Raw genomic sequence first — 54,634 nt, forward strand, 5'->3', positions numbered from 1 at the left:
GTTTCGCAATCCGCGAAGGTGGCCGTACAGTTGGTGCTGGTGTTGTAGCTAAAATCTTCGCTTAATCGCGTATTGATTTTGCACACTCTTCATTAGAAGAACTGCATTAAAAAAGGGAAGCTTCGGCTTCCCTTTTATTTTTCTAACCTTTTTCGTTTCTACAATTCCCCAAGTGTTCCCCGTTCTTTGCTATTCGACTTTCGTCATTCAGCTACCATCGATTGCTTCCATCAAATATATTCCGATTATTTTTCCAACGCCACTTGCATACCAAAATGTGATCTGTATAATGCATCGCACTGGCTAACGCCGGTTTGTGAACCAATGAGCACTGAGGAGTAGGTCTTACCTAGTAATGTATACTCAGCTTATGTTCGCGGTTAATAAAAATAGTAAACCTTGTGTTTACTTCAAAAGTTAACTGACAATGCGTCCTGATTTTGGATGCTACGGTTTCACATAAATCAATCGGCATTCTCTCGTTCTTTCGAGCTTGAGTGGCGATATTGTTTGTGTAATTTTTAATAATTGGAGCTCTGTCTCATGCAGAACCAACGTATTCGTATCCGCCTTAAAGCGTTTGATTACAAGTTAATCGATGCTTCAACTGCGGAAATCGTTGAAACAGCAAAACGTACTGGCGCACAGGTTCGTGGTCCTATTCCACTTCCTACTCGTAAAGAGCGTTTCACTGTTCTTACCTCTCCACACGTCAACAAAGATGCACGTGACCAGTACGAAATTCGTACTCACAAGCGTTTGATCGACATCGTTGAGCCAACAGATAAAACTGTTGATGCTCTAATGCGTCTTGATCTTGCAGCTGGCGTTGATGTTCAAATCAGCCTAGGTTAAGGGAGATAAGAATAATGATTGGTCTAGTCGGACGTAAAGTGGGTATGACCCGCGTATTTACCGAAGAAGGCGTTTCTATCCCAGTAACTGTTGTTGAGGTTGAAGCGAACCGTATTTCTCAAGTTAAAACTCTTGAGACAGACGGCTACGCAGCAATCCAAGTAACTACTGGTGCTAAGAAAGCTAACCGTGTAACTAAACCTGAAGCTGGTCACTTCGCGAAAGCGGGTGTTGAAGCAGGTCGCGGTCTTTGGGAATTCCGTTTAGAAAACGGCGAAGAGTTTGAAGTTGGCGCTGAGCTAAACGTAGAACTTTTCAACGAAATTAAAAAAGTAGACGTTACTGGTACATCTAAAGGTAAAGGCTTCCAAGGCGCTATCAAGCGTTGGAACTTCTCTACTCAAGATATGACTCACGGTAACTCTTTGTCTCACCGCGCACCGGGTTCAATTGGCCAATGTCAAACTCCAGGCCGCGTGTTTAAAGGCAAGAAAATGGCAGGTCACATGGGTGCTGAGCGTGTAACGACTCAAAACCTAGAGATCGTACGTGTTGACGCTGAGCGCAATCTACTCCTTATTAAAGGTGCAGTACCAGGCTCAACAGGCGGTAACGTGATCGTAAAACCTGCTGTTAAAGCATAACGTCTAGGAGTAAGTAATGGAATTGATGGTTAAAGGTGCTGATGCACTAACTGTTTCCGAGACTACTTTCGGACGTGACTTTAACGAAGCTCTAGTACATCAAGTAGTTGTTGCGTATGCAGCAGGTGCTCGTCAAGGTACTCGTGCTCAAAAGACTCGTTCTGAAGTATCAGGCGGCGGTGCTAAGCCATGGCGCCAAAAAGGTACTGGCCGTGCACGTGCTGGTACAATTCGTAGCCCAATCTGGCGTACAGGTGGTGTTACTTTTGCTGCGAAACCACAAGATCACAGCCAAAAAGTTAACAAGAAAATGTACCGCGGTGCTATGAAAAGCATTCTTTCTGAGTTGATTCGTCAAGAGCGTCTAATCGTTGTTGATAACTTCTCTGTAGAAGCACCAAAAACAAAAGAACTTTTAGCTAAGCTTAATGAGCTTCAGCTTAATGACGTTCTGATTGTAACTGGCGAAGTAGATGAAAATCTATTCTTAGCTGCTCGTAACCTGTACAAAGTTGACGCACGTGACGTTGCTGGTATTGATCCAGTATCTCTAATTGCATTCGACAAGGTTCTAATGACTGCTGACGCAGTTAAGCAAGTTGAGGAGATGCTAGCATGATCACTGAAGAACGTATCTTAAAAGTTCTACGTGCTCCGCACATCTCTGAAAAAGCAACTATGGCGGCTGAGAAAGCGAACACTATCGTTTTCAAAGTAGCTAAAGATGCAACTAAGAAAGAGATCAAAGCAGCTGTAGAAAAGCTATTTGAAGTTGAAGTTAAGTCAGTAAATACTCTTGTACAAAAGGGTAAGACCAAACGTCAAGGTATGCGTGAAGGCCGTCGTTCAGACGTGAAAAAAGCCTACGTTACTTTGAAAGAAGGTCAAGATCTTGACTTCGTTGGCGGCGCGGAATAACAGGAGTAGTAAAAATGGCTATTGTTAAATGTAAGCCGACTTCCCCTGGTCGTCGTCACGTCGTTAAAGTTGTTAACGCTGACCTGCACAAGGGTAAGCCATACGCACCACTTCTAGAGAAAAACTCTAAGAACGGTGGTCGTAACAACAACGGTCGTATCACAGTACGTCACATCGGTGGTGGTCATAAGCACCATTACCGTTTGATTGACTTCAAACGTACTAAAGACGGTATCCCAGCGAAAGTTGAGCGTTTAGAATACGATCCAAACCGTAGTGCTAACATCGCTCTAGTTCTGTACGCAGACGGTGAGCGTCGTTACATCATTGCACCTAAAGGTGTTAACGCAGGTGACCAGATTCAATCTGGTTCTGATGCGCCAATCAAAGCAGGTAACACTCTGCCGATGCGCAACATCCCAGTAGGTTCTACTGTACACTGTGTTGAACTTAAGCCTGGTAAAGGTGCTCAACTAGCTCGTTCGGCTGGTGCATATGTACAAATCATCGCTCGCGATGGTGCATACGTAACTATCCGTCTACGTTCTGGTGAGATGCGCAAAGTACTTTCTGAAGGTCGTGCAACGATCGGTGAAGTTGGTAACTCTGAGCATATGCTACGTGAACTTGGTAAAGCTGGTGCTTCACGCTGGCGCGGCGTACGTCCAACCGTACGTGGTGTAGTAATGAACCCGGTGGATCACCCACATGGTGGTGGTGAAGGCCGCACATCTGGTGGTCGTCACCCAGTTTCTCCTTGGGGCGTTCCTACTAAGGGCTTCAAGACTCGTAAGAACAAACGCACTGACAAGTACATCGTACGTCGTCGTAATAAATAATCTATAAAGAGGAATCGCCATGCCACGTTCTCTCAAGAAAGGTCCTTTTATTGACCTACACTTGCTGAAGAAGGTAGAGAAAGCGGTGGAAAGCGGAGACAAAAAGCCTATTAAGACTTGGTCCCGTCGCTCAATGATCATCCCAACAATGATTGGTTTGACCATCGCTGTCCATAATGGTCGTCAGCACGTTCCAGTTTTCGTTACCGAAGAAATGATCGGTCACAAACTGGGCGAATTTGCACCAACTCGTACTTATCGCGGTCATGCTGCAGATAAGAAAGCTAAGAAGAAATAAGGAGTAGATGATGGAAGCTTTAGCTAAACATAACTTTGCTCGTATTTCTCCACAGAAAGCTCGCTTAGTTGCAGACCAAATTCGCGGTAAGTCGGTAGACCAGGCTCTAGAAATTCTAACTTTCAGCAACAAAAAAGCTGCTGTACTAGTTAAGAAAGTTCTTGAGTCAGCTATCGCTAACGCGGAACATAACGAAGGTGCAGATATCGACGATCTAAATGTCGCTAAAATCTTCGTAGATGAGGGCCCTATCATGAAGCGCATTATGCCTCGTGCTAAAGGTCGTGCGGATCGTATCTTGAAGCGTTCAAGCCACATCACTATTGTTGTAGCAGATCGCTAAAGACTAGGAGATTAAGCAATGGGTCAGAAAGTACATCCTAATGGTATTCGTCTTGGCATCGTTAAGCCTTGGAATGCTACATGGTTTGCTAATACCAACGAATTCGCTGACAACCTAGACGGCGACTTCAAGGTACGTCAGTTCCTTACTAAGGAACTACAAAAAGCATCATTATCTCGTATCGTTATCGAGCGTCCAGCTAAGAGCATCCGTGTGACTATTCACACTGCTCGCCCTGGCGTTGTTATCGGTAAGAAAGGTGAAGACGTAGAGAAACTACGTGCAGCTGTAGCTAAAATCGCAGGTGTACCAGCGCAGATTAACATCGCTGAAGTACGTAAACCTGAGTTAGATGGTCAGCTTGTAGCTGATAGCATCGCGTCTCAACTAGAGCGTCGTGTTATGTTCCGTCGTGCAATGAAGCGTGCGGTACAAAATGCTATGCGTCTAGGCGCTAAAGGCATCAAAGTACAAGTAGGCGGCCGTCTTGGCGGCGCTGAAATCGCACGTTCAGAGTGGTACCGTGAAGGCCGTGTGCCTCTACACACTCTACGTGCAGACATTGATTACGCAACTTCTTCGGCTCACACTCAATACGGTGTGATCGGCATTAAAGTTTGGATCTTCAAAGGTGAGATTCTAGGCGGTATGCCAGCTGCTAACGCAGTAGAGCCTAAAGGCGATAAGCCTAAGAAGCAGCGTAAAGGCCGTAAGTAAGGAGTCGAACGATGCTACAACCAAAACGTACTAAGTTCCGCAAGGTTATGACTGGTCGTAACCGTGGTCTAGCTAAAGGTACTGAAGTGAGCTTCGGCGAATTCGGTCTTAAAGCTGTTGGCCGTGGTCGTCTGACTGCACGTCAAATCGAAGCGGCACGTCGTGCTATGACACGTCACATTAAGCGTCAAGGTCAAATCTGGATCCGTGTGTTCCCAGACAAACCGATTACTGAAAAGCCTCTTGAAGTTCGTCAAGGTAAAGGTAAAGGTTCAGTTGCGTACTGGGTTGCTCAAATCCAACCAGGCAAAGTTATGTACGAGATGAATGGCGTACCTGAAGAGTTGGCACGTGAAGCGTTCCGCCTAGCGGCACGTAAACTGCCTGTTAAAACTACTTTTGTAACTAAGCAGGTGATGTGATGAAAGCACAAGATCTACGCGAAAAGAACGTTGAAGAGCTTAACGCTGAGCTATTGAATTTGCTACGTGAACAGTTTAACTTGCGCATGCAAGCTGCAACTGGTCAACTACAGCAAACTCATACTCTAAAAGCTGTACGCCGTGACATCGCACGTGTGAAAACTGTTTTGACTGAAAAGGCAGGCGCATAATGAGCGAAACTAACCGCATCCAGCAAGGCCGTGTAGTAAGTGACAAGATGGACAAGTCTATCGTTGTTGCTATTGAGCGTACTGTAAAACACCCAATTTACGGTAAGTTCATCAAACGCACGACTAAAGTACACGCACACGACGAAGACAACACTTGTGGCCTAGGCGACAAAGTTGAAATCGCTGAGTGTCGTCCTCTGTCTAAGACTAAGTCTTGGACATTGGTTAAAGTTCTAGAAAAAGCGAAGATTTAATCTTTGTAATTCTATGACTTAAAGCGGCTCCAAATAATTTTTTGGAGCCGCTTGTTTTTTGTCTACCCAATTTAAAAAAAGGGTGGTACAATTCGCGTCCCTTTTAAAGAGGCAGCCCGACCCGAGAGGGTCTAGTTTTAATATTTAGCGGAGCACTAACAATGATCCAGATGCAAAGTACACTTGACGCAGCAGATAACTCTGGCGCGCGCAAGGTAATGTGTATTAAGGTTCTGGGTGGCTCTCACCGCCGTTATGCACATATCGGTGACGTCATCAAGGTTACAGTGAAGGAAGCGATTCCTCGCGGTAAAGTAAAGAAAGGTGATGTTCTGAAGGCGGTAGTAGTGCGCACCCGTAAAGGCGTTCGTCGCCCAGACGGTTCTGTCATTCGCTTCGACAGTAATGCTTGTGTATTGTTAAATGACACTACTGAGCAACCAGTCGGCACACGTATCTTTGGTCCTGTGACTCGTGAACTTCGTAACGCGAAATTCATGAAGATTGTATCACTAGCACCTGAAGTTCTGTAAGGAGCGGCAACATGGCAGCTAAAATCCGTCGTAATGACGAAGTAATCATTCTTGCTGGTAAAGATAAAGGCAAGAAAGGTAAAGTAACTAAGGTTCTGACAACTGGTAAAGTTGTTGTTGAAGGCATCAATCTTGTTAAAAAACACCAAAAGCCGGTTCCGGCTCTAGGTCAACAAGGTGGCATCGTTGAACAAGAAGCAGCTATTGATGCTTCTAACGTTGCAGTCTTTAACACGGCTACTGGTAAAGCAGACCGTATCGGTTTCCGTATCGAAGATGGTAAGAAAGTTCGTTTCTTCAAATCTAACGGCGAAACTGTTTCTAACTAATTAGAAGTAATTTGGAGTTCTACTATGGCGAAACTGCATGATTACTACAAGTCGTCTGTAGTCGCTGAGCTTACCAAAGAGTTCAGCTACACAAGCGTCATGCAAGTCCCTAGGATTGAGAAAATCACCCTAAACATGGGCGTTGGTGAAGCAATCAACGATAAGAAACTGCTAGAAAACGCAGCAGCTGATATGGCAACGATCTCTGGTCAGAAGCCACTTATCACTAAAGCGCGTAAATCTGTAGCTGGTTTCAAAATTCGTGAAGGCTACCCAATCGGTTGTAAAGTAACCTTGCGTGGTGAGCGCATGTGGGAATTTTTAGAGCGTTTAATCTCTATCGCACTTCCACGTGTACGTGATTTCCGTGGTGTTAGCGCTAAGTCTTTTGACGGACGCGGTAACTACAGCATGGGCGTTCGCGAGCAAATCATCTTTCCGGAAATCGACTACGATAAAGTCGATCGTGTCCGCGGTCTTGATATTACTATCACGACATCTGCGGGATCCGATGAGGAAGGCCGAGCTCTGCTGGCTGCCTTTAACTTCCCATTCCGTAAGTAAGGGTAGGGTTACTGTTATGGCTAAACAATCAATGAAAGCACGTGAAGCTAAACGTGCAAAACTAGTAGTTAAGTTCGCTGAAAAGCGTTCTGCGCTAAAAGTTATCATTAGCGATGTAAACGCATCTGAAGAAGATCGTTGGAATGCGGTTCTTAAACTGCAATCTCTTCCACGTGATTCAAGTGCATCACGTCAGCGCAACCGTTGCAACCAAACTGGTCGTCCACACGGTTACCTACGTAAATTCGGTCTAAGCCGTATTAAGGTTCGCGAAGCTTGCATGAAAGGCGAGATTCCGGGTCTTCGTAAGGCTAGCTGGTAATTGCCACTTAATCATTTGGAGTAAATCTTATGAGCATGCAAGATCCGATTTCGGATATGCTGACCCGAGTTCGCAACGGTCAGGCAGCAAACAAAGTTGCTGTAAAAATGCCTTCTTCAAAGCTTAAAGTTGCAATTGCTGCATTACTTAAAGCTGAAGGTTACATCGTAGACTTCGCTGTTGACGGCGAAGCAAAACCTGAGCTAGAAGTTACTCTTAAGTACTTCCAAGCTAAACCTGTAATCGAGCAAATCAAGCGTGTATCACGTCCTGGTCTAAGAGTTTATAAGAATAAAGACTCTTTACCTACAGTGATGGGTGGTCTTGGTATTGCAGTTGTTTCTACTTCCAAGGGTCTGATGTCTGACCGTGCTGCTCGTAAAGCAGGTCTTGGCGGTGAAATCATCTGTTACGTAGCTTAAGGAGTAGATTATGTCTCGTGTTGCTAAAGCACCTGTCGCTATTCCAGCTGGCGTAGAGGTGAAACTAAACGGCCAAGAAGTTACTGTAAAAGGTAGCAAAGGTGAGCTTACTCGCGTTCTTAACAGCGCCGTAGTTATTGCACAGGAAGAAACCAACCTTACTTTCGGTCCGAAAGAAGGCGTTACTAACGCATGGGCACAGGCTGGTACAGCTCGCGCTCTAGTTAATAACATGGTTGTGGGTGTTACTGAGGGCTTCACTAAGAAGCTAACTCTTAAGGGTGTTGGTTACCGTGCTGCTATGAAAGGCAATACTGTAGCTCTAACTCTTGGTTTTTCTCACCCAGTAGAGCACGCTCTACCTGAAGGTATTAAAGCTGAGTGCCCTAGCCAAACTGAGATCATCATTACTGGTTGCGATAAGCAAGTAGTAGGTCAAGTTGCGGCTGACATTCGTTCTTACCGTGCTCCTGAGCCTTACAAAGGCAAAGGTGTTCGTTACGCAGATGAAAATGTGCGTACTAAAGAAGCTAAGAAGAAGTAAGGTATCACTATGGATAAGAAAGCATCTCGCATCCGTCGTGCTACACGTGCACGTCGTAAGATTGCAGAACTTGGCGCAACTCGCTTGGTAGTACACCGTACTCCTCGCCACGTTTACGCTCAAGTTATCTCGGCAAACGGCTCTGAGGTTATCGCAGCTGCTTCTACTGTAGAAAAAGCGATCCGTGAGCAAGTTAAGAACACTGGTAACGTTGATGCAGCTAAAGCAGTTGGTAAAGCTGTTGCTGAGCGCGCTCTTGAAAAAGGCGTAGCTACAGTTGCATTTGATCGTTCTGGTTTCCAATACCACGGTCGAGTAGCGGCGCTAGCAGATTCTGCTCGCGAAGCTGGTCTGAAATTCTAAGGTAGGGTTGGAAGATGGCTAAAGAACAACAACAAGCTAATGATTTGCAAGAAAAGCTGATCGCTGTTAACCGTGTATCTAAGACGGTTAAAGGTGGTCGAATCATGAGCTTCACTGCACTAACAGTAGTTGGTGACGGTAATGGTCGCGTAGGTTTCGGTTACGGCAAAGCTCGTGAAGTACCTGCTGCGATTCAAAAAGCAATGGAAAAAGCGCGTCGTAACATGGTTACTGTTGCGCTTAACGAAGGCACTCTTCACCACCCGGTGAAAGGTCGTCATTCGGGCTCTAAAGTTTACATGCAGCCAGCTGCTGAAGGTACAGGTGTTATTGCCGGTGGTGCAATGCGTGCCGTACTTGAAGTTGCAGGCGTACATAACGTACTTTCTAAAGCATACGGTTCAACGAACCCAATCAACGTTGTTCGCGCAACGATTGGTGCTCTAGTAGACGTTAAGTCACCAGAAATGGTTGCTGCTAAACGTGGTCTAACTGTTGAATCTATTTCGGAGTAAGAACACGATGGCAACTATTAAAGTAACTCAAACTAAAAGCTCAATTGGTCGCCTACCTAAGCACAAAGCGTGTCTTAAAGGTCTAGGTCTTCGTCGCATCAACCATACAGTAGAACTTGAAGATACACCGTGCGTACGCGGTATGATCAACAAGGTTTACTACATGGTTAAGATTGAGGAGTAATCAGAATGCGTTTGAATACTCTATCACCGGCTGCTGGCTCTAAACCTTCTAAGAAGCGTGTAGGTCGTGGTATCGGTTCTGGCCTTGGTAAAACAGGTGGCCGCGGTCACAAAGGTCAAAAGTCACGTTCTGGCGGCTCTGTTCGTCCAGGTTTTGAAGGCGGTCAAATGCCTCTAAAACAACGTCTACCTAAATTCGGTTTCACTTCTCGTAAGAGCCTAGTGTCTGCTGAAGTTCGTCTAGCTGAGCTAGCGAAAGTAACAGGTGACGTAGTTGATCTTAACAGCCTTAAAGCTGCTAACGTTATCACTAAGAACATCGAGTTTGTTAAGATCGTTCTTTCTGGTGACCTAAGCAAAGCTGTGACTGTTAAAGGTCTACGCGTGACTAAAGGCGCTAAAGCTGCAATCGAAGCTGCAGGCGGTAAAATCGAGGAATAATCTCGAGGAACGAGGTACAGATGGCTAAGAAACCAGGAAAAGATTTTCGTAGTGCTCAGAGCGGCTTAAGTGAATTAAAGTCGCGCTTGTTATTCGTAATTGGTGCACTTTTAGTATTCCGAGCCGGCTCTTTTGTGCCGATCCCTGGTATTGACGCAGCTGTACTTGCCGATTTGTTCGATCAGCAAAAAGGTACCATCGTAGAAATGTTTAACATGTTCTCCGGTGGTGCTCTTGAGCGTGCATCTATATTAGCATTGGGTATCATGCCGTACATTTCGGCATCGATCGTAGTCCAATTGCTAACTGTAGTTCATCCAGCGTTAGCGGAACTCAAGAAAGAGGGTGAAGCAGGCCGTCGTAAGATAAGCCAATATACACGCTACGGCACGCTTGTACTTGCAACATTCCAAGCTATTGGTATCGCAACAGGCTTACCAAACATGGTCGACAATCTGGTTGTTATCAACCAAACCATGTTTACGCTTATTGCTACCGTGAGTTTAGTAACTGGTACCATGTTTTTGATGTGGTTAGGTGAACAAATCACTGAGCGAGGAATCGGTAATGGTATTTCCATTCTGATTTTTGCAGGTATTGTTGCTGGATTGCCTTCTGCAATCGGTCAAACAATCGAGCAAGCGCGTCAAGGTGAATTGCATGTGCTTCTTCTGTTGTTTATCGCGGTATTGTCTTTTGCTGTAATTTACTTCGTAGTTTTCATGGAGCGTGGTCAACGTCGTATCGTCGTTAACTATGCGAAGCGTCAACAAGGTCGTAAAGTGTTTGCAGCACAAAGTTCTCACTTGCCACTTAAGATTAATATGGCAGGTGTTATACCAGCGATTTTTGCATCAAGTATTATTTTGTTCCCAGGAACATTAGCGCAATGGTTTGGTCAAAATGGTGAAAGCAGCGCGTTCGGTTGGTTAACTGACGTGTCATTAGCTCTTAGCCCAGGTCAACCTTTGTATGTAATGCTTTATGCAGCAGCTATAATCTTCTTCTGTTTCTTCTATACAGCGTTGGTGTTTAACCCACGTGAAACAGCTGATAACTTGAAGAAGTCTGGTGCATTCGTACCCGGTATCCGCCCAGGTGAGCAGACAGCGAAATATATCGATAAAGTGATGACTAGACTAACCCTAGCGGGCGCTCTATACATTACTTTTATATGTCTGATTCCTGAGTTCATGATGGTCGCGTGGAACGTTCGTTTCTACTTTGGCGGCACATCCCTACTAATCGTAGTGGTTGTTATCATGGATTTCATGGCACAGGTACAGACTCATCTGATGTCACAACAGTATGATTCTGTGTTAAAGAAAGCGAATCTTAAAGGTTACGGCCGTTAATCCGGTTGTAGCATTTAGATTCCATTACGGAGTTTAGCAATGAAAGTTCGTGCTTCCGTTAAAAAAATCTGCCGTAACTGTAAAGTTATCAAGCGTAACGGTGTCGTTCGCGTGATTTGCAGTGAGCCAAAGCATAAGCAACGCCAAGGCTAATTAGCAGAAATTTTTACTTGAAATACAAGGTAGAGTCGAGTATATTCCTCGGCCTACCTTTTGCGTGCAAAAGAAGTAGTATGCCGCAGCGTATCCATCACGGGCTTTGCTGCGGATAATTCTTTTATGAACCCCTTAGGAGTGAATAATGGCCCGTATAGCCGGCATTAACATTCCTGATCATAAGCATTCTGTAATTGCACTTACTGCAATCTACGGTATCGGTAAAACTCGCTCTCAAGCTATTCTAGCTGAAGTGGGTATTGCTGAAGATGCTAAGATCAGTGAACTAACTGAAGAGCAGATCGATCAACTGCGTGATGGTGTAGCTAAGTACACTGTAGAAGGTGATCTACGTCGTGAAGTATCGATGAACATCAAGCGTCTTATGGACCTTGGCTGTTACCGCGGTCTTCGTCATCGTCGCAGTCTACCACTACGTGGACAGCGTACTAAAACCAACGCTCGCACCCGTAAGGGTCCGCGCAAGCCGATCAAGAAATAGTCGGATAAGGTAGAGTACAATGGCAAAACAACCAACTCGCGCGCGTAAGCGCGTACGCAAGCAAGTAGCTGATGGCGTAGCGCACATCCATGCTTCTTTCAACAACACAATCGTAACTATCACTGACCGTCAAGGCAACGCTCTTGCATGGGCTACAGCTGGTGGTTCAGGTTTCCGTGGTTCTCGTAAATCTACTCCGTTCGCAGCACAAGTTGCAGCTGAGCGTTGTGGTGAAATGGCTAAAGAATATGGCCTAAAGAACTTGGAAGTTATGGTTAAGGGTCCAGGTCCAGGTCGCGAATCTACTGTTCGTGCACTGAACGCTGCTGGTTTCCGTATCACTAACATTGTTGATGCGACACCAATCCCTCATAACGGTTGTCGTCCACCTAAGAAACGTCGCGTTTAAGTTTCGTTTCTAGGAATATTGGAGAAAGATCATGGCAAGATATTTGGGTCCTAAGCTGAAGCTTAGCCGTCGCGAAGGTACTGACTTATTCCTTAAGTCTGGTGTCCGTGCGATCGATACCAAGTGTAAAATTGATAACGCACCAGGTGTACACGGCGCTCGTCGCGGTCGTCTATCTGAGTATGGCGTTCAGCTTCGTGAGAAGCAAAAAGTTCGTCGTATTTACGGCGTTCTAGAAAAACAATTCCGCAACTACTACAAAGAAGCTGCACGTCTTAAAGGCAACACAGGTGCAAACCTGCTTCAGCTTCTTGAAGGTCGTCTTGATAACGTAGTTTACCGTATGGGCTTTGGCGCTACTCGTGCTGAATCTCGTCAACTAGTTAGCCACAAGTCTATTCTAGTTAACGGTAAAGTTGTAAACGTTCCTTCTTTCAAAGTAGCGGCAAACGACGTTGTTTCTATCCGCGAGAAAGCTAAACAGCAATCTCGTATTAAAGCGGCTCTAGAAGTTGCTGAACAACGTGAAAAGCCAACTTGGATTGAAGTAGATGCTAGCAAGATGGAAGGTACATTCAAGCGTATGCCTGAGCGTTCTGACCTATCAGCTGACATCAATGAACACTTGATCGTCGAACTTTACTCTAAGTAAGGTTAAAAAAAGAGAGGACACAATGCAGGGTTCTGTAACAGAATTTCTTAAGCCGCGTCTTGTTGACATTGAACAGATCAATACGACACACGCGAAAGTAACTCTTGAGCCATTAGAGCGCGGTTTCGGCCATACTCTAGGTAATGCTCTTCGCCGCATTCTTCTATCTTCTATGCCGGGTTGTGCCGTAACAGAAGTTGAAATCGAAGGTGTGCTACACGAATACAGCACTAAAGAAGGCGTTCAGGAAGATATCCTAGAAATCCTTTTAAACCTTAAAGGTTTGGCTGTACGCGTTGCTGAAGGCAAAGATGAAGTGTTTATTACACTGAACAAATCAGGCTCAGGCCCTGTTGTTGCAGGTGACATCACCCACGATGGTGATGTAGAGATCGCTAACCCTGAGCACGTTATTTGTCACCTAACGGATGACAACGCTGAGATCGCTATGCGTATCAAAGTTGAACGTGGTCGTGGTTACGTTCCAGCTTCAGCTCGTATCCATACTGAAGAAGATGAGCGTCCAATCGGTCGTCTACTTGTTGACGCTACTTATAGCCCGGTCGATAAAATCGCCTACGCTGTAGAAGCGGCACGTGTAGAACAACGTACTGACTTAGACAAGCTTGTTATCGATATGGAAACGAACGGTACTCTTGAACCTGAGGAAGCAATCCGTCGTGCAGCTACTATTTTAGCTGAACAACTGGATGCGTTCGTAGATCTTCGTGATGTACGTGTACCTGAGGAGAAGGAAGAGAAGCCAGAATTCGATCCTATCCTACTGCGTCCTGTAGACGATCTTGAACTAACAGTTCGCTCTGCTAACTGTTTGAAAGCAGAAGCGATTCACTACATCGGTGATCTTGTACAGCGCACTGAGGTTGAGCTACTTAAAACGCCAAACCTTGGTAAGAAATCTCTTACAGAGATTAAAGATGTGCTTGCTTCACGTGGTCTTTCTCTAGGCATGCGTCTAGAAAACTGGCCACCAGCGTCAATCGCTGAAGATTAATCGAAAAGTTAGAAGGATTAGGTCATGCGCCATCGTAAAAGTGGTCGTCAACTCAACCGCAACAGCAGTCATCGCAAAGCGATGTTCAGCAACATGGCTAGCTCTCTTGTTCGTCACGAAGTTATCAAAACTACCGTGCCTAAAGCAAAAGAACTACGTCGCGTAATTGAGCCGTTGATTACCCTAGCTAAGACAGACAGTGTTGCTAACCGTCGTCTTGCATTTGCTCGCACTCGTGATAACGAAGTTGTGGCAAAACTATTTAATGAACTAGGCCCGCGTTTCGCGGCTCGCCAAGGTGGTTACACTCGCATTCTTAAATGTGGTTTCCGTACTGGTGATAAAGCTCCAATGGCTTACATTGAGCTTGTAGACCGCCCAGCTGCTGAAGAAGCTGCTGAGTAATCTATACTAGATTCTTAATACAAAAGCCGAGCATTAGCTCGGCTTTTTTGTATCTGGATTTTGTGTATTCAGAGAAAGAAACTTGCACCACGATGTTTGGCACTTGTTCTTGCCTTCTCTGCTTCATTTTTCAAAAATATCTCGTATCTCGTATCTCGTATCTCGTATCTCGTATCTCGTATCTCGTATCTCGTATCTCGTATCTCGTATCTCAAATACCTTTTCTTCCACGCACAAAAAAGAGCACCGAAGTGCCCTTACAATATTCTTCAACTAATCGCTAATCGCTAATTGCGAAGGCCTACTGCCAAATAGCGGCAAGTGAATCCATCAATCCGCTGGTTGCACCTTGAGATTGAAGTGTTTGAAGAATGATTGGTGCGAATGTTGTAATCATTGACGAATCCATACCTAACCCAGCAAACGCACTTTCAACAGCACCTTGTGAGCTTAGAACCGATGATAAGCCAGTTGATTCAAGTGAAGACATCCCAGGAATAAGCGATGCGAGCTCTTTATTGTCGGCAGAGCCAAGTGAATTTTGTGCAAGCGCCAACATTGAACCGATTCCGCCGATAGCTTGATCGCTTGTTACAGACGCTTGGTCAGCAACGGTATCAGCAAGTGGCGTTGTTTCATTTTGTTGAGACCACATATTCACCGCTGCCATCAGTGCAGTTTGTGATAGTTGGGAATAGTTGGTATCTGATGATGAACCGGTTTGTTCAGAATCGCTCGTGCTAGCGCAAGAGACTACAGCAAGGCTGCTGAGTACAGTGATGAGTATCTTCTTCATTATTCTTCCTTAAGTAATAAAGTAATCGACCTATTCACTATAAACGAAAAACGGCGATGTAGTCACATCGCCGTTGAATTATTTCAATTTTATTTGCCTATAGTATTTTGTTTTACTAAAGGTTTTTATAAAAATTAAAGAATAGCTAGAAGTTCTACTTCGAATACTAGAGCAGCAAATGGTGGGATTGCAGCACCTGCGCCACGCTCACCGTATGCTAGATCTTGAGGGATGTATAGCTTCCACTTAGAGCCAACAGGCATCATTTGTAGAGCTTGTACCCAACCTTGAATTACGCCAGTTACTGGGAATTCAGCAGGTTGACCGCGAGATACAGAGCTGTCGAAAACAGTACCGTCAGTTAGTTCGCCGTGGTAGTGAACACGTACTTGCTTGTCTGCAGTAGGGATTTCGCCAGTACCTTCAGTTAGTACTTCGTACTGAAGGCCAGACTCAAGAACTGTTACTTCTGAACGAAGAGCGTTGTCAGATAGGAAAGCTTCGCCGTCAGCAGCTGCAGCTTTAGCTAGTTCTTGACGTGCAGCTTCACCACGAGTGTGCAGCTCTTGTAGTGCGTTGTTGATTTCGTCAACTTCGATAGCTGGCATGTCACCAACTAGAGCTGTTGCGATACCAGCAGCGATTGCGTCAACGTTTAGGCCTTCAAGACCAGAACCAGCAAGTTGTTGGCCCATTTGTAGACCGATACCGTAGCTAGCTTTTTGCTCTACAGTTTCAAATTTTACTTCAGACATGAAAAGTCACTCTTTTTGTCAGTACGAAAAGGGTAAGAATACCAGTATTAGCAGCCTGAATAAACGGCTAGCCCCTGATCACTTACGCTTTACTGTGTCCAAATCACAGCTCTGTCAATTTTCTCGCTTTGGTCTCTGTTGTAGCGGAAAGATCTATACTGTTGGTACTTTGGTTTTTATACTGTAGTTATTCAATGTATAGGACGCAGTGGCATGAATCGTCGTCAAAAGAAAAAACAGAAAGTAGACCACTTAGCAGAGTTCAAGGATCGACTGAATCAGGTCAAAGAGAAATTAAGTTCGATCGATATAAAGAAAATGAAAACCTCAACCGTACAAACTTGGGGATCATTACCGAAATTACACCAACGACTATTGATGGTGATTTCGCCGATCGTATTAATCTTACTTTTCGTGCCGCTACCAGAACCTAAAGTAGACGCAGCCCCAACCACATCGCGCGTTGAGCTTGAAATTAACACCGTTGGCTTAAGCGAACAGCAAAATGCCAAGAACAGTTCATCAGAACCGAGCAACAATAACTGGCAGGAGTACCTGGTTAAACAGGGCGATACGTTGGCACAAGTCTTTCGAAACAACGATTTACCGTTGTCTGATTTGAATGCGTTAGTACGGATTGAAGGTTCAGACAAGCCGCTGAGTCAGATCAGAAAAGGTCAGCTAGTTAGATTCAAGCTAGCCGAAACTGGGCAACTGGATATTCTGCAGCTAGAGAAGGGCGACACGTCAGTGATGTTTTTCCGTTTGTCTGACGGTGGTTTTGGCCGCAGCAAATAGGTCTAATATAGAGCCATGCGCTAAAACGTTTCGGTAGACATAGATAGACGATAGAAAAGAGCTAAGTGTTAGCTCTTTTTTTTGGTCGCTTGAAAGGGGCGAGTGGCAAGATGATAAGCATGATTCCGATAAAGGTTAACGTATCTGGAATCTCATCGAACCATATTGCGCCTATTAACGCGACAAACACTAATCCAGAATATTCAGCCAAGGCGATTTGGCTCGAATGTGCTTTCTGGTAGGCGGAAACAGCAAGTCCGTTATAACTCAATATGAGTGTTGCGCTGAGTGCTATGTATCCCAAATGCTCCACAGATACCGGTTGCCAGTATAGGAAGCACAGCACTAATGATGCTGGTATAGAGAATAACGTTGTCCACCATAACGTGGTGACTACGGTTTGCTCACTTGGAAGCTTTCTTACCAACACATTGAACAGTGCGAGCGTCAGCGCTGTGCCTAGTGCAAACAATGCTGCCCAATGAAATTGCGATGGCCTCAAGACAATCAATGCACCAATAAAACCGATAGTGGTGGCGATGACCTTGCCAAGTGCCGGTTGCTCTTTCAGTAGAAACATAGATAGAGGCAGCATCAACAAGGGCGCGACGTAAAATACTGCGTTGGCGGTAGCCAAAGATAAATGGGTAATCGCGACAACCATACATCCACTGCCAATTAGTATCAGCTGTCCGCGTATGATGGTCACTTTGGCTTGCTGTAAGCGTCGTTGTTCCTTTTTCTGCTGTAGCCACAAAGGGGTGATGATGAGCAGAGATATCAGCTGTCGGAAAAAAATATACTGAAGAGGTGGCACTTCGCCATTCAACAGTTTTACCGCTACGTCGGAAAGCGAGGCAAACAAGTTACCTGCAATCAGCAATAGGATACCGACAGTGATATTCGACATTACTTCTCTAATCTCATATCGACGTGCGGAATATCGTCTTCCAAGTACATCTCAGAGATCGTTTTGAAGCCGTGGCTCGCATAGAAGTTTTCTAGGTGTTGTTGCGCACCAATATCGATAGTCGTGCTCGGCCAAAGAGCCTCACAGCGTGTTAACGCTTCTTTTATCAATTGATGCCCTAAACCATCACCTCTTGCCGATTGCTTAGTCGCCACTCGGCCGATGCTAGTGTGGTCGTAAGAAGTTCCTGGTGGTAACAAGCGTGCACACGCCACTAACTCTTCATCAGCATAACCAAACAAGTGTTCAACACCTGCGAGTGTATCTTTACCGTCGAGTTCTGGATAAGGGCAATTTTGTTCAACGACGAACACATCTACTCGTAATTTAAGTAGTTGATAAAGCTGTTGTGTTGAAAGTTCAGAAAAGGGAATTGAGTGCCAAGTGATCATGTTTACATCCAGAGGTTATCGATGCTCTGAATGTACTATGTGCGATGATTGTTGGCATTAACTATTGTTAATTCGACCTTTAATTCTGCTCAGACTGATCGCGGTTATTCCTAGGTAAGCAGCAATCTGGTTGTCGTTCAAGCGCTGTTCAAGGTCGGGATAATGTTCGCAGAACAGTTGATAGCGTTGCTCGGGAGTATAGAGCAGCATAAAGCGTTCTTTGTTTTCCTTATGCATCAGCTGAGTTTCTAATAACTTTAAATACAAAGGGTTGTTTGATGCGCGCCACTCGATAACCGCGTTCATTGGCAGTTCTAACATAGTAATTGGTGTGAGCGTTTCTAATAGGTAAGGGGACGCTTGATTTTTTATCAAACTCTCAAAGCCGATGATCCAATCTTGTTCCCAGTAGAACTCTTTGCTGTATTGCTTGCCGTCATTGGTGAGGTAGCAAGCGTGGCACAATCCCTCGAGTACAAAGTAGATTGAACTCGCCATTTCACCTTGATTGATTAGGATGTGTCTGGTTGGTAGCTCAAGCGGCTTGGCGACGGCTAATAGAGATTCAATCTGACTTTCAGAGAAGTCAAAGCTTTGTAGTTGTTCGATAAAAGAGGTGTGCATGGAAATAACCTAACCCAAATAAGTGTCGAAATCATCGCACTTATTTGAGTATAGGTACAGAGCAGGCTAAATCAGCGTCGAGCGTGCTGTTCTAGATAATTTTGAGCGAGCTCTCTGCCCATGTATTTACCTAAGGTCTTCAGTGGTACTTTCTTAAGGTTAACCACAATCAAGCCATCCAGAGCATCATTAAATGATGGGTCGACGTTAAAGCACACCAACTTACCGTTCATCCCTAGATACTGGCGTAGTAGTACTGGTAGGCCTTTTCCTTGCTCCATACGTGCTAACACTTTAGAGAGCAGAGGAACACTTGCCAATGACGATAACAGGTGATTCTGCCAGAACACATGATTACTGGTATTGAGTGGTGAAGAGGGAGAAACTAAATTCGCTTTTTCTTCGTCATAATGATGTATCGATAAAGTCGTCGCAATCAACAGGCGAGCATTATGACTGTAATCATTACTGATACTGACCGGGCCGAATAGGTGAGTGTATTGAGGGTGACGATACACGAAGGCCGCGATACCTTTCCACAATAGTAATAGTGAGTTAAGGCTCTTTTGATAAGGCTTGCTCACTACAGAACGCCCAAGTTCAATACTATTATCAAGGGTATCAATGAACTCTTGATTGTAGTTAAACAGACTTCGAGAGTAGAGTTGATCAAGCCCGTGCTCAGCGATCAACTTGTCGACCATACCAAGTCGGTACGCCCCAACCAGTTCAGCCTTAGCTTTGTTCCACACAAACAGTTGATGGTAGTAAAGGTCATACTCATCTAAATCACAGGCAAGCCCGCTGCCTTCGCCAACCTCTCGAAAGCTCTCTTCTCTGACTCGACCAATCTCACGCATTAAATTGGGGATCGACTGGCTCGGTGTGCAATACACCTCAAAATCGCCCTGTTCAAGTAATCTCATTTCTTGAGGCAGTGACGCGACTTCTATAGAGAGTACTTCTGATGGAATAGGAGCAATAACCTGAGTGTCAAAAGAGGGTGCATGGATTGGCGTGCTAGGGCTATCTTGTTGACTCATCAGATAGGTATTGAGTCGCAGATAGTTGACGATATCCATCTCTTGTTCAAACGATTTTATCTCTGAATATGGGATCGAAGAGCCGATAGATATAGAGATGGTAGTCGCTCGTTTATTAAGAAGCTCACGCCCAAGTAAAGCCGTTCGTAGCAGTGGATGAACTCGTCCGGCTTGGTAGAAAAGCTCGCTGTTTTTACCATTGATAAAGATAGGAACCGTAGTTGCCTGATGACGTTTGACGAACTTTGCGACTGATTTGCTCCATTCGATGTCTGTCAGTGTTTTTGCCCCTTTACGGTAACTCGATACTTCGCCAGCAGGGAACACAATCAACAATCCACCATCTGCTAAATGGCGATTGGCATCTCGAATGGCTTTGGCGTTGGTTCGTTTCGACTCTTTACTATTAAAGACATCGACTCCGATGAAAAGATCATCCAGTTCAGGCAGTCGCTTGAGCAACTCATTCGCCAACACCTTTACATCTTTTCTTACCGATCCTACGAGATCAGCAAGGATCACACCTTCAATCGCGCCAAGCGGATGGTTGGCCACAATGACTACAGGCCCTTCCTCTGGGATATTATCAGTGGCGCCTGCGGAAACAGAATAGTCGATATTGAGTGCTGACAGGGTGTGATGCATGAATTCAAAGCTAGATAACTCATCAGGTCTATCTTGATAGAGTTTGTCTAGCTTAGATAGCCCAGTTGCCCACTCGACAACAGACTCACCTAAACCAAAAGGCGTGTAACGTGGTAAACGAAAAGGACTATCAATCATAATGAAGCTACCTTATTGACTAAAGTTGTTTAGGAAACCGTCTTGATTCTTGAAATCTTTCACACTTAAAAATGCACCGCATAACCACACTAGGCATGCCATACCAAACAGTAATCCACCGTCATAACCGACAATTTCACCCGCTGCATTAAACTCAGGCATTTGAATACCGAGTGGTGTAAACAGGTGGAAGAAAATCGCACCACTCATAATTCCCACACTCATGATGGCACCTAGGCCATGCCAACGAGTAAACAGCAAAATGGCAGCAATCAATTCAGCAAACCCAATTAAGTAGCCGCCAAATGAACCGAACCAACTTAAGCCCGACCATGTCGCCAAGGTGCCAAAGATATGCTCAGTCTCGTATGAGCCTGTGAACTTAAAAAACAGCGACTGAACAAATACGAAAGCGATAAATGCCGCAGGAATATGTTTAGCTGGAGTGAATGTCATGGTTATTCCCTTATTTGATCAGTTGCGGCCAAACGGTGTCGGCTTTTTGAATATGCTGTGCTCGGTCTTGTTCCCAACGCTGTTTAATCTCTTGGTCGTAGTTGAGGTAAAGCTTGTTATCAACAATTGTCCATTGGTTCGGGTCACCAGGTGCAAAGTCACTTTTTGCTGAAACAGCCCAAGCGCAATAACCACCATATTGAGGGGCATATTTTTCAGGATTATTAACAAATAAAGTCAGATTCTTTTCAGAAGAGAAATACCAGTCCGCGCCTCTGTACTCGGTGCTGAATTTTTTACTGCCTTCAATAGGCTTACCTGAAGTGAAATAAGCCACAGTGTCGTAGCCATCGAGCGCCTTACTGCTAAAGAACCCTGTGTAGATTTCATCGGCGGCAAATACATATGGGCTAACAAGTAGCATGACCATGGTTAATAGTTTTCTCATGATGGACTCCATCTATAGATTGATTGCTGGTGATAAATCGAAGGTAAAACGCTGTTGATTTATCTGGCATGGTTTAATGGGTTCACAAGGCGAGCCGGGTGCGTAAAACATTGAGGCTTGGCCGTGTAGATTGCGTAAATGTGTAAAGCTTACGGTGTGCGCGTCTTCACGATGCATACAGGTAGCTAAATGAGGCTGTTCGCTGTGATGGTGAGAGTGAAACTGAAGTAAGTTCTGTTGATTCTTACCCATTGCCATAAGCTGATCGTATTTTGCTTGTCGATAGGCTTGCACTCGCTCTAAATCAACACCGGATGAGAACAGCGGAGAATCGGTTTCGACTATTTTTTGTTGAATGCCATCCCACATATAGGCGATAACCAAACCATGGTGTTGAGTTAAGTTCGGCGCGAAAGCTAGCAAGGTAAATGGGGCAAAAGAGTGCAGATCGAGCTTATGAAATGCTTCAGAGAGCTGACTGATATTACGACTCGATGATAGGTTCTTGAGTAACAAACCACGGCTGACTAAAAGGCCATCAGGTACGATGCCTTGATAGTTATTGAGTAGGCATAACGAAAGCCCGAACTCATTGATACTGATCCAGCTACCACCACCGGTTGGGTCGAGTGGCATGATGATATCGACGCCGTTAACTCGATATTGTTTAGGTGGCATCGCCAGTGCCCGTGTCTTTTGTTCATCACGATTAAAGAAGACCTGATAGCCATTGTCTTCAAGTAGCCAAGATACTGAACACATGATTATTGCTCCCTCAAATAGCTGCTGGTGGTTGGGGCATAACCAAAGGTGTTGCATGTTTCGACATCAAGAAAGGTCGTGATCACCTTGATCATCGCGTAATGATGATTGGCGTGCAGCGCAGCAAAGGTAACCTCTCTTTCTAGCGTAGAAGGCAAGCTGGCAAATACTTGTGTATCCATCGAAACTTCGGTTTGGATCATGATAGGCGCTTCGAGATCTCTACGGTCTAATCGTTCAAGCCAGTTGATCACGTAATGGATCTCTTTCAACGCAATCGACCTGTCGAATTCCACGGGGTGACCACGACGACGAGTGTTGTAATCAACGGTCGCATTCTCTTTTAAAATCAAAGCGTGAAAAAGATCGAGCGTGTGACGAGTATGCTCACCAATAGAGCTTGTGACGTGCGGCTTTGCTCGTGTCAGATAGTCGCTGTCAGATATCGCTAACAAAAACTCTAAACCCTGATTCAATATCTCTACCGCTCCCTTGATACTAGGAGAGAAAGAAGTGAGGGCGCTCGGTTGGGCTATGGGGTTCATTCATGATCCTCGTACAAAGTTAATCGGTGGTCGGATATTGTTGAACAAGACGTCGTTCTTCTTGCCACGCGTTAAATAAGCTCTTAAAAGAAGGAGGCTGGTGGCCTCTTTGTTTCTGTTGAGCGCCAATATCAAAAAGAATGCGGTATTGCAGGAGTAGCGTCGAAAATATCTCTCGCAGCGGTGTGTTGCGATCCCAGATGTGCCCGGCCTCACTGCTTGCGCCATTGACCTCAAGGATAGTGAAGTCCTCGCCGTTCATTAGGCTGTGCATGTCCTTGAATTTGACGTCGAGTCGACCAAAGTGAAAGCCATCGAAGTCGTCGAATATCTCATCTAAGCGTTCGGTTAAAGCCTGAGTGATGTATTGATTGCCGTCTCGGAAGATACAACCACGGCTATGGCTGCCTGCGAACGCGAGTTGGAACTCTTCGCCCTCTGCGAGCACTTGATCCAATTTATCTTCATGTCTCGGTAGATACAGGTGACTAAGTTGCCCAGCACGCGGGCTATTTTCAATTAACTGCTTGAGTGTCGAGCTGCCATCGCCCACCACCATTGGTGCGTATTTGAGTGTGATCGAGATGATCTCGCCTTGCTTTTTATTTGGGTAGCGAACATAGAAAACACCCGCTTCGGCTTGATAAGGCGCCTTTTCTTGCAATAGAAAGCGAGCATTATTTGGGAAAGATTCAACATACTGCTCAAGTTGATCTTGTGTGTTGATCAGCTTAACGCCAACACCTCGACAACCAAGATCCGGTTTGGCCACAATCGGGAAATCGAGATCCGACTGTATGAGTGCGCTGCGCGCATCTTCGGCTTGTTTCTTACTGCTAAGATCCGTTTTGGTTAAGGTGATAAACGGAGAGATCCAACGCTGACTCGATGATCCGGCAAGGCTCAGTATTTCGTGTTTTGATTCGCCTACCATGCCGCTTAACTTGATGCTCGGGTTGGCGATGAGCGGCAGCGCCCAGTCAAAGTGCCGTAACCCTTGCATCAGGCTTTGAATCACCACTGGCGTGTAGAAAAACCAAGTTGGAAGAAACTCATAAGGAGAGACACTGCGCACGGTATCTTTTTCAAGCAAGGGCATGCCTGCATTGATTTGATGTGCTGGAATGATGCGAATATCTTGCGGTGAACTCATGATAATCCTCTAGAGTAGGTTCTATTCATTAATCGATTGCCGATAAACAGCAAAGCGATGGCACACGGGATGATGATCCATTGATATTCAGAGGTTTGCAGCCACGCTGATGTCCCTAAATAGTAGATGGCAGAGAAGACAATGCCAGTCCAGAGCGCTGTGGCACTAATAACGGCAAACAAGAAAGTAGGCAGTGGGATGGCGAAAAAGCCACTTAAGGTAAAACCAACGGTACGAAGCCCTGGAATAAAGCGGATGACAAAAAGACTGCTGAAAGCGTTTTGACGTAATTTAGTGCGAAGCGCACGAAAGTATCGGTTGTTGAGGGCTTTGTAACGAACGCCTCGGAAATAACGTCCTGATTTACCTAGGTAATAGAGGCCGAGATCGCCTGTGGCAATGCCGATGAAAATGGCAAGTAATGCATATTGAGGAAGCATGAGTCCTTGAGTTGCTAAACCTGCCGCTGTAACAATCGCCAGATCTTCAAGCAAGTAAGAAAGCGCGATAATGCCAAGCATCAGCCATAGCAGCGATTCTTCTCCTGTATTTAACCATGCTTGAATACTCTCGACGGTGCTCATCAAATACCCTTATCTATCCTATAGATGAATGGCTTATTGGCCATTCATTGAGTGTAGTAAATTAAATAGACAGGAGGAGCAGAGAAAAACTTACAGCTGATTAGTGTTTTTTTGTGGGGACTTAAATCGATTGACGGTTTGAGTCGTGCTGTTTGGGGGTTGAATTAGCGGGTGTTTACGGTGAGAAAAGTAGGGCAGTGGATTCGGTTTATAAATAACAAAAGAAAAAGGCTGAGTCGCTAAACTCAGCCTTTCAGAACGTTAACTATGGATTACTGGGTAATCTATTTAGTTAGGTCAATCTGGTAAACAGCAAAACCAACATCGTCAGTTGCAACACGTTTCATCGGGTATTGACCCTTTTCTTTTATGAACTCTGCCGCTTTGTCGCTTGGAGATGTTTCAAAGCGGATATCTAGTTTGTTATCCGTTTTGATTGGCGCAAATGACCAGTTGTTATCAGCTGTTGGGCTAACTTGACCTTGCTCTTTGCTTACGCGAGAGATGTAGTTCGCAAGAACAGTACGGTTTTCATCTGGTGCATCAAATGCGATGAAGTCTTCACCTGTACCTGGGAACTTAGCACTGTATGCACGGTAGTTGTTGGTTGCGATCAGGAAGTCTTGCTTCATGTCGATTGGCTTCCCTTGGTAAGTTAGGCCAACAATACGTTGTGAGTCAGGGTTAACGACTTTACAGTTTGTATCGTATTTCGCAGGTTGAGTTACGTCGATTTGGTAATCAACACCGTCGATAACATCGAAGTTGTAAGTGCGGAAGTTATCCCACTCGATCAACTGTTGTGGTGCTGTTGAGTTAATATCCACTTGGTTGAACTGACCAGCAGAACACTCAAGCCACTCTTTTACTTCGTGGCCTGTTACCTTCATCGCGACTAGCGTGTTCGGGTAAAGGTACAGGTCAGCTGCGTTACGGAATGTCAGTTGGCCAGATTCAACTTCAGTGAAGTTTGCTGGGTCATTCTTACGGCCACCGGCCTTGAATGGTGCAGCTGCTGAAAGTACTGGAGTACCATCTAGATCTGGGTCGCCTTGGATGAACTGTTCAACGTAATCTTTCTGTGCAAGGTTAACGATTTGAACTGTTGGATCGTCTTGTACTAGAGATAAGAAGCTGTACATCACATCGTCTGCTTTACCAATCGGTTGGTTAACAAACTCACGAGTACCTGCGTGGTCTTTTTCTAGTGCTGTTACGATGCCCTCATCAGCGGCAGCAAGAGATTTCTTCTCGATCTTGTCGTAGATAGGGCGTGCTTCTGATTGGCCTTTAACGACTTCCCACTTACCGTCTTTTTGTGCAAGTGTTAGATCCATAACACCAACGTGGCTACCCCAACGACCTGGCATTACTGCCGCAACGCCGTTCATTGTGCCCGTTTCGTTGTCGATGCCTTGAATGTCATCAAAACCTTTGCCTGGGAACACTGCGTGAGAGTGGCCGAATGCGATTGCATCAATGCCGTCTACTTCAGATAGGTAGAACGTTGAGTTTTCTTCGCCATTTTTGTACGGGTCAGTTGATACGCCTGAGTGAGGGATAGCAACGATAACTTCAGCGCCTTCCGCTTTCATTTGAGGCACTAACTCGTTAGCTGTCTCAATGATGTCACGAGCGATCACCTTGCCTTCAAGGTTCTTCTTATCCCACGTCATGATTTGTGGTGGAACAAAACCGATGTAACCCACTTTTACTTCATGTTTTACACCAGCAGTATCTTCAAACGTGTGCGTCTTGATGATGTATGGCGTGAAGTAGTGTTCTTTAGTTTCTGCGTCGTAAACGTTAGCACTGATGTATGGGAAATCAGCGTCGTTGATAGACTCTTCTAGGAACTCAAGACCGTAGTTGAATTCGTGGTTACCTAGGTTTGCAGCGTCGTAGCTTAGTTGATTCATTGCTTTATATGCAGGGTGAACTTCGCCCGCTTCGATGCCTTTGTCCGCCATGTAGTCACCCATTGGGCTACCTTGCAGCAAGTCACCGTTATCAACTAATACGCTGTTGGTTACTTCGCTTTGAGCTTCTTTTACTAGAGTTGCAGTACGTGCTAAGCCGATTTTTTTCGATGGCTTGTCTTTGTAGTAGTCGTAATCCATTAGGTTGGTATGGATATCCGTCGTTTCTACGACACGTAATTTAATCACTTCATCGGTATCTGGTGTTGTTGTGCAGCCTGCTAGAGTCAAACCAAGACCCGCAAGTACAGCCAATGACAAAGGTTTCATTGCAACTTTCATTTTGTAGCTCCAAAGTGGATAGTAGAAAATTCGTTGCGTAATGTAACAAAACCGAATGAAACAATGATTACAACGAATGTTAATTCGTGACTTAGATCGATTACTTTATGGTGTTCTGCAAGACGCCTCCCAAACCTGCTCAATCAATGTACAAATCACATCGATAGTATTAGTCCATTCATTTCACCTATTTATCGATGAATCCCATCCCTTATCAGCTTTTCGAATAAAAAATGAAATTTTAGAATTTCCAGTAATATGAGAGGCTCGTCATAATGCCTATATCAAGGACGTATCAGGCAGATGAATAGCAAGGATAGCTCAAAACGAAGCTTCTGTTTTCTTCTAGTGCCAATACTCCCATTCACTCAAGTGGATGAGTTAAATCCCTTGCTTGGCAAGACCAAGTAATGAATTGCTCGTACTGCGAGCCTTAAAGGAAGCACTGAAATGGACCAAGAACGTTTAACCCACCTAAAACAGCTTGAAGCGGAAAGTATTCATATTATCCGTGAAGTTGCTGCTGAGTTTGATAACCCAGTGATGATGTACTCCATCGGTAAAGATTCTTCTGTGATGCTTCATTTAGCTCGCAAAGCGTTTTATCCAGGCAAGATTCCATTCCCACTATTGCACGTTGATACGGATTGGAAATTCCGCGAGATGATTGAGTTTCGTGATCGTACGGCTAAAAAGTACGGCTTCGACCTTTTAGTGCATAAGAACCCAGAAGGTATTGAGATGGGATGTAGCCCGTTCGTACATGGTTCTTCTAAGCACACTGACATCATGAAAACTCAAGGCCTTAAGCAGGCGTTAAACAAGTACGGGTTCGATGCCGCTTTTGGTGGTGCGCGTCGTGATGAAGAAAAATCTCGAGCGAAAGAGCGTGTTTATTCTTTCCGCGACAAGAACCATACATGGGATCCAAAAAACCAGCGTCCTGAGCTTTGGCACACCTACAACGGTCAGGTTAATAAGGGCGAAAGCATTCGTGTCTTCCCACTATCTAACTGGACTGAGCTTGATATCTGGCAATACATCTACCTAGAGAGCATCGATATTGTTCCACTTTACCTTTCAGACAAACGTCCTGTGGTTGAGCGTGATGGCATGCTGATCATGGTTGATGATGACCGTATGGAACTGCAAGAAGGTGAAGTGATTGAAGAGAAAAGCGTTCGCTTCCGTACTTTGGGCTGTTACCCACTAACCGGAGCCGTTGAATCTGAGGCGAATACGTTAACAGGCATTATTGAAGAGATGCTGGTGGCAACGTCTAGTGAACGTCAAGGCCGAGCGATTGACCATGATCAGTCGGGCTCTATGGAGCTGAAAAAGCGCCAAGGTTATTTCTAAGAATCTAAGGAAAGAAAAATGAATAGTGCAGTAGAAGCCGAATTGGCTGAACTAGGGATTGAAGGTTATCTAAGTCAGCATCAGCATAAATCTATGCTTAGATTTTTAACTTGTGGCTCAGTAGATGACGGTAAAAGTACGTTAATCGGTCGCTTGCTCCATGATACAAAACAGATTTATGAAGATCAGTTAGCAGCAGTTCACTCGGATAGCCAACGAGTGGGTACTACAGGTGAGAAGCCTGACTTGGCACTGCTTGTTGATGGCTTGCAAGCTGAACGTGAGCAAGGGATCACGATCGATGTGGCTTATCGCTATTTCTCGACGCAAAAACGTAAATTCATTATTGCTGATACTCCTGGGCATGAGCAGTACACGCGCAACATGGCAACAGGCGCTTCAACGTGTGATCTGGCTGTGATCTTGATTGATGCTCGTAAGGGTGTACTGGATCAAACACGTCGTCACTCGTTTATTTCTAACCTGCTTGGTTTGAAGCATTTCATCGTCGCAGTCAACAAGATGGATCTCGTCGAGTACTCGCAAGATCGTTTTGAGGAGATTCGCGATCAGTACCTAGAGTTTGCTGAAAACCTAGAGGGCGAAACTAATATTCAGATTCTGCCAGTTTCGGCACTTGAAGGTATTAACGTTGCTGCGCCAAGCAAAGAGCTTGCATGGTTCGAAGGTCCGTCTCTATTAGAAGTGTTAGAGAACGTCGACATTGACCAAAAACGTTCTGCGGGCGAATTCCGTTTCCCAGTGCAGTACGTCAATCGTCCTAACCTAGATTTCCGTGGCTTTGCCGGCACTGTGGCTTCTGGTCGTGTCAGCGTGGGTGATGAAATCAAGGCGTTGCCTTCAGGTAAAACCTCTAAGGTGGCAAGCATTGTGACCTTTGATGGTGAACTTGAATCAGCACAAGCGGGTTTGGCGGTAACACTGACTCTTGAAGATGAAATTGATATCAGTCGTGGTGATTTGATTGTGCTGGAAAACGCGCAAATTGAATCTACTAACCATGTATTGGCTGACATCGTGTGGATGACAGAGCAACCACTGCAACCGGGTAAAGCTTACGACATCAAAATCGCAGGCAAGAAAACCGTCGGTCAGGTTGAAACGGTTCGTCACCAATATGACATCAACAACTTGTCGACTCACGCTGTTGATGAGTTGCCACTGAATGGTATTGGTTTGTGTGAATGGTCATTGAACGAGACTGTCGCACTGGATAAATACCGTGAGAGTGCCGATACCGGTGGCTTTATCGTTATCGACCGACTAACCAACGTGACGGTTGGTGCGGGTTTGATTCGAGACCGTTTGGACTCTGTTGAACAGCAAGTCGGTAACTTCTCTGCATTTGAACTTGAGTTCAACGCTCTGGTTCGTAAGCATTTCCCTCATTGGGATGCCAAAGATCTAAGCCAATTACTGAAGTCATAAACGACCAAGCAACAGCTTATTGAATCAGGCGGAAACTCATCGTTTCCGCCATAAAGGACGGGTATATGTGGCAACAAGGATTTGTATTAGCGATTTTGCTCGGCATCATTACTTGCCTGCTCGTTACCCGTATTAAGCCAAGCTTTATCTTTGCTGGCGCGGCGTTTATTGCTTTTATGGCTGGTATGATCGACTTGTCGAGCTTAGCCAATAACTTCACTAACTCCTCGTTACTGACTTTAATTCTTCTGATCCTCGCATCAAGTGCGTTGGAGAAAACTCGCTTAATCAGCTGGGTTAGCCGCAATATCTCTGAAGGTAGGCTAGGTACCGTGGTTGCGAAGTTGGGTATTTCCACAGCGCTACTTTCTTCTTTTACTAATAACACGGCGGTGGTTGTCTCTTTGATCGGGGCGATCAAACGTAATCAACAACATGCGCCATCTAAACTGCTTATCCCTCTGTCATACGCTGCCATCTTAGGTGGAACGCTGACATTGATCGGCACTTCAACCAATTTGATCATCAATAGCTTTGTTGAAGATGCAGGGCTGCCGAGCTTAAACTTTTTCACACCAACCTTGATCGGTCTGGCGGTTTTGGTCGGTGGCGTGTTGATCCTTATTCCTCTGAGTTACTTCTTACCCAGCTACGATGATGGTTCCCAAGATGATCTGCCTTACTTTCTAGAAGCTAGAGTTGAGCCGGGTTCTCCTTTAGTTGGCCGCAGCGTCAGCCAGAATAATCTTAGAGCTCTGAGAAAACTGTTCTTAGCGGAAGTGATTCGAGACGGTGAAACAACGGCGTCTATTGACCCTGACTTTATACTGCAAGCTCGTGATCGACTGCTATTTTGTGGCGACGTTGAAAGTGTAGCGACACTCCAAGAAATCCAAGGATTGACTCTGTTTGGTCAACATCACCTTAACGGCCAGAGCTTTGTTGAGGTTGTGGTGAGCTCGTCGGCAAGCTTCTGTAACAAAACCCTGAAAACCAGCCAGTTCAGAGATCGTTTTGATGCGGTTGTGGTTGCCATTCGTCGTGGCCATGAGCGCCTTGAAGGTGGTCTTGGAAACATCACACTAACCGCTGGTGATACCTTGATTCTGGTTCCCGGCAAACGCTTTGAAGAACAGCGCCAGCAACACAACAAAGAGTTTGTGTTGATGAATGACTTGGACTCGAGTGCCAAGCTTGATGCGGATAAATCGACGTTTGTATTGCTCGGTTTTGCCAGTGTGATTGGTTTAGCCCTTGCTGAAGTCGTGCCGATTATCAAAGGGCTGGCTGGTTTCTTACTGTTGCTGGTGGCCTTTGGTGTGGTGCAACTGGGTGAGCTTCGTCGCCGTTTTCCGGTTGATATTGTGGTGATCGTTGGCTCTGCACTTTCTATTGCTCAATTGATGATTTCATCGGGTTTGTCTGAGCGGATGGGGCTGATGTTTATGGAAGCCTTTAATGGCTGGGGCGTGTTTGGTGCGTTAGTCGCGACTTATTTCATGACATTGGTTTTGACAGAACTTGTTACTAATAATGCGGCCGCAGCACTCTCGTTCCCAATCGGCTATAGCATGGCTATCGGCTATGGCGTTGACCCTATGCCATTCATTATGGCGGTTCTGTTTGGTGCTAGCGCCAGCTTTATTTCGCCATACGGCTACCAAACCAATTTACTTGTTTATAGCGTAGGTAATTACCACCTCACGGATTATCTGCGTATCGGCATCCCAATCTCGATTGTCTATTCGGGCTTGGTGCTGACCCTAATTCCTTACTTTTTCCCATTTTAATGCTGTTTATTTAAAGGACTAATTATGACCGCAGTACTCAAACCAAAAGATGAGAATGTTGTGTGGCATCAACACTCGATTGATAAAGCATTTCGCTCTGATCTGAAATCACAAAAACCAGCCGTGCTCTGGTTCACGGGTTTATCTGGTTCTGGGAAGTCGACAGTCGCTGGTGCATTAGAAAACCGCTTAGCACAGCTTGGTTACCATACTTACTTATTGGATGGTGATAATGTTCGTCATGGATTATGTAGCGACTTGGGCTTCTCTGAGCAAGACCGTCGAGAGAATATTCGTCGTATTGGTGAGCTCGCTAAATTGATGGCGGACGCGGGTTTGATCGTGTTGTCAGCGTTTATTTCTCCACATCAAGCGGAGAGACAGTTGGTGCGTGATTTATTGCCGGAAGGTGAGTTTCTAGAGGTGTTTGTTAATACGCCACTTGAGGTTTGCGAACAGCGTGATCCTAAAGGTTTGTATAAGAAAGCGCGTGCTGGAGAAATCCCGAATTTTACTGGCATTAGCTCAGTGTACGAAGCGCCTCAGAATCCTGAGATAGATCTACCTGCGGGCGAGAAGACACTCGATGAACTGGTTGAATTGTGTATTGATGCTTTAGAGAAGCGTAATATTTTAGCCAACTGAGATCGTTGGTATGACTAAGGCTACTCAGCTGTTTATCTGTTTATTCACGACCGATAAATAGTGCAGCCTTAGTTTACCGAGACAAGAAACCTATCCTCTAGATTCTCTTTATTCTTCTCAATACTTTTCACTTTTCACTTTTCACACCGTCTATTTTTTGCACCGTCGAGTGCTTAGACGGTGTAATTCACACTGCTTTTTACTTCTGTCTGTACCGTGAACTTCTGACTTAAAAGAGCAATCAGTTGGTCGTAATACTGCATGTTGGGTTTGTTGCCAAGTAAGGTGCACAGCTCATTACCTGTTGGACTGAATCGGTAGTAAACCAGCTTAACCCCTTTTGAAATAGGCGCCAGTGACATGCTCTTACCTTGATAAGTCAGGTGCAACGCTGGGTCTAAGTCAATCTCACCAGACTCTAATTCAGTGCCTAGAATGATACCGAGCTCAATTAAATGGAGTAGGCTAGAGTAGGGTAGGTTGTGTCCACCAAGGTTGATGGTGTTGGTGGTGTCTCTTTTGCCGAAACTGAATATTCCAGCATGAGATTTGAAACCAAGTAATAGCTTTCTGCTGCTATCACTACCAAAACTACAGCCAAGTGATGCCGCTCTTTGTAGGGTGAGTGCTTCTTTTGGTGTCATGTCTTGCAAGATCTGCAATGCCTTCATCGACGTCGAACCTGGGTTGGTGACTTCTCTTTTTAATACCTGAGCCCATAGTCTCTGCATCGATGTATTGTGGATCTCTTGTGCCATATCGAAAAAGCGGTATAACCAGTCCTGATCAGGATCTCCAGCCGCTTCATCCTTACATGAAGAGTGCGCCAATTTCAGAATCTGTTCTAGATTCTTTTGACGCAGTTCTTTACGTTTTTTCTCTCGTAATAGCGCCCGCTCGATAAGCGTACTTCCTGCTTTATCGCTTGGTTTTGCACTATGACTGATTAAGGAATCTAAGCCGAAGCTCTGTGCGATGTGCAGCATTCTGCTTGTGCTGTCGGCAATATGAGGCTTTTTCTCATGCTTGTGCTGTGTATCGCTAGCATGCTCAATGATCACTGGCTGTTTGGTTTCTGACATAAGAGTACTCTAAGGAAACGACTTAACTGTCTAAAATGTAAATCTTTATCTTATTGGTGGCTAGATTTTGCGTGCAGAGTTGAAGGTTTCAACAAAATTTTACTTTTGCTAATGATAATAAAATGTTAAATTTGTTGTAATTCTCAAGGAGGAGTTATGAATCAAGTCAATGATAACAAGCTGAAGAAACAGCTTAGTATAGGGTTATTACTCGCTACTTATGTGGCTGTCCTAGCTTATTTGTCTAATTACATCGCATAAACTAGTCAAACAATATCGTTATGAAACTGTTATTGAATAAGTTCACTTGTTCAGTGATGGTAGCTCATCCGTGAGCCACCCTTCTAATGACTACATGTCGTCATATTCTTCTATTGCTGTACCTTCAATAAGATAACCTGTTTGAGCTAAGTCGTGGCTTATTGACTCGGTTTTTAGCGTACCTACTAAATAAATTACATCCCATAGCTGCTGTATTGGCGCACCTTTAGGGAACTTCACGTAGATGATTTGGTTCGGCGGCGGTGGCGGCACGTGGATACATGCGCCAAAGTACGGTACCAGCAGAAATTCAGTGATCATGTTTTCATCACCTTCCAATGGAATCACAAAGCCAGGAATCTTTACTGTGCTGCCATTCAACTCAGGGCGAACAGCGCCAAGTGTCGATTGTTGAGGTTTGTCCATACTGTCGTGGTTAACTGTCGGCATGCCGAACGAATCCAGCTGAGCACGTTCTGATTCCGGAATTAAATCAATCCAATCCAGAGTTAATACCGATTCGTCAGTCGGTGCGGTTTCAGCGTGAGCTGTGCTGATAAATGGGAATAGAAGTAGCCCAAATATCAGTAGGAATTTGCGTTGCATCGTAGGTTCCTATTTTAGATTCGAATAGTCATGCCATCAGACAATGACTGACGGTAAGCCCTGAAAGCGGGAATAAAGCCGATAATGATTCCGGCAACTTGTACCAGTATAAGCAGTTTCCACTCATGAGGGGTGATTGCGGATATCGATATGTTGATACCATAGCTTTGTTGCACAATAGGAGCAACTACTGCGATTAGGGCAAACAAAACGGCAACCCCTAGTGTTATGCCAAGGAAGGTCAGTGCACTTGCTTCACTGATCAGTAAACCAAAGACATGGCGAGGCCTTGCTCCCATAGCACGTAAAATGGCCATCTCTCGACGTCTTTCTTGCAAGCTAGTCAGTAGGCTACTTAGCATTCCTAATAGTCCCGCGACTACAACAAACCCTGAAACAATCAGTAGTGCTTGTTCTGCCACGGCTATCATTCCCCACAATTCATGCAGAGCAATACCCGGCATAATGGCGCTCAAAGGTTCTTGGCGATAATTATTGATTTCTCGTTGCAGTGCAAAGGTTTGGATTTTCGATTTAAGGCCAACCATCATCGCGGTAATCTGCTTAGGTTGGAAATCGTAGGTCTTTAATGTTTCTGCATCTGGCGTGTGCCCTAGGTTGGCTCCTGATTCCCAGCCCACGTGAATCGCTTCAATGGCCTCTAACGAAACATGCACGGTTTTATCTACTGGTGTGCCGGTTGGCGCGAGTATTCCAACAATTGTGAAGGGCAGGTTGTCATGACGACTAAAGGCAACATCACTGATACCGTGTGCAAGAATGATGTGATCACCAATCTTGTAATCTAACTTCTTCGCGACATCAGCCCCAATTACTACATCAAATAGCTGTTTAAATTCCTTACCCTGCTGAAAAGTAAGTGGTTGCTTACTTCCATAGCGATAGTTTTCGAAGTAGCTATGGTTTGTACCCATCACACGGAAACCTTTATGCGAATCTCCCAATGAGATGGGTATCGCCCACTTTACGGCATTGTGCTGGCTAAATTCTTCATAGCTTTTCCAGTCGATGTTGTTGGTCGCATTACCGATTCTGAATACTGAGTAAAGCAGTAGGTTTACCTGACCAGAACGGCCACCAACGATAAGGTCAGTACCTGAAATCGTATTAGCAAAACTGCTCTTTGCTTCGGTTCTTACGCGTTCAACACCGAGTAATAGAATCACTGACACTGCCACGGTGAGAATCGTCAGAATAGCGGTGGCTTTACGGTTGAGTACGCTTTTTAGGGCTAAGTGAGTAATTACTTTCATACGACAACCTTAGCTTGGTTAACGGTTTTTAAATCTATGGTTCGAGTGAACAGCTTTTCTAATGTTGGATCGTGACTGACAAATATCAGAGTAGACCCGGCTTGATTTGCTTGCTCGAGTAACAATTCGATGAAGGCTTCTCGGTTGTCATGATCCAAAGCCGATGTTGGTTCGTCGGCAATGATGATCTTTGGTTGGCCGATTAAAGCGCGAGCTGCAGCGACACGTTGCTGTTGACCAATACTCAGCTCAGTAACAGGTTTGTTCATTAAGGCTTGTGGTAGCTTTAATCTGAGCAATAATTCTTGAGCGGTGGCTTGCAGGCTGTTCTGACTTTCAGTGACTTGCTGTTTACGAATCTTTGAAAACTGGCAAGGAAGCGTCACATTGTCGATCACTGATAAGTAAGGAAGCAGATTAAATTGTTGGAATATATAGCCAATATGATCGGCTCTGAACTTGTCTCTCTGACGAGGCGTTAGCTGTGTGAGATCTTGGCCAAGGATAGAAACTTCACCTTGCTCTGCTTGGTTAATTCCGGTCAATAACCCTAATAATGTTGACTTCCCACAACCACTAGGCCCTTTTATGAAAAGGTGCTCTTGGGCTTGGATATGCAGTGAGGGGATCTCTAGCGTTGGGGATAATTCAGGCTTCCAACGAAAGCTGATATTTTCGAGTTTGACCACAAGTGATGAACTGTCAAAAGACATATTAGCTCCAATGATTAAAGCGGTGTATTTACTGGACAGCTATTAGAAAAATAAATTCCCAGAACACACCGATTTGCACAGCCAAGTAAGCAGGTCGTTACTTGGCTGTTTATCTGCGTTTAATTCAATCTAATCGTGATTAGAATTGAAAACTAATACGCTCGGCATTAAGTATTTCTTGAATTTGCGCGCTGTCGGTTAACAGGTTTACAGTCATAGACTTGGTGTTGCCGAATTTAGAGAACCATTGGGTGTTAACGGTATCCAGCTTCTCAATGTTTGAACATTGGTAATGGTACTCGACAGTGAACTCACCGTGCCCACCTTCTGAGTGATCATGGTCATCATGATCGTGTTCAGCATGGTCATGGCCTTTGTGGTCGTCATGATCGTGTTCTGCGTGATCATGACCTTTGTGGTCGTCATGGTCGTGCTCTGCATGGTCATGGCCTTTGTGGTCGTCATGATCGTGTTCCGCGTGGTCATGGCCTTTGTGGTCGTCATGATCGTGTTCCGCGTGGTCATGGCCTTCATGGTCATCATGATCGCCCTCCAAGGTGTTCGTCACTGACTTGAACTTCAGCGTACAGCCTGCATTGTTGAAACCAAATAGCTCTTCTGGCTTATTTAATTGCGCGATAGCTTGCTCAAACACTTTCTTCTGCTCAGCAGTCTCTGGAGCATGTTCAAAGCCAACCACATCAGCGCCGGGAGCTGTTACTTCAACAAGCAGCTCTTGTCCATCTTGAGCGATGTTTACTTCAACTTTACCGTGCACGTGTGCTTCGTGAGAGCGGAATTCTTCGTTAGCTAGAACATTCGTTGAGACAGTCATGCCGATAACAACGGCTAAAATAGTAGGTTTCATGTTTTTTTCCTGAATAAAGATTAATTAAAAAATAGTGGTAATTAAGCGATCTTTACAGGAGGTGAACGCGCTAAATAAGCGAAATACAGGCGCTGTAACGAAATTACTGATTCTGTGATAGTGGCAGTAAATTCTGAATGGAACTCTGGGATCTGTGGCAGTGAGTGCGCCGTAATGAACTGATTTATCGAAAACAGCTCACAATGATGTGAAGAGTGATGATCTGGGTCGATATCCACAATATGTGTCGCTGCTAACACGCTTAACATAAGCATCAGCCCAAGCAACAAGCCTGTTTTGCGTTTCACATTGTTAGGTGTGTTTTGCCACATGAGGATGATTAACCACAGAATTAAAAAAGGATACTGTTATAATATAACAATATCCTTTGGTCAGGTCTCGAAAAAGACGCGATTATCTGATTAAAGGCTGGCTTTAATCAATTCAATAACTTGCGTGACTTCTGATTCGTTGAGAGCGCCTTCTTTAACAAACAATATTTTACCTTGCTTGTCTTGAACGATAATCGCTGAGCTTTCTTCTGCTAAAGCCCATGATGACGCGACGGCTCCGTCTTCATCTAGCACCATAGAAGACCATGGAAATTCTTCTTTGCTGCTTTCGGCTGATGATTTAACAAAAGACCCCGTCCCCCAAATCGCATCATCTTGGTTGATGATGGTGGTGGTTTGGTAGCTGTCTTCTGAGAATTTCGATGCTGTAATGGCTGCCATCAGTGGTGCGTTGAGCTCTTTAGAGCTGCTGCGGCCAGCGATTGCTTGAACGACGCGAACTTTACCTAGAAGAGCGTTGGTTGCCCAAGCTTGATATCCAGTATTTCCGTCGTTTAGTACGATTTCACCATAGTTGCTAACATCGACAGCAGGCAGAGTTTCACCTACAGATAAGTTGTGAGCATTGGCAAAGAGTGGAGAGGCTGCGGCTAAAAAAGCCAGTAGAGTTTTGTTTTTCATTATATTTTTGTTCCGCTTATTGGTTTGCTCTAGAAGTATAATATGAAATTTGAAAAATGCCTCTTTAACTTTTTTATCGTACGACGTAGAAATAAGTTGCAGGCTTGTTACCAAAAGGTATAATGCATCGATATCGAGATGAACAATAGATTATCTTGCTGTTTGCTAAAGGAATTAGCGATTTAATGTGCTTTGAATACGGTGGTGTTCAGGTGCGTGACTGTAGTACTCAAATGGAATTGAGGTTGTATTATGTTAAGAAAATTTTCTACTTACCGTCCACATCAGGTGGCGCGTTTCGTTAAAGTCCTGTTCAAAGGCCAGTTTGCTATTGAAGGTATCGGAGAGTTTCGCTTCGACCAAGGCAAGGTGCTTCTTCCTGAAGTTTCAGACAAACAAAAGCTCACTATTTTTAAAGAAGTTAACGGCACCATTGCGGCGTTGCCGGTGTAACTGAGCTTTATTGAGTTGTCTTGTATTAAATAGATTTATAGTGAGAAAGGGCTTCCTAAGTGGAAGCCCTTTTTTTATGGGTGACGTTCTAGTCGGTATGCCTAACACACATTATTGCGGAGGGAAGCACACACCCGTACCGCCCAACCCACAGTAACCGTTAGGTTTTTTTGCTAGGTATTGTTGGTGGTAGGTTTCCGCGAAAAAATATTTTCCAGCAGGTAGAACTTCCGTCGTGATCTCGTTGCCTAAAGATTCAGTCATCGCTCGTTGATATTCTTGTTTGGAGTGTTCGGCAACAGCTTGCTGCTGCTCACTGAATGTGTAAATTGCCGAGCGATACTGCGTCCCCAAATCGTTGCCTTGGCGCATACCTTGAGTTGGGTCATGGCGTTCCCAAAAGGTCTCAAGTATTCGAGCTAAAGACGTTTGTTCGCTATCAAAAATGACACGAACAACTTCGGTATGGCCGGTTTGCCCGCTACATACCTGCTCATAAGTAGGATTGAGCGTGTACCCACCTGCGTAGCCAACGGATGTGGAGATCACGCCATCCAGTTGCCAGAACAAACGCTCAGCTCCCCAGAAGCATCCCATACCAAGTAGGACTTCTTGTTGAGAACCCGTAGGAGCATCGATTAGGTCCGTTTGATTGATAAAATGGCGCTCAGTGATTTGGATTGGGTCAGCATTTCCCGGTAATGCGGTTGCTGCGGAAACCAGTTGTTGTTTGTTTAGCATGTTATATTCCTTTTCGCATACGTTTACCGCGTTGGCTTTTACTAACTGTAGGTTCATATCAACGGTTAGTTCATATTGACTAAGTCTTTAAATTAGACCGTGTTATTGCAGGATTTATTACAGACTCAATGCCTTTTTAGCGGTATTATTTCTTTTCACTTATTAACGTATTGATAACTTCTTCACCAATTAAACATGATAAGAAAAACTTTACCAGTTCTGATTGGCACTCTACTGTCATCGACGCTCGCTTTCGCTGACGTTTCCCTTGAAATTAAAGGGCTAGATGGAGCGCTTGAGGATAATGTTGATGCTTATCTGAGTGCGATCCCTGAAGAAGAGTATTCGGTTTCGCTAAGGTTCCAATCACGCTTGGAATCTATGATCAAAGAAGCGCTGAATGCATTAGGTTACTACCAACCTCGCATCACATTTACTCACGCCGAAGATGATACCGAGCTGACGGTCACGGTTGAGCAGGGAGAGCCTGTTGTTATTTATACTTCAGATATCGTTCTAACTGGTGAGGCCAAAGATGATCCTGACTTTTTGGCTTTGATCGCCAAGAGCAATTTGTCTAAAGGCTCAGTGCTTAATCATAGTAATTATGATTCTTTGAAATCGTCGATACGTAACCTTGGATTAGCGAAAGGTTATTTTGATGGGGCTTACGACCTCAGTAAGCTCGAAGTCGCTCCCGAATTAAATCGTGCTTATGTTCGCCTTCATTATGACAGTGGTATCCGCTACCACTTTGGTACCACTCAGGTTACCGGTAGCCAGATTGAAGAAGATAAGGTGCAGTCACTCAAACCATTTGAGGATGGCGAACCTTACTCGATAACCAAAGTTGGTGAATACAATCAAAACCTATCCAATACGGATTGGTTCTCTTCTGTTTTTGTTGAACCTGATTTAAGCCAATTGGGCGAAGGCCGTGAAATACCGATGAAGGTGAGTCTTGCTCCGCAAGCGCGTAACCAAATCGAAACCGGTATCGGTGTATCAACAGACCTTGGTGTAAAAGGCACCCTAAAATGGAAGAAACCTTGGGTTAACGAGAAAGGTCATAGCTTCAATAGTAGCCTGTCGATCTCCAAGCCCGAGCAGACGATTACCGCAGCTTATAAAATCCCATTGGATGACGTGCTTAATGACTACTATCAAATCAAGTACGGTATGAAGAACTTGGATAATCGAGATACCAAAAGTTTGGAGTCAAACTTAGCCTTAGAAAGATATTGGCGTCTGGATAATGGCTGGCAACGTACTGTATTTATTCGATACTTGGTCGAAAACTATGAACAAGGTTTGCAAGATGACTTAGCGCAATTCGTGTTGCCGGGTATCTCTTTCTCGCGAACTCGAACGCGTGGTGGGTCGATGCCGATGTGGGGCGATAAACAAACCATTATGTTTGAAGCGGCTGATGACACCTTATTATCTGAAACTAAGGTAGTGCGTTTTCAAGGGCAAACAGCATGGATTCGCAGCATTGGTAATAATCACCGCGGTTTAACTCGCCTTCAATTCGGCGGAAACTTTGCCGACGAGTTTGAGAAGCTGTCTCCCTCGCTAAGGTTCTTTGCCGGTGGTGATAACAGTATCCGTGGTTATGGTTATGAATCTATCTCTCCTCGTGATGAAAGTGGCGCACTAACGGGTGCGAAATTCATTGCAACCAGCTCTTTTGAATATCAATACCGATTGGTTGGTAATTGGTGGGGTGCGGCTTTCTACGATATTGGTGATGCCTTCAATGATAAACCTGAATGGAAACATGGTACTGGCGTCGGGGTTCGTTGGGCGTCGCCCGTCGGTCCTGTCAGCTTAGATTTTGCTTGGGGCCTAGATGCAGCAAAAGGTGATGAGTTCCAGTTACACTTTAGTTTAGGGCCAGAATTATGATCAAAGTGATGGGCAAATGCATAAAATGGACGTCAATTTCACTGACGTCTATTTTGCTGTTGTTGATAGCTCTGCTCGGTTTTGTTTTGTTCACCAATCCAGGGTTGAATACAGTGCTATGGGGCGCTGAAAAAGCATTGCCACAACTTAAAGTAGAAAGCACTAAAGGGGCTCTGTTCCCAAGCTTTACGCTTAATAATGTTCAGTTTAAAGATGACAGCCTGCATATCGACACCAAGGTAAAAAAGCTGAACTTGGCGATTAATCCTCGTTGTTTACTCGACCCTAAATTGTGTGTCGACCGCTTAGCGATTCAAGGTTTGGATTTCGCATTTACTGAATTACCACCAGCTTCAACAGAGGAAGCAGAACCTACTCCGCCCGTGACATCAGTGAAAACACCACTACCAATAGTGATCAATCGTATCGCGTTGTCTGATATCAAGCTGAATATCTTGGGTCATGAAATTGAATGGGGTTTGTTCTCAACGGCTCTGAGTATGCAGGGGGAAACGCTGACGGTATCGCCAACCTTGTTCAATGACCTAAAAGTTAAGCTTGCTGAGTCGACAGAAGAACCGCAAACAGAAACGGTAGAACTAGAGGCTGCCACTAAAACGGCTATCGAGTTACCTGAAGTCTTAATTCCTTTGCAGGTTGTACTGGAGCGTTTTGATCTCAACAATTTCACTTTAGAACAAGAAACACCGATTGTGGTAAACCACCTTGGACTAGAAGCTCGAGCAGGGAAACATACGGTCGATATTTCTACTCTCGAACTCGATATGCCACAAGTAAGCGCGAATTTAGCGACGAAGGTTGAGTTCAAGGATGGCTATCCGCTAGAACTTTCTTTGGATGCGTTAGTGAAAGAAACCGACCTCGCTGGTCAGAAATTATCGCTGAAAGCACAAGGAAGCGTGGCTAAGCTGCACTTAGATTCTCAGTTTTCTGAATTGATTGAGGCACAACTGTCTGGCGATATTCAGCCCTTAGAGCCGACTCTGCCATTTGACCTTCTTTTAGAGGGAGGTAAAGCGCAATGGCCTCTAACCGGTAAAAGTGACTATCAAGCGGCTATCGAGAAATTCAAAGCCGATGGCTCATTAGATGGTTTTAATGTGCAACTTAAAGGCAAAGCGAACGGTAAGGAGATACCTGCGTTAGCCATCGACCTGCAAGGTAAAGGCACCACAGAACAGATTGAACTTGAACGCTTGAAACTGAATACCTTGGGTGGCGAACTAAATGGTGTAGTCAAAGCGAACTGGAAGAAGCTCGTTAATTGGCAAGCTGATGTGACGCTCAAAGACATACAACCGGGTCTACAGTGGCCTGAAGCCGAAGGTAACATTAGCGGAAGCATCGTCACTTCGGGTGAGTTGACGGAAGCGGGTGGTTGGGCGATTGAACTGCCTAAGCTCGATATTGAAGGGATCTTGCGAGAATACCCTCTGGATATCGAAGGGCAGTTGTCAGCGTCTGATCGCAGCGCGAGCGGTGAACCTAAACTGAAAACCAGTGGTTTGAGTTTGGCTCACGGTGTTAACTCGATTAAGGCGCTGGGTGAGCTTGATAAGCAATGGGACATGGGCGTTGAGATCTTCTTCCCTGAGCTCGCAAAAAGTATTCCCGAGTTGAAAGGCAGAGTGATTGGTAGCATTCAACTGAGCGGTCCAACGAAAGAGCCTGAAGTCGACCTTGCTTTAAATGTTGATAAGGTCGATTGGAATAACGAGGCTACACTGGAGTCCTTGTCTCTTAATGGCTCTGTGATTCCTCTTCCATTACCAGAGGCTCAAGCCGATCTTGTACTAAAAGCCAAGAACTTAACCTATCAAGATCAAAGCGTTGAAAGCATTGACTTAACGGTGAGTGGTGGTGAGAAGAAGCATACCGTGACACTTGATGTGATATCCGACATCGTGTCTACAAGCTTAGCGATTTCTGGTGAGTTGATTCAAAAGCCTTCTCTTATTTGGGATGGGTCGTTAGACAGAGTCAAAATTACCACTCAACAGGGGCCTTGGGTATTAGATCAACCTGTCGCAATTAAGGCGGATGTCGATAATCAGTTTGCTGATGTACAAGCGCACTGTTGGAAGCAATCGGGTTCGAGTGTATGTCTGGATGAAGACGTGCGTGTCGGCAAGTCGGGTGAGGCCAAATTGGCGATAAACCAATTCGATTTCGAACAGATTAAAGCCTTTGTGCCTAAAGAAACACAACTACAGGGCTTAGTGAATGCGACCGCTCATGCTAAGTGGTCGGAACAAGGTGAACCTGAGGTGACGGTTAGCGTCGATATGCCGAAAGGTCAGGTTGTTCAGCAAGTCGGAGAGCCAATCACACTAGGTTGGGAAAGCGTTGCATTGAATGCCCAACTGAAAGATAACAAACTGGATGCCGATTTTAAGTTGGATGTGTCTGACAATGGCGATTTGTCTGGCACGGTGTCGCTACCGGATATTCTCGCTGAAGACAAAATGGTTGATTCGGCAATTAAGCTGACAACGTTCCATCTGGATTTCTTACAGCCGATTCTTGGTGAATACAGCCTATTGAAGGCGGATCTTGAGAGTGATTTAAAAGTAAAAGGCTCCTTGATGCATCCTCAAGTCTTTGGCCAATTCTCTGTTGATGGTATTCAAGTCAAAGGCGATGTGACGCCAGTGGATATTAAAGATGGTCGTATTGACCTCGACTTTGACGGCTATAGCGCGAAGTTAGATGCCAATGTTGAAACACCTGATGGTCACCTTGATATCGAAGGCTCTGGGGATTGGCAGGATCTTCAAGCATGGCACTCTAATGTCAGAGTGTTTGCCGACGAGTTGATGGTTGTTATCCCGCCTATGGTTAAGGTGAAGGTTGTTCCCGACATGACCATTGATGTCACGCCAGAGCTTGCGAAAATAACCGGTGACATTGCATTACCATGGGGACGTATTGTTGTTGAAGACTTGCCACCATCAGCGGTTGGTGTGTCTTCTGATCAAGTTATCTTGAATAAAGATCTTGAGCCAGAAAATGAAGATACGATTCCGTTCAATGTGATGACCAATATTAATATCTCCATTGGTGATGACTTTAAATTGTCAGCATTCGGTCTTGAAGGCGACTTGGTTGGTAAGCTCAATGTGGCTCAAAAAGACCAAGGTCCATTCATTACCGGTGAAGTGAACATCGTCGATGGTACTTACCAATCATTCGGACAAGACCTGTTGATCGAAGAAGGTAAGATTCTAATGAATGGTCCGCCAGATCAGCCATACGTAGCAATCAATGCGATACGTAACCCAGATAATACTCAGGATGATGTGACCGCAGGTATTCGAGTGACGGGCCCTGCGACAGAGCCGACCATCGAGATTTATTCTGACCCAGCGATGCCTCAAGCGAATGCGCTGTCTTATATTTTGCGTGGCCAAGATATCGACGGTGAGTCGAGCGGTTCGATGACAACCACCTTAATTGGCTTGAGTTTGGCGAAGAGCGGTAAAGTTGTCGGCGAAATCGGTGAAGCGTTTGGTGTGCAAGATTTACAACTGGATACCGCAGGTTCTGGTGATGATTCACAAGTAACGGTAAGTGGTTATATTCTGCCTGGCTTACAGGTGAAATATGGCGTGGGTATCTTCAACTCGTTAGGTGAATTTACCGTTCGTTATCGATTGATGCAGGACCTCTATGTTGAAGCTGTATCAGGCCTAGACAGTGCCGTAGATCTTCTTTATCAATTCGAGTTCGAGTAAAGAAGTTTGAATAGAGCAATTTGAGCTCGAGTAGATAATGTTTCAGCCATTCATCGAAGTAAAAGTATGAAGGGCTTGTGGAGGGTTTATGCAGCATCTTGTGTTCGTCTATGGCACGTTGAGAGAAGGCCAGTCTAATCACCACTATTTGCAGCATTGTGAGTTGTTGGGGCGCTTTGATACACCAGAGTCGTTTGCCCTTTTTGATTTAGGTGCCTATCCAGCGATGATTTTTGGAAAGAAAAGTGTCGCTGGCGAGGTCTATATCATTAACGACGAAATTTTGGAGTCGCTCGATCGGCTAGAAGATGTTCCTGTTGAGTATCGTCGCGAGCAAATAGAGACTAAATTTGGATTAGCATGGGTATATTTGTATCAGCTTGATCTAACAGCTAATAAAGAAATACTTTCGGGTGACTGGTGTAAGCGGAACAACAGTTTTAGTTGACGAATAAATAACAGAGTCGATACTCGATAACCGAACAAACAAAAAGCCAGCATGTGAATGCTGGCTTTTTTAATGGTGTTATTTTGAGAAATAAACGAGAGGATTAGTCTTGGTTAAGTTCAAGAAACTCTTCTACTTTGCGAACCATGTCTGTTGAGCCAACAAAGAAAGGTACACGTTGGTGTAACTCTGTTGGTTTGATATCCATGATACGTTGAACACCGTCTGAAGCGATACCGCCTGCTTGTTCCATAAGGAAAGCAATTGGGTTGCATTCGTAAAGCAAACGCAGCTTACCTTGAGGGTGGCTTTGTGTGCTTGGGTATAAATAGATGCCGCCTTTCAGCAGGTTACGGTGGAAATCTGATACTAGAGAACCAATGTAACGAGAAGTATAAGGGCGGTTGTCACTCGGCTCATCTTCTTGGCAGTACTTGATGTACTTTTTAACACCTGTTGGGAAGCGGAAGTAGTTACCTTCGTTGATCGAGTAGATCTTGCCTTCATCAGGGATCATCATGTTTTCATGAGATAGACAGAAGGTACCCAGTGATGGGTCATAGGTGAAACCATTTACGCCAGCACCTGTTGTGTAAACAAGCATGGTTGAAGAACCGTAAATTACGTAACCCGCGGCAACTTGCTTGTGCCCAGGTTGTAGGAAATCTTCTTGTGTTGGCGGAGTACCAATCGGTGATACTCGACGGTAAATAGAGAAGATTGTACCAACCGATACATTCACATCGATGTTTGAAGAGCCATCAAGTGGATCCATCAGCACGACGTATTTTGCGTTTTTGTTGAGCTCTTTATTGAAGGCAACGGCTTCGTCTTCTTCTTCACTCGCAACACCACAAACTTGGTCTCGGGCTTCAAGTGCAGCTTTAAACTTGTCGTTCGCGTACAGGTCTAGCTTTTGTTGCTCTTCACCTTGAACGTTGTCTGTACCAACAGCGCCAGTAATGTCGACAAGACCTGCTTTGTTAATTTCGCGGTTAACAATTTTTGCAGCAAGACGAATTGATGACAAAAGGGATGATAGATCACCGCTTGCATGGGGGAAGTCATTTTGTTTTGCAACAATGAATTCACCAAGGGTGCGCATCTCAGACATGTTATTTCCTTAAACTTCTCTGAATATTAGGGGGGATTTGAGCACTGTAGAATTAGCCTCTTATATGGGCTTTATTCATCTAGACGCTTACCTAAATTCTAAAGGTTAGATCTTTTTAATGGTAATGAACTAAGCGACACAGATCTCACTTACTATGTCGACTAAATTTGTTTTGCATTGTGGCTCGCTTTTAATCGCCATTTAATGATAATGAGTGCAAGTAGTTTGATTTAGACATGGCTCATTTAGCCAAGCGTTTGGAAACAATATATGCATATTCATATCTTAGGAATTTGTGGCACCTTCATGGGTGGTGCTGCGGTATTGGCTCGTCAATTAGGTCACAAGGTTACTGGTAGTGACGCGAATGTTTATCCTCCAATGAGCACCTTGTTGGAGTCTCAGGGGATTGAGATTATTGAAGGGTTCGACCCGAGCCAATTAGAACCAAGACCTGACTTAGTGGTCATTGGCAATGCGATGAGTCGTGGTAACCCGTGTGTTGAGTATGTATTGGATAACAACCTTAGATACACTTCTGGGCCTCAGTGGTTGCAAGAGTTCTTGTTGCATGACCGTTGGGTTCTGGCGGTATCCGGAACGCATGGCAAGACAACAACATCGAGTATGCTGGCTTGGATCCTTGAAGACTGCGGTTATGCACCGGGCTTTCTTGTCGGCGGTGTGCTGGGTAATTTTGGTATCTCTGCTCGCCTTGGTGAAAGCATGTTCTTCGTGGTTGAAGCTGACGAATACGACAGTGCTTTCTTTGATAAACGATCTAAGTTTGTTCATTATCATCCAAGAACGTTAGTGATGAATAACCTCGAATTTGATCATGCAGATATCTTTGATGATCTTGAGGCAATCAAGCGACAGTTCCATCATTTGGTTCGCACTGTGCCAAGTAATGGCCGTATTTTCTCACCGAAGCAAGATGCCGCGATCCAAGATGTGTTATCTCGTGGCTGCTGGAGTGAAACTGAGTCGAGTGGTGAACTCGGTGATTGGGATGCCAAGAAGCTGATTAAAGACGGCTCTAAATTTGAGGTGTACTTCCAAGGTGAATGTGTTGGAACCGTAGATTGGGATTTGGTTGGCGATCATAACGTCAACAATGCCTTGATGGCGATTGCGGCGGCAAGACATGTTGGTGTTACGCCTGATTTAGGGTGTGAATCACTGGCGACGTTCATTAATACCAAGCGTCGCTTAGAGTTTAAAGGCGAAGTGGCAGGCGTTTCTGTCTATGACGATTTTGCTCATCACCCTACAGCGATTGAACTTACGCTGGGCGGCTTACGTAATAAGGTCGACACAAAGAAAATCATTGCCGTTTTAGAGCCTCGTTCTGCCACCATGAAGCGTGGTGTGCACAAAGAAACCTTGGCTGATTCGCTTAAGCAGGCGGATTCTACCTACTTATTCCAACCGAATAACATTGATTGGTCTGTACAAGACGTGGCCGATGCGTGCCATCAACCCGCACACGTGAGTGATGACATGGACGCATTCGTTGCTACAATTGTCTCAGAGGCACAAGCGGGCGACCAAATCTTGGTAATGAGTAATGGTGGCTTTGGTGGTATTCACCAAAAACTGTTGGATGCGTTGGCACTCAAGGGCTAACTGATCCAAGACCTTATAATTTGAAGTAATTGAGAACATGACGAAACACGATAAAGCTATAACCCTCGCTTTCACAGGCGCATCTGGTGCGCCTTATGGACTGCGCTTACTTGAATGCCTATTGTCGGCAGATTATCAGGTTTATTTGCTGATATCGTCGGCAGCGCGAGTGGTGTTGGCGACTGAGCATGAACTTAGGTTACCTGCTGGGCCAGATGCTGCGAAACAAGCTTTGGTTAAGCATTTAGGTTGCGACCCAGAAAAGCTGGTGGTGTGTAGCAAAGATGACTGGTTCTCACCGGTTGCCTCTGGTTCTGCAGCACCGAAGCAGATGGTGGTGTGTCCATGTTCTGCGGGAAGCTTAGCTTCAATTGCTCATGGCCTATCAGATAACCTGATTGAGCGAGCAGCAGACGTGGTTATGAAAGAGCGAGGCCAGCTGCTGTTGGTGGTTCGTGAGACGCCATTTTCTACGCTGCATCTAGAGAATATGCACAAACTCTCGACCATGGGCGTGACGATCATGCCTGCGGCTCCGGGTTTTTATCACCAACCTAAGTCGATCGAAGATCTGGTCGATTTTATGGTCGCGCGCATTCTAGACCATCTTGGTATCGAGCAAGGTTTAGTGCCACGTTGGGGGTACGATCAACGTAATTGATCCAAACTTGATAGCTTATTGTTAAAATTCGAATTACAATTCTGAACACTCATCGGGGAGCGAACCATTCAAATAATGAATGCGAGCTGAGATCAAGCAAGTGCTTGGGACCCGTAAACCTGAACCAGATAATGCTGGCGTAGGAATTGAGTTAGGAACAACTTCTACTGTTCTCCTCCCTCAAACCTGTGCCGCTCAGACCATGGAGAGCGTCCAGTGAAATTCACATTAACAACTCTTGCTGTTACTACAGCCATCTCTTTTTCTGCCGTTGCTGCAGACAATACTCTAACTGTATATACCTATGATTCTTTTGCTGCGGATTGGGGCCCTCGTCCTGCCGTTGAAAAAGCATTCGAAGAAAAGTGTGGCTGTGATGTGAATTTTGTCGCGCTAGAAGATGGCGTGTCTATTCTTAACCGCTTGCGTCTTGAAGGTGGTAACAGCAAAGCAGACATCGTGTTAGGCCTAGATAACAATCTAATGGCTGAGGCGAAAGCGACGGGCTTATTGGCTGAGCACAGTGTGGATACGTCATCAGTGACACTTCCTAACGGTTGGAACGACAGCACCTTTGTTCCTTATGATTTTGGTTACTTTGCGTTTATCTATAACAAAGAGAAATTAGCAAACCCGCCTAAGAGCTTGAAAGAATTGGTTGAGCAGCGTGATGATCTGAAGGTTATTTATCAAGACCCACGTACTTCAACGCCAGGCCAAGGCATGATGCTATGGATGAAGTCTGTTTACGGTGATGAAGCGACAGCCGCGTGGAAGAGGCTCGCTCAGAAAACGGTTACTGTGACTAAAGGTTGGTCTGAAGCTTACTCTATGTTCTTAGAGGGCGAGTCGGACTTAGTGTTGTCTTATACGACTTCTCCGGCTTACCACATCATTGCAGAAAGTGATTCTAAGTACGCAGCAGCAAGCTTTGAAGAAGGTCATTACACTCAAGTTGAAGTGGCAGCCAAGGTAAAAGGTAGCAAGAACGAGAAACTTGCTGATGAGTTTATGGCGTTTATTCTAAGTGACGAATTCCAATCAGCGATGCCAACGGGCAACTGGATGTACCCAGTGACTGACATCGAACTACCAAAAGGGTTCGAGCAGTTAACGGTACCGCAGAAAGCTCTGAGCTTTACGCCTGAAGAAATTGCCGCTAAGCGCAAACCTTGGATTCACGAATGGCAGAGTGCACTTACTTTTTAACTTACTATTAAAAAGATGAGCGTCCTGTACTTAAAGGCTCATTCGTGATGTTTGGAATGAGCCATTTACGGTAAATAATCAATTTATGATAAAGAAAACACCTAAGGTCGGGATCTGGGTTGCGATACTCATTACCGCCTTCGTGGTTTCAGCGGTTGGGGCATTGCTTAGCAATGCCCCTTCTCTTGATATCAGCCAAGTATGGTCAGATCCTTACTATTGGCATGTAACGAAATTCAGTTTTTATCAAGCGACACTCTCAACTTTACTGAGTGTTGGCTTTGCTATACCCATTGCTCACGCTCTGTGTCGCAGGCAATTTTTTGGACGAGCTTTGTTATTAAGACTGTTCGCGTCGACTTTGGTTCTGCCTGTGTTAGTCGGCGTATTTGGCTTGCTGGCGATTTACGGCAACAGTGGTTGGTTAGCTAAATTTTTGGCTAACTTCGACATTGAATTACCATTCTCGATTTATGGTTTGAATGGCATTTTACTGGCGCACGTTTTCTTTAATCTGCCTTATGCTAGCCGTTTACTCTTACAAGCTTTGGATACCGTGCCTGCCGAGCAACACAAGCTGTGTGCTCATTTGGGCATGAGTCATTGGAATAAATTTAAATGGGTTGAATGGCCGAGGCTAAGACAGCAACTGCCGCATGTGTGTGGCTTGGTCTTCATGTTGTGCTTCACCAGCTTTGCTACCGTGATGGCGTTGGGTGGTGGTCCGAAATCGACCACTATTGAACTAGCCATCTATCAAGCGATTAAATTCGACTTTGACTTACAGGCTGGTGCGTTACTCGCAATATGGCAAATGCTACTGTGTGGTGTGTTAGCAGTGAGTATTCAGCGCTTATCTAAGCCTATCTCCGTGACAGCCAGCCAGCTGTCGGAAGAGAAATATTTGGTTAAGGACAGCTGGTGGTCAAAAGCTTGGGATAGCTTTTGGATCATCGTAGTCTCAATGCTGGTATTGCCGCCATTAGCCATGGTTATCTTTAGTGGTATTAACTCTCAAGCTTTGACGGTGCTCAGCAGTGAACCGTTTTGGGCGGCGTTAATGACCTCGGTGCGTGTCGCTTCCTTGGCCAGTGTTATCGCCGTTTTTATTGGTATTGCGATACTGCTGACCAGTCGCGCATGGCGCTTGCAGAATAAGAATTTTCGAGCCGATAAAATCGAACTGATTGGCACTATTATCTTAGTGACACCGGGGTTAGTCATCAGTACTGGTCTTTTCTTATTGCTGCGTTCATTTACCGATGTGTTCAGCTTGGCTTTCTTTATTGTGGTTGCAGTAAACAGTTTGATGGCGCTGCCTTACGTGATTAAAACCTTGGCTCAACCTATGTTGCACCTGTCTCAGCAGTATCAATATGTGTGCGCGAGTTTAGGGATGACCGGCTTCACGCGATTTAGGTTGGTGGAGTGGCGAGCATTACGTAAACCTATGGCGCACGCATTCTCGATTAGCTTCATGCTTGCAATGGGAGATTTAAGTGCGATTGCCTTGTTTGGCAGTCATGATTTTAGAACACTACCTTTGTATCTATTCCAATTGCTAGGCAGCTATCAGATGGAAGCCGCCGCCGTTGTTTCGGTCAGTCTGCTGTTATTGAGTGTCGGTAGCTTTAGTCTGATTGAATTTTTATTTACTCGAAACTCAAAGCTAGATGCTAAAGGGTTAAGGAACCGATGATGTTAGTGATGAAAGATGTGGACTACCACTATCACCGAGAGTTGTTTAGTTTTGATTTTCAAGCAGAGCAGGGCGACATTGTTGCATTGATGGGGCCTAGTGGTGCGGGTAAATCAACACTGCTGGCGCTGGTTGCTGGTTTTATTGAGCCTACATCGGGTGAGATCTCGGTAGCAGGACAATCTTTGATAGGCAAAGAGGCGCATCAACGCCCATTAGCTATGTTGTTCCAAGAGCATAATCTGTTTGCCCACCTTACTGTACGTGAAAATATTGGTTTAGGGCTGCATCCGGGGTTAAAGCTTACGGCAACCCAAAAGCTTGAAGTTGAGCAAGCAGCTGCACAAGTTGGGGTCGCGGAGTACTTGGATAGATTGCCGGAGCATTTATCGGGCGGTCAACGTCAGCGTGTTGCGCTAGCTCGATGTTTTGTACAGCCGCATGATATTTGGCTACTTGATGAGCCCTTTTCAGCGCTTGATCCTTTACTTCGTGAAGAGATGCTGAGCTTAGTGAAGCGATTAGCAGCAGAGCGAAACATTACTGTTTTGATGGTGACCCACCACTTAGGTGATGCGCGCAGTATCGCGAACAAGTTTGTGTTTGTGGCACTGGGTAAGGTTTTAGTCGAAGACTCGATAGATGCGCTAACTGCCGATCACCCACAAGGCGAATTGAGTTCCTTTGTTCGAGCAGGAGAATAACGACTGAGTCCTGATATTGAGTACTTCTTAATATTGAGAGCTTCGAATACAAAAAGACCTAGCATATGCTAGGTCTTTTATTATCTTTCTGAGTAAAGGGAAGCAAAAATTAGTCGCCTAGCTTTAGCTCTTTTAAGATTTGGAAGATTTCACGAGAAGACTTAGCAGGTTTATTTGCCGCTTTCTCTTTGTTAGCTTGACGAGCTAGCTGACGAAGACGCTGACGGTCTGCTTCAGGGTACATATCCATCACGTCTGAAATGGCAGCATCGCCTTCAGCAACAACGCGGTCACGCAGTTGCTCTAGTTTGTGCAGTTCAACTGTTGCTTGAGAGTGTTTGTTGCGAATCTTATCTAAAGCCGCTTGAATCGGCTCTGGATCTACATTACGCATTACTTTACCAATGTATTGAAGCTGACGGCGCTTTGCTTCATTTTTAAAGCGCTGTGCATCTTTAATCGCTAAAGCCAGATCTTCAGACAAAGGAAACTTATCAAGAATAGAAGGCTTTAGTTCAACAAGCTCTTCTCCCAGCTTTTGCAGGGCGTCCATGTCCGTTTTCATTTCAGTCTTACTTACCCAGATGATTTCTTCTTCTGGTTCCCATGGGGCTTTTTGGTTTTTGCGAGCCATCTTTTCTGCCTATGTCACTATCTCAAACGAATATATTGCCTATTTTAGCAAGAATCTTGGGGAGAAAGCGAAATTCTTGTTATCCTACGTAATATTGACCTAAAAAATTAGAATAGATATGGATGTAAAACAGCAAGTCGCCCAGCAAAGAGTTGAGCTAGAAGCCGCAGTAGCTAAAGCGTTGGATATGGCATCAGTGAGTGCAGACGCAGCTGAGGTCGCTATTACTAAGTCAACGGGTTTAAGTGTTTCAACACGTATGTGTGAAGTGGAAAACGTTGAATTTAATAGTGATGGTGCTCTAGGCATTACTGTTTATCGCGGCCAGAAGAAAGGCAGCGCATCTACATCTGATCTGAGCGAGAAGGCGATTGCTCAAACCGTCGCAGCCGCGCTTGATATTGCTCAATACACTTCTGAAGACCCGTTTGCAGGTCCAGCACCTAAAGAATATATGGTGAAAGAAATTCCTGATTTGGATCTTTTTCACCCTGATGAGCCGAACCCTGACTATGCCGCTGAGATTGCGATTGCTGCTGAAAGACAAGCACTCGCGTACAGCGACAAGATCAAACAAAGTGATGGCGCAAGCTACGACAGCCATTATGGCGTTAAGGTTTATGGTAATAGCCACGGTCTGCTAGCCAGCTTCGCATCAAGCCGTCATAGCACAAGCTGTTGTGTGATTGGTGAAGGTGCTAATGGCGAAATGGAACGTGATTACAGCTACACCGTTGCACGTCACCGTGATGAGCTTTGGACGCCTGAGCGTGTTGGTCAAGAAGCCGCAGAAAAGACTGTAAGCCGTTTGGATGCGAAGAAGCTTCCAACAGGTCAATACCCAATTATGTTCGCTAACGACGTCGCTACAGGTCTAATTGGCCATCTTGTGATGGCAATTAGCGGTGGCAACCTTTACCGTAAGTCTTCGTTCTTACTGGATCACCTAGGTCAGAAAATTCTGCCAGATTGGTTCAATATTTCTGAGCGTCCGCATATCTTACGTGGTTTGGCTTCAAGTCCGTTCGACAGCGAAGGTGTTTACACTCAAGATCGTGAAATTATCACGGATGGTGTGTTAGCAACTTACCTTCTTACTAGCTATGCAGCTCGTAAGATGGAAATGACACCGACAGGCCATGCGGGTGGTATCCATAACTGGTTCGTTAAATCTACCGGTCAAAACTTTGAGCAAATGCTAAAAGAATTAGGCACAGGTTTCCTTGTGACTGAAGTGATGGGTCAAGGTGTGAATACCGTGACTGGTGATTACTCTCGTGGCGCAGCAGGTTTCTGGGTTGAGAATGGAGAGATCCAATACCCAGTGTCGGAAGTGACGATCGCGGGCAATCTAAAAGACATGTTCACTCAGATTGTAGCGGTAGGTAACGATGTTGAAACGCGTTCGCAAATTCAAACCGGTTCTATCTTGCTTGAGTCGATGAAAGTCGCAGGCGAGTAATTCAATTAAAGCTAATCTGATGAATTAAAAAGGGAGCTGATAGCTCCCTTTTTGTTTTTCGCCAAAAGTTGGCTAGCTGCTTTTGCTAACTAGATCAGTATGGTCGCTAAGCCTAAGAACACCGATAGGCCAATTACATCGGTCACCGTGGTGAGAGCCATACCGCCAGCAAGGGCTGGGTCGATATTCATCTTCTTCAGCATCACTGGAATGGTTACACCGGCAATACCCGCGACAATCAAGTTTGTCATCATCGCTGCTGAGATGATGCCTCCCAAGATCCAATTGCCTTTCCAAGCTACGACTATGCCGCCAATGATAACGGCCCATAGAATGCCGTTAAGGAAGCCGATAGAGGCTTCTTTGAGGAGCAGTTCGCGTTTGTTACTGTCACCGATATGACCAAGTGCTAAACCACGAATGACTAGAGCGACGGTTTGGTTACCAGCAACACCGCCCATGGACGGTACGATGGTCATCAAAACAGCGATGGCTGCCATCTCATTCAGTGTCGCTTCAAACATGTTAGACACAGACGCTGCGGCGAGTGCTGCTAAAACATTTGCGCCTAACCAGACACTACGACGACGTGCGGATTTTACGACCGGAGCGAAGGTATCTTCGTCATCGTCCAT

At 45.1% G+C, this 54,634-nt stretch carries 67 protein-coding genes, 1 pseudogene and 1 riboswitch (1 of these 69 cut by a window edge); of the genes and pseudogenes, 44 read left to right on the forward strand and 24 right to left on the reverse strand.

Annotated features, from left to right (window positions below):
* The 29 genes and pseudogenes from ED652_RS10355 to rplQ form a co-directional block, all read left to right on the forward strand.
* Positions 1-65 (forward strand): annotated as a pseudogene (locus ED652_RS10355) (elongation factor Tu); the annotation flags it as partial.
* A 478-nt stretch (positions 66-543) separates the two neighbouring features.
* A complete protein-coding gene (rpsJ, locus tag ED652_RS10360) occupies positions 544-855 on the forward strand; it encodes a 30S ribosomal protein S10 (RefSeq protein ID WP_004736761.1) in 312 nt (103 codons plus the stop codon).
* A 14-nt stretch (positions 856-869) separates the two neighbouring features.
* Positions 870-1,499, forward strand: a complete 630-nt coding sequence (rplC, locus tag ED652_RS10365) for a 50S ribosomal protein L3 (protein WP_004736763.1) — start codon at positions 870-872, stop codon at positions 1,497-1,499.
* Positions 1,500-1,515: 16 nt separating this feature from the next.
* Positions 1,516-2,118, forward strand: a complete 603-nt coding sequence (gene rplD, locus ED652_RS10370) for a 50S ribosomal protein L4 (RefSeq protein ID WP_017104673.1) — start codon at positions 1,516-1,518, stop codon at positions 2,116-2,118.
* Positions 2,115-2,417, forward strand: a complete 303-nt coding sequence (gene rplW, locus ED652_RS10375; RefSeq protein ID WP_004738802.1) for a 50S ribosomal protein L23 — start codon at positions 2,115-2,117, stop codon at positions 2,415-2,417. The genes rplD and rplW overlap by 4 nt, the downstream gene beginning before the upstream one ends.
* A gap of 14 nt (positions 2,418-2,431) precedes the next feature.
* Entirely contained in the window at positions 2,432-3,256 is an 825-nt protein-coding gene (gene rplB / locus ED652_RS10380) for a 50S ribosomal protein L2 (RefSeq protein WP_017104674.1), read from the forward strand.
* Between the two features lie 19 nt (positions 3,257-3,275).
* Positions 3,276-3,554 carry a 30S ribosomal protein S19 gene (rpsS, locus tag ED652_RS10385; RefSeq protein ID WP_004736729.1) on the forward strand — a complete coding sequence of 93 codons (279 nt, stop codon included), beginning with the start codon at positions 3,276-3,278 and terminating at the stop codon, positions 3,552-3,554.
* Between the two features lie 10 nt (positions 3,555-3,564).
* Positions 3,565-3,897 carry a 50S ribosomal protein L22 gene (gene rplV / locus ED652_RS10390; RefSeq protein WP_004736732.1) on the forward strand — a complete coding sequence of 111 codons (333 nt, stop codon included), beginning with the start codon at positions 3,565-3,567 and terminating at the stop codon, positions 3,895-3,897.
* 18 nt (positions 3,898-3,915) lie between these two features.
* A complete protein-coding gene (gene rpsC / locus ED652_RS10395; protein ID WP_004736734.1) occupies positions 3,916-4,614 on the forward strand; it encodes a 30S ribosomal protein S3 in 699 nt (232 codons plus the stop codon).
* A gap of 11 nt (positions 4,615-4,625) precedes the next feature.
* Positions 4,626-5,036 (forward strand): 50S ribosomal protein L16, encoded by a 411-nt coding sequence (gene rplP / locus ED652_RS10400; protein ID WP_004736736.1) that lies wholly within the window; start codon positions 4,626-4,628, stop codon positions 5,034-5,036.
* On the forward strand, positions 5,036-5,227 hold the full coding sequence (gene rpmC / locus ED652_RS10405) for a 50S ribosomal protein L29 (RefSeq protein WP_004736737.1): 192 nt from the start codon (positions 5,036-5,038) through the stop codon (positions 5,225-5,227). The genes rplP and rpmC overlap by 1 nt, the downstream gene beginning before the upstream one ends.
* Positions 5,227-5,481: a 30S ribosomal protein S17 gene (rpsQ, locus tag ED652_RS10410; protein WP_004736739.1), complete on the forward strand. Its 255-nt coding sequence runs from the start codon at positions 5,227-5,229 to the stop codon at positions 5,479-5,481. The genes rpmC and rpsQ overlap by 1 nt, the downstream gene beginning before the upstream one ends.
* A gap of 161 nt (positions 5,482-5,642) precedes the next feature.
* Positions 5,643-6,014, forward strand: a complete 372-nt coding sequence (rplN, locus tag ED652_RS10415) for a 50S ribosomal protein L14 (protein ID WP_004736740.1) — start codon at positions 5,643-5,645, stop codon at positions 6,012-6,014.
* 11 nt (positions 6,015-6,025) lie between these two features.
* The gene (rplX, locus tag ED652_RS10420; protein WP_017108547.1) at positions 6,026-6,343 is read left to right on the forward strand and encodes a 50S ribosomal protein L24; all 318 of its coding nucleotides are present in this window, start codon (positions 6,026-6,028) and stop codon (positions 6,341-6,343) included.
* Between the two features lie 24 nt (positions 6,344-6,367).
* Entirely contained in the window at positions 6,368-6,907 is a 540-nt protein-coding gene (gene rplE / locus ED652_RS10425) for a 50S ribosomal protein L5 (protein WP_004738790.1), read from the forward strand.
* A 16-nt stretch (positions 6,908-6,923) separates the two neighbouring features.
* Positions 6,924-7,229, forward strand: a complete 306-nt coding sequence (rpsN, locus tag ED652_RS10430) for a 30S ribosomal protein S14 (RefSeq protein WP_004736747.1) — start codon at positions 6,924-6,926, stop codon at positions 7,227-7,229.
* 29 nt (positions 7,230-7,258) lie between these two features.
* On the forward strand, positions 7,259-7,651 hold the full coding sequence (gene rpsH, locus ED652_RS10435; RefSeq protein ID WP_017104676.1) for a 30S ribosomal protein S8: 393 nt from the start codon (positions 7,259-7,261) through the stop codon (positions 7,649-7,651).
* 10 nt (positions 7,652-7,661) lie between these two features.
* A complete protein-coding gene (rplF, locus tag ED652_RS10440) occupies positions 7,662-8,195 on the forward strand; it encodes a 50S ribosomal protein L6 (RefSeq protein ID WP_017104677.1) in 534 nt (177 codons plus the stop codon).
* A 9-nt stretch (positions 8,196-8,204) separates the two neighbouring features.
* Positions 8,205-8,558, forward strand: coding sequence for a 50S ribosomal protein L18 (rplR, locus tag ED652_RS10445; RefSeq protein ID WP_017104678.1), 354 nt, complete (start codon positions 8,205-8,207; stop codon positions 8,556-8,558).
* Positions 8,559-8,572: 14 nt separating this feature from the next.
* Complete coding sequence (gene rpsE / locus ED652_RS10450; protein WP_004736754.1) at positions 8,573-9,073, forward strand: 30S ribosomal protein S5; 501 nt, start codon at positions 8,573-8,575, stop codon at positions 9,071-9,073.
* A 7-nt stretch (positions 9,074-9,080) separates the two neighbouring features.
* On the forward strand, positions 9,081-9,257 hold the full coding sequence (rpmD, locus tag ED652_RS10455) for a 50S ribosomal protein L30 (protein ID WP_004736756.1): 177 nt from the start codon (positions 9,081-9,083) through the stop codon (positions 9,255-9,257).
* Between the two features lie 5 nt (positions 9,258-9,262).
* Entirely contained in the window at positions 9,263-9,697 is a 435-nt protein-coding gene (gene rplO / locus ED652_RS10460; protein ID WP_004736758.1) for a 50S ribosomal protein L15, read from the forward strand.
* 20 nt (positions 9,698-9,717) lie between these two features.
* Positions 9,718-11,052, forward strand: a complete 1,335-nt coding sequence (secY, locus tag ED652_RS10465; protein WP_004736759.1) for a preprotein translocase subunit SecY — start codon at positions 9,718-9,720, stop codon at positions 11,050-11,052.
* Positions 11,053-11,091: 39 nt separating this feature from the next.
* A complete protein-coding gene (rpmJ, locus tag ED652_RS10470) occupies positions 11,092-11,205 on the forward strand; it encodes a 50S ribosomal protein L36 (protein WP_000868186.1) in 114 nt (37 codons plus the stop codon).
* Between the two features lie 148 nt (positions 11,206-11,353).
* A complete protein-coding gene (gene rpsM, locus ED652_RS10475) occupies positions 11,354-11,710 on the forward strand; it encodes a 30S ribosomal protein S13 (RefSeq protein WP_004738779.1) in 357 nt (118 codons plus the stop codon).
* A gap of 19 nt (positions 11,711-11,729) precedes the next feature.
* On the forward strand, positions 11,730-12,119 hold the full coding sequence (gene rpsK / locus ED652_RS10480; protein WP_004738778.1) for a 30S ribosomal protein S11: 390 nt from the start codon (positions 11,730-11,732) through the stop codon (positions 12,117-12,119).
* 31 nt (positions 12,120-12,150) lie between these two features.
* Positions 12,151-12,771 (forward strand): 30S ribosomal protein S4, encoded by a 621-nt coding sequence (gene rpsD, locus ED652_RS10485; protein ID WP_017076303.1) that lies wholly within the window; start codon positions 12,151-12,153, stop codon positions 12,769-12,771.
* A 22-nt stretch (positions 12,772-12,793) separates the two neighbouring features.
* Positions 12,794-13,786, forward strand: a complete 993-nt coding sequence (gene rpoA / locus ED652_RS10490; RefSeq protein ID WP_004729813.1) for a DNA-directed RNA polymerase subunit alpha — start codon at positions 12,794-12,796, stop codon at positions 13,784-13,786.
* A gap of 24 nt (positions 13,787-13,810) precedes the next feature.
* Positions 13,811-14,191: a 50S ribosomal protein L17 gene (gene rplQ, locus ED652_RS10495; RefSeq protein ID WP_004729812.1), complete on the forward strand. Its 381-nt coding sequence runs from the start codon at positions 13,811-13,813 to the stop codon at positions 14,189-14,191.
* A gap of 301 nt (positions 14,192-14,492) precedes the next feature.
* Here rplQ and ED652_RS10500 read toward each other — a convergent pair whose 3' ends face one another.
* Together ED652_RS10500 and ED652_RS10505 are read right to left on the reverse strand one after the other, a co-directional pair.
* Positions 14,493-14,987 carry a DUF2780 domain-containing protein gene (locus tag ED652_RS10500; RefSeq protein ID WP_122054691.1) on the reverse strand — a complete coding sequence of 165 codons (495 nt, stop codon included), beginning with the start codon at positions 14,985-14,987 and terminating at the stop codon, positions 14,493-14,495.
* Positions 14,988-15,121: 134 nt separating this feature from the next.
* Positions 15,122-15,742 (reverse strand): FKBP-type peptidyl-prolyl cis-trans isomerase, encoded by a 621-nt coding sequence (locus tag ED652_RS10505; RefSeq protein ID WP_017107729.1) that lies wholly within the window; start codon positions 15,740-15,742, stop codon positions 15,122-15,124.
* Between the two features lie 213 nt (positions 15,743-15,955).
* On the opposite strand from ED652_RS10505, the gene ED652_RS10510 reads away from it, so the two are divergent.
* Positions 15,956-16,540: a LysM-like peptidoglycan-binding domain-containing protein gene (locus ED652_RS10510; RefSeq protein WP_065104202.1), complete on the forward strand. Its 585-nt coding sequence runs from the start codon at positions 15,956-15,958 to the stop codon at positions 16,538-16,540.
* A gap of 61 nt (positions 16,541-16,601) precedes the next feature.
* On the opposite strand, the gene ED652_RS10515 is transcribed toward ED652_RS10510, so the two are convergent.
* The 11 genes from ED652_RS10515 to ED652_RS10565 form a co-directional block, all read right to left on the reverse strand.
* Positions 16,602-17,450, reverse strand: coding sequence for a DMT family transporter (locus tag ED652_RS10515; protein WP_122054693.1), 849 nt, complete (start codon positions 17,448-17,450; stop codon positions 16,602-16,604).
* Positions 17,450-17,902 carry a GNAT family N-acetyltransferase gene (locus ED652_RS10520; protein ID WP_122054695.1) on the reverse strand — a complete coding sequence of 151 codons (453 nt, stop codon included), beginning with the start codon at positions 17,900-17,902 and terminating at the stop codon, positions 17,450-17,452. Before ED652_RS10520 ends, ED652_RS10515 begins: the two co-directional genes overlap by 1 nt.
* A 57-nt stretch (positions 17,903-17,959) precedes the next feature.
* Positions 17,960-18,526, reverse strand: coding sequence for a Crp/Fnr family transcriptional regulator (locus ED652_RS10525; RefSeq protein ID WP_004735262.1), 567 nt, complete (start codon positions 18,524-18,526; stop codon positions 17,960-17,962).
* A 71-nt stretch (positions 18,527-18,597) separates the two neighbouring features.
* Complete coding sequence (locus ED652_RS10530; protein WP_122054696.1) at positions 18,598-20,352, reverse strand: lysophospholipid acyltransferase family protein; 1,755 nt, start codon at positions 20,350-20,352, stop codon at positions 18,598-18,600.
* Between the two features lie 12 nt (positions 20,353-20,364).
* Positions 20,365-20,808, reverse strand: a complete 444-nt coding sequence (locus ED652_RS10535) for a hypothetical protein (protein WP_004735264.1) — start codon at positions 20,806-20,808, stop codon at positions 20,365-20,367.
* 10 nt (positions 20,809-20,818) lie between these two features.
* Positions 20,819-21,256, reverse strand: coding sequence for a YHS domain-containing (seleno)protein (locus tag ED652_RS10540; protein WP_122054698.1), 438 nt, complete (start codon positions 21,254-21,256; stop codon positions 20,819-20,821).
* 12 nt (positions 21,257-21,268) lie between these two features.
* The gene (locus ED652_RS10545; protein ID WP_122054700.1) at positions 21,269-22,018 is read right to left on the reverse strand and encodes an NRDE family protein; all 750 of its coding nucleotides are present in this window, start codon (positions 22,016-22,018) and stop codon (positions 21,269-21,271) included.
* A 2-nt stretch (positions 22,019-22,020) separates the two neighbouring features.
* A complete protein-coding gene (locus ED652_RS10550; RefSeq protein ID WP_017078811.1) occupies positions 22,021-22,563 on the reverse strand; it encodes a DinB family protein in 543 nt (180 codons plus the stop codon).
* A gap of 19 nt (positions 22,564-22,582) precedes the next feature.
* Positions 22,583-23,716: an ATP-grasp domain-containing protein gene (locus ED652_RS10555; protein WP_102340811.1), complete on the reverse strand. Its 1,134-nt coding sequence runs from the start codon at positions 23,714-23,716 to the stop codon at positions 22,583-22,585.
* On the reverse strand, positions 23,713-24,300 hold the full coding sequence (locus tag ED652_RS10560) for a DedA family protein (protein WP_122054701.1): 588 nt from the start codon (positions 24,298-24,300) through the stop codon (positions 23,713-23,715). Before ED652_RS10560 ends, ED652_RS10555 begins: the two co-directional genes overlap by 4 nt.
* A 284-nt stretch (positions 24,301-24,584) precedes the next feature.
* Positions 24,585-26,561 carry a bifunctional 2',3'-cyclic-nucleotide 2'-phosphodiesterase/3'-nucleotidase gene (locus tag ED652_RS10565; protein ID WP_122054703.1) on the reverse strand — a complete coding sequence of 659 codons (1,977 nt, stop codon included), beginning with the start codon at positions 26,559-26,561 and terminating at the stop codon, positions 24,585-24,587.
* A 414-nt stretch (positions 26,562-26,975) separates the two neighbouring features.
* Here ED652_RS10565 and cysD point away from each other — a divergent pair, with 414 nt between their 5' ends.
* The 4 genes from cysD (at position 26,976) to cysC (ending at position 31,804) form a co-directional block, all read left to right on the forward strand.
* The gene (gene cysD / locus ED652_RS10570) at positions 26,976-27,920 is read left to right on the forward strand and encodes a sulfate adenylyltransferase subunit CysD (RefSeq protein ID WP_226974827.1); all 945 of its coding nucleotides are present in this window, start codon (positions 26,976-26,978) and stop codon (positions 27,918-27,920) included.
* Positions 27,921-27,938: 18 nt separating this feature from the next.
* The gene (gene cysN, locus ED652_RS10575; protein WP_004735272.1) at positions 27,939-29,369 is read left to right on the forward strand and encodes a sulfate adenylyltransferase subunit CysN; all 1,431 of its coding nucleotides are present in this window, start codon (positions 27,939-27,941) and stop codon (positions 29,367-29,369) included.
* Between the two features lie 65 nt (positions 29,370-29,434).
* A complete protein-coding gene (locus ED652_RS10580; protein WP_122054704.1) occupies positions 29,435-31,159 on the forward strand; it encodes an SLC13 family permease in 1,725 nt (574 codons plus the stop codon).
* Positions 31,160-31,183: 24 nt separating this feature from the next.
* On the forward strand, positions 31,184-31,804 hold the full coding sequence (cysC, locus tag ED652_RS10585; RefSeq protein ID WP_122054706.1) for an adenylyl-sulfate kinase: 621 nt from the start codon (positions 31,184-31,186) through the stop codon (positions 31,802-31,804).
* Positions 31,805-31,977: 173 nt separating this feature from the next.
* Here the strand turns inward: cysC and ED652_RS10590 are convergent, their stop codons facing one another.
* The 7 genes from ED652_RS10590 to ED652_RS10620 form a co-directional block, all read right to left on the reverse strand.
* On the reverse strand, positions 31,978-32,886 hold the full coding sequence (locus tag ED652_RS10590) for a TIGR03899 family protein (protein ID WP_122054707.1): 909 nt from the start codon (positions 32,884-32,886) through the stop codon (positions 31,978-31,980).
* Positions 32,887-33,237: 351 nt separating this feature from the next.
* Positions 33,238-33,753, reverse strand: coding sequence for a DUF3299 domain-containing protein (locus ED652_RS10595; protein WP_065104194.1), 516 nt, complete (start codon positions 33,751-33,753; stop codon positions 33,238-33,240).
* 14 nt (positions 33,754-33,767) lie between these two features.
* Positions 33,768-35,027 carry an ABC transporter permease gene (locus ED652_RS10600; RefSeq protein WP_122054709.1) on the reverse strand — a complete coding sequence of 420 codons (1,260 nt, stop codon included), beginning with the start codon at positions 35,025-35,027 and terminating at the stop codon, positions 33,768-33,770.
* Complete coding sequence (locus ED652_RS10605; protein WP_017110584.1) at positions 35,024-35,740, reverse strand: ABC transporter ATP-binding protein; 717 nt, start codon at positions 35,738-35,740, stop codon at positions 35,024-35,026. Before ED652_RS10605 ends, ED652_RS10600 begins: the two co-directional genes overlap by 4 nt.
* 139 nt (positions 35,741-35,879) lie before the next feature.
* Positions 35,880-36,608: a DUF2796 domain-containing protein gene (locus ED652_RS10610; RefSeq protein ID WP_122054710.1), complete on the reverse strand. Its 729-nt coding sequence runs from the start codon at positions 36,606-36,608 to the stop codon at positions 35,880-35,882.
* Positions 36,609-36,649: 41 nt separating this feature from the next.
* Complete coding sequence (locus ED652_RS10615) at positions 36,650-36,940, reverse strand: DUF2607 family protein (protein ID WP_076669193.1); 291 nt, start codon at positions 36,938-36,940, stop codon at positions 36,650-36,652.
* 90 nt (positions 36,941-37,030) lie between these two features.
* Positions 37,031-37,582, reverse strand: a complete 552-nt coding sequence (locus ED652_RS10620; RefSeq protein WP_122054712.1) for a YtfJ family protein — start codon at positions 37,580-37,582, stop codon at positions 37,031-37,033.
* Positions 37,583-37,834: 252 nt separating this feature from the next.
* Here ED652_RS10620 and ED652_RS10625 point away from each other — a divergent pair, with 252 nt between their 5' ends.
* A complete protein-coding gene (locus ED652_RS10625; RefSeq protein WP_004735283.1) occupies positions 37,835-38,035 on the forward strand; it encodes a DUF1107 family protein in 201 nt (66 codons plus the stop codon).
* Positions 38,036-38,146: 111 nt separating this feature from the next.
* Here the strand turns inward: ED652_RS10625 and msrA are convergent, their stop codons facing one another.
* Positions 38,147-38,776, reverse strand: a complete 630-nt coding sequence (gene msrA, locus ED652_RS10630; RefSeq protein ID WP_122054713.1) for a peptide-methionine (S)-S-oxide reductase MsrA — start codon at positions 38,774-38,776, stop codon at positions 38,147-38,149.
* Between the two features lie 195 nt (positions 38,777-38,971).
* Here msrA and ED652_RS10635 point away from each other — a divergent pair, with 195 nt between their 5' ends.
* The 3 genes from ED652_RS10635 (at position 38,972) to ED652_RS10645 (ending at position 44,887) form a co-directional block, all read left to right on the forward strand.
* On the forward strand, positions 38,972-40,684 hold the full coding sequence (locus ED652_RS10635; protein ID WP_122054715.1) for an autotransporter assembly complex family protein: 1,713 nt from the start codon (positions 38,972-38,974) through the stop codon (positions 40,682-40,684).
* Positions 40,681-44,439, forward strand: a complete 3,759-nt coding sequence (locus tag ED652_RS10640; RefSeq protein ID WP_122054716.1) for a translocation/assembly module TamB domain-containing protein — start codon at positions 40,681-40,683, stop codon at positions 44,437-44,439. Before ED652_RS10635 ends, ED652_RS10640 begins: the two co-directional genes overlap by 4 nt.
* A gap of 88 nt (positions 44,440-44,527) precedes the next feature.
* Positions 44,528-44,887 (forward strand): gamma-glutamylcyclotransferase, encoded by a 360-nt coding sequence (locus ED652_RS10645; protein ID WP_122054718.1) that lies wholly within the window; start codon positions 44,528-44,530, stop codon positions 44,885-44,887.
* Positions 44,888-44,990: 103 nt separating this feature from the next.
* On the opposite strand, the gene fbp is transcribed toward ED652_RS10645, so the two are convergent.
* Entirely contained in the window at positions 44,991-46,001 is a 1,011-nt protein-coding gene (gene fbp / locus ED652_RS10650; RefSeq protein WP_017107754.1) for a class 1 fructose-bisphosphatase, read from the reverse strand.
* Between the two features lie 270 nt (positions 46,002-46,271).
* Between fbp and mpl the strand changes: the two genes are divergently transcribed.
* From mpl to thiQ, 5 genes are all read left to right on the forward strand, one after another.
* Positions 46,272-47,630, forward strand: coding sequence for a UDP-N-acetylmuramate:L-alanyl-gamma-D-glutamyl-meso-diaminopimelate ligase (gene mpl, locus ED652_RS10655; RefSeq protein ID WP_122054720.1), 1,359 nt, complete (start codon positions 46,272-46,274; stop codon positions 47,628-47,630).
* Between the two features lie 37 nt (positions 47,631-47,667).
* Positions 47,668-48,291 (forward strand): flavin prenyltransferase UbiX, encoded by a 624-nt coding sequence (locus ED652_RS10660; protein ID WP_122054722.1) that lies wholly within the window; start codon positions 47,668-47,670, stop codon positions 48,289-48,291.
* A gap of 43 nt (positions 48,292-48,334) precedes the next feature.
* Positions 48,335-48,454, forward strand: a riboswitch (TPP riboswitch).
* Between the two features lie 53 nt (positions 48,455-48,507).
* Positions 48,508-49,500, forward strand: coding sequence for a thiamine ABC transporter substrate binding subunit (gene thiB, locus ED652_RS10665; protein ID WP_122054724.1), 993 nt, complete (start codon positions 48,508-48,510; stop codon positions 49,498-49,500).
* An 85-nt stretch (positions 49,501-49,585) separates the two neighbouring features.
* Positions 49,586-51,199, forward strand: coding sequence for a thiamine/thiamine pyrophosphate ABC transporter permease ThiP (gene thiP, locus ED652_RS10670; RefSeq protein ID WP_162929937.1), 1,614 nt, complete (start codon positions 49,586-49,588; stop codon positions 51,197-51,199).
* Entirely contained in the window at positions 51,199-51,903 is a 705-nt protein-coding gene (thiQ, locus tag ED652_RS10675; protein ID WP_065112000.1) for a thiamine ABC transporter ATP-binding protein, read from the forward strand. The genes thiP and thiQ overlap by 1 nt, the downstream gene beginning before the upstream one ends.
* A 109-nt stretch (positions 51,904-52,012) precedes the next feature.
* Here the strand turns inward: thiQ and yjgA are convergent, their stop codons facing one another.
* The gene (gene yjgA / locus ED652_RS10680) at positions 52,013-52,537 is read right to left on the reverse strand and encodes a ribosome biogenesis factor YjgA (protein WP_017107760.1); all 525 of its coding nucleotides are present in this window, start codon (positions 52,535-52,537) and stop codon (positions 52,013-52,015) included.
* Between the two features lie 118 nt (positions 52,538-52,655).
* Between yjgA and pmbA the strand changes: the two genes are divergently transcribed.
* Positions 52,656-53,999, forward strand: a complete 1,344-nt coding sequence (gene pmbA / locus ED652_RS10685) for a metalloprotease PmbA (RefSeq protein WP_099165089.1) — start codon at positions 52,656-52,658, stop codon at positions 53,997-53,999.
* A gap of 89 nt (positions 54,000-54,088) precedes the next feature.
* Here pmbA and mgtE read toward each other — a convergent pair whose 3' ends face one another.
* Positions 54,089-54,634: the end of a magnesium transporter gene (gene mgtE / locus ED652_RS10690; RefSeq protein WP_065104182.1), read on the reverse strand. The gene runs 810 nt beyond the window's last position; the window shows 546 of its 1,356 coding nt (coding positions 811-1,356); its start codon lies off the right edge, out of view — the gene reads right to left on this strand; its stop codon occupies positions 54,089-54,091.

Origin of the sequence: Vibrio sp. Evd11 (assembly GCF_900382755.1) — a bacterium.
GTDB classification, from domain to species: Bacteria; Pseudomonadota; Gammaproteobacteria; order Enterobacterales; family Vibrionaceae; genus Vibrio; species Vibrio lentus.

Bases quoted from the DNA above. Each gene is read 5' to 3' on its own strand.
- rpsJ (WP_004736761.1), top strand. From the start codon at position 544: ATGCAGAACCAACGTATTCGTATCCGCCTTAAAGCGTTTGATTACAAG.
- rplC (WP_004736763.1), top strand. From the start codon at position 870: ATGATTGGTCTAGTCGGACGTAAAGTGGGTATGACCCGCGTATTTACC.
- rplD (WP_017104673.1), top strand. From the start codon at position 1,516: ATGGAATTGATGGTTAAAGGTGCTGATGCACTAACTGTTTCCGAGACT.
- rplW (WP_004738802.1), top strand. From the start codon at position 2,115: ATGATCACTGAAGAACGTATCTTAAAAGTTCTACGTGCTCCGCACATC.
- rplB (WP_017104674.1), top strand. From the start codon at position 2,432: ATGGCTATTGTTAAATGTAAGCCGACTTCCCCTGGTCGTCGTCACGTC.
- rpsS (WP_004736729.1), top strand. From the start codon at position 3,276: ATGCCACGTTCTCTCAAGAAAGGTCCTTTTATTGACCTACACTTGCTG.
- rplV (WP_004736732.1), top strand. From the start codon at position 3,565: ATGGAAGCTTTAGCTAAACATAACTTTGCTCGTATTTCTCCACAGAAA.
- rpsC (WP_004736734.1), top strand. From the start codon at position 3,916: ATGGGTCAGAAAGTACATCCTAATGGTATTCGTCTTGGCATCGTTAAG.
- rplP (WP_004736736.1), top strand. From the start codon at position 4,626: ATGCTACAACCAAAACGTACTAAGTTCCGCAAGGTTATGACTGGTCGT.
- rpmC (WP_004736737.1), top strand. From the start codon at position 5,036: ATGAAAGCACAAGATCTACGCGAAAAGAACGTTGAAGAGCTTAACGCT.
- rpsQ (WP_004736739.1), top strand. From the start codon at position 5,227: ATGAGCGAAACTAACCGCATCCAGCAAGGCCGTGTAGTAAGTGACAAG.
- rplN (WP_004736740.1), top strand. From the start codon at position 5,643: ATGATCCAGATGCAAAGTACACTTGACGCAGCAGATAACTCTGGCGCG.
- rplX (WP_017108547.1), top strand. From the start codon at position 6,026: ATGGCAGCTAAAATCCGTCGTAATGACGAAGTAATCATTCTTGCTGGT.
- rplE (WP_004738790.1), top strand. From the start codon at position 6,368: ATGGCGAAACTGCATGATTACTACAAGTCGTCTGTAGTCGCTGAGCTT.
- rpsN (WP_004736747.1), top strand. From the start codon at position 6,924: ATGGCTAAACAATCAATGAAAGCACGTGAAGCTAAACGTGCAAAACTA.
- rpsH (WP_017104676.1), top strand. From the start codon at position 7,259: ATGAGCATGCAAGATCCGATTTCGGATATGCTGACCCGAGTTCGCAAC.
- rplF (WP_017104677.1), top strand. From the start codon at position 7,662: ATGTCTCGTGTTGCTAAAGCACCTGTCGCTATTCCAGCTGGCGTAGAG.
- rplR (WP_017104678.1), top strand. From the start codon at position 8,205: ATGGATAAGAAAGCATCTCGCATCCGTCGTGCTACACGTGCACGTCGT.
- rpsE (WP_004736754.1), top strand. From the start codon at position 8,573: ATGGCTAAAGAACAACAACAAGCTAATGATTTGCAAGAAAAGCTGATC.
- rpmD (WP_004736756.1), top strand. From the start codon at position 9,081: ATGGCAACTATTAAAGTAACTCAAACTAAAAGCTCAATTGGTCGCCTA.
- rplO (WP_004736758.1), top strand. From the start codon at position 9,263: ATGCGTTTGAATACTCTATCACCGGCTGCTGGCTCTAAACCTTCTAAG.
- secY (WP_004736759.1), top strand. From the start codon at position 9,718: ATGGCTAAGAAACCAGGAAAAGATTTTCGTAGTGCTCAGAGCGGCTTA.
- rpmJ (WP_000868186.1), top strand. From the start codon at position 11,092: ATGAAAGTTCGTGCTTCCGTTAAAAAAATCTGCCGTAACTGTAAAGTT.
- rpsM (WP_004738779.1), top strand. From the start codon at position 11,354: ATGGCCCGTATAGCCGGCATTAACATTCCTGATCATAAGCATTCTGTA.
- rpsK (WP_004738778.1), top strand. From the start codon at position 11,730: ATGGCAAAACAACCAACTCGCGCGCGTAAGCGCGTACGCAAGCAAGTA.
- rpsD (WP_017076303.1), top strand. From the start codon at position 12,151: ATGGCAAGATATTTGGGTCCTAAGCTGAAGCTTAGCCGTCGCGAAGGT.
- rpoA (WP_004729813.1), top strand. From the start codon at position 12,794: ATGCAGGGTTCTGTAACAGAATTTCTTAAGCCGCGTCTTGTTGACATT.
- rplQ (WP_004729812.1), top strand. From the start codon at position 13,811: ATGCGCCATCGTAAAAGTGGTCGTCAACTCAACCGCAACAGCAGTCAT.
- ED652_RS10500 (WP_122054691.1), bottom strand. From the start codon at position 14,987: ATGAAGAAGATACTCATCACTGTACTCAGCAGCCTTGCTGTAGTCTCT.
- ED652_RS10505 (WP_017107729.1), bottom strand. From the start codon at position 15,742: ATGTCTGAAGTAAAATTTGAAACTGTAGAGCAAAAAGCTAGCTACGGT.
- ED652_RS10510 (WP_065104202.1), top strand. From the start codon at position 15,956: ATGAATCGTCGTCAAAAGAAAAAACAGAAAGTAGACCACTTAGCAGAG.
- ED652_RS10515 (WP_122054693.1), bottom strand. From the start codon at position 17,450: ATGTCGAATATCACTGTCGGTATCCTATTGCTGATTGCAGGTAACTTG.
- ED652_RS10520 (WP_122054695.1), bottom strand. From the start codon at position 17,902: ATGATCACTTGGCACTCAATTCCCTTTTCTGAACTTTCAACACAACAG.
- ED652_RS10525 (WP_004735262.1), bottom strand. From the start codon at position 18,526: ATGCACACCTCTTTTATCGAACAACTACAAAGCTTTGACTTCTCTGAA.
- ED652_RS10530 (WP_122054696.1), bottom strand. From the start codon at position 20,352: ATGATTGATAGTCCTTTTCGTTTACCACGTTACACGCCTTTTGGTTTA.
- ED652_RS10535 (WP_004735264.1), bottom strand. From the start codon at position 20,808: ATGACATTCACTCCAGCTAAACATATTCCTGCGGCATTTATCGCTTTC.
- ED652_RS10540 (WP_122054698.1), bottom strand. From the start codon at position 21,256: ATGAGAAAACTATTAACCATGGTCATGCTACTTGTTAGCCCATATGTA.
- ED652_RS10545 (WP_122054700.1), bottom strand. From the start codon at position 22,018: ATGTGTTCAGTATCTTGGCTACTTGAAGACAATGGCTATCAGGTCTTC.
- ED652_RS10550 (WP_017078811.1), bottom strand. From the start codon at position 22,563: ATGAACCCCATAGCCCAACCGAGCGCCCTCACTTCTTTCTCTCCTAGT.
- ED652_RS10555 (WP_102340811.1), bottom strand. From the start codon at position 23,716: ATGAGTTCACCGCAAGATATTCGCATCATTCCAGCACATCAAATCAAT.
- ED652_RS10560 (WP_122054701.1), bottom strand. From the start codon at position 24,300: ATGAGCACCGTCGAGAGTATTCAAGCATGGTTAAATACAGGAGAAGAA.
- ED652_RS10565 (WP_122054703.1), bottom strand. From the start codon at position 26,561: ATGAAAGTTGCAATGAAACCTTTGTCATTGGCTGTACTTGCGGGTCTT.
- cysN (WP_004735272.1), top strand. From the start codon at position 27,939: ATGAATAGTGCAGTAGAAGCCGAATTGGCTGAACTAGGGATTGAAGGT.
- ED652_RS10580 (WP_122054704.1), top strand. From the start codon at position 29,435: ATGTGGCAACAAGGATTTGTATTAGCGATTTTGCTCGGCATCATTACT.
- cysC (WP_122054706.1), top strand. From the start codon at position 31,184: ATGACCGCAGTACTCAAACCAAAAGATGAGAATGTTGTGTGGCATCAA.
- ED652_RS10590 (WP_122054707.1), bottom strand. From the start codon at position 32,886: ATGTCAGAAACCAAACAGCCAGTGATCATTGAGCATGCTAGCGATACA.
- ED652_RS10595 (WP_065104194.1), bottom strand. From the start codon at position 33,753: ATGCAACGCAAATTCCTACTGATATTTGGGCTACTTCTATTCCCATTT.
- ED652_RS10600 (WP_122054709.1), bottom strand. From the start codon at position 35,027: ATGAAAGTAATTACTCACTTAGCCCTAAAAAGCGTACTCAACCGTAAA.
- ED652_RS10605 (WP_017110584.1), bottom strand. From the start codon at position 35,740: ATGTCTTTTGACAGTTCATCACTTGTGGTCAAACTCGAAAATATCAGC.
- ED652_RS10610 (WP_122054710.1), bottom strand. From the start codon at position 36,608: ATGAAACCTACTATTTTAGCCGTTGTTATCGGCATGACTGTCTCAACG.
- ED652_RS10615 (WP_076669193.1), bottom strand. From the start codon at position 36,940: ATGTGGCAAAACACACCTAACAATGTGAAACGCAAAACAGGCTTGTTG.
- ED652_RS10620 (WP_122054712.1), bottom strand. From the start codon at position 37,582: ATGAAAAACAAAACTCTACTGGCTTTTTTAGCCGCAGCCTCTCCACTC.
- ED652_RS10625 (WP_004735283.1), top strand. From the start codon at position 37,835: ATGTTAAGAAAATTTTCTACTTACCGTCCACATCAGGTGGCGCGTTTC.
- msrA (WP_122054713.1), bottom strand. From the start codon at position 38,776: ATGCTAAACAAACAACAACTGGTTTCCGCAGCAACCGCATTACCGGGA.
- ED652_RS10635 (WP_122054715.1), top strand. From the start codon at position 38,972: ATGATAAGAAAAACTTTACCAGTTCTGATTGGCACTCTACTGTCATCG.
- ED652_RS10640 (WP_122054716.1), top strand. From the start codon at position 40,681: ATGATCAAAGTGATGGGCAAATGCATAAAATGGACGTCAATTTCACTG.
- ED652_RS10645 (WP_122054718.1), top strand. From the start codon at position 44,528: ATGCAGCATCTTGTGTTCGTCTATGGCACGTTGAGAGAAGGCCAGTCT.
- fbp (WP_017107754.1), bottom strand. From the start codon at position 46,001: ATGTCTGAGATGCGCACCCTTGGTGAATTCATTGTTGCAAAACAAAAT.
- mpl (WP_122054720.1), top strand. From the start codon at position 46,272: ATGCATATTCATATCTTAGGAATTTGTGGCACCTTCATGGGTGGTGCT.
- ED652_RS10660 (WP_122054722.1), top strand. From the start codon at position 47,668: ATGACGAAACACGATAAAGCTATAACCCTCGCTTTCACAGGCGCATCT.
- thiP (WP_162929937.1), top strand. From the start codon at position 49,586: ATGATAAAGAAAACACCTAAGGTCGGGATCTGGGTTGCGATACTCATT.
- thiQ (WP_065112000.1), top strand. From the start codon at position 51,199: ATGTTAGTGATGAAAGATGTGGACTACCACTATCACCGAGAGTTGTTT.
- yjgA (WP_017107760.1), bottom strand. From the start codon at position 52,537: ATGGCTCGCAAAAACCAAAAAGCCCCATGGGAACCAGAAGAAGAAATC.
- pmbA (WP_099165089.1), top strand. From the start codon at position 52,656: ATGGATGTAAAACAGCAAGTCGCCCAGCAAAGAGTTGAGCTAGAAGCC.